The organism is Streptomyces sp. NPDC031100 (assembly GCF_055570785.1).
The window spans coordinates 415631-470952 of record NZ_JBVIGN010000004.1 but is presented as its reverse complement, the minus strand read 5'-3'; the positions used below and the strand labels follow the sequence as shown (position 1 = coordinate 470952).

General features: G+C 69.1%; 56 protein-coding genes and 1 pseudogene (2 of these 57 running past the window's edge). 24 read left to right on the top strand and 33 right to left on the bottom strand.

Annotation, left to right across the window (positions count from 1 at the left end; genetic code table 11):
* The 4 genes from eccD to ACZ5DS_RS14050 all read right to left on the bottom strand — a co-directional run.
* Positions 1 to 1121, bottom strand: the 5' portion of a protein-coding gene (eccD, locus tag ACZ5DS_RS14065; protein ID WP_468238225.1) for a type VII secretion integral membrane protein EccD. It extends 196 nt beyond the left edge of the window; only the first 1121 of its 1317 coding nucleotides appear in the window; it begins with the start codon at positions 1119 to 1121; its stop codon lies beyond the left edge, outside the window.
* A 46-nt stretch (positions 1122 to 1167) separates the two neighbouring features.
* On the bottom strand, positions 1168 to 1461 hold the full coding sequence (locus ACZ5DS_RS14060; protein WP_468237412.1) for a hypothetical protein: 294 nt from the start codon (positions 1459 to 1461) through the stop codon (positions 1168 to 1170).
* 92 nt (positions 1462 to 1553) lie between these two features.
* Positions 1554 to 2129, bottom strand: a complete 576-nt coding sequence (locus ACZ5DS_RS14055; protein WP_468237410.1) for a hypothetical protein — start codon at positions 2127 to 2129, stop codon at positions 1554 to 1556.
* Positions 2130 to 2389: 260 nt separating this feature from the next.
* Positions 2390 to 3181, bottom strand: coding sequence for an ATP-binding protein (locus ACZ5DS_RS14050; RefSeq protein WP_468237408.1), 792 nt, complete (start codon positions 3179 to 3181; stop codon positions 2390 to 2392).
* Between the two features lie 625 nt (positions 3182 to 3806).
* Here ACZ5DS_RS14050 and ACZ5DS_RS14045 point away from each other — a divergent pair.
* Together ACZ5DS_RS14045 and ACZ5DS_RS14040 are read left to right on the top strand one after the other, a co-directional pair.
* The gene (locus tag ACZ5DS_RS14045; RefSeq protein ID WP_468237406.1) at positions 3807 to 4649 is read left to right on the top strand and encodes a helix-turn-helix domain-containing protein; all 843 of its coding nucleotides are present in this window, start codon (positions 3807 to 3809) and stop codon (positions 4647 to 4649) included.
* A complete protein-coding gene (locus ACZ5DS_RS14040) occupies positions 4646 to 4849 on the top strand; it encodes a DUF397 domain-containing protein (RefSeq protein ID WP_468237403.1) in 204 nt (67 codons plus the stop codon). Before ACZ5DS_RS14045 ends, ACZ5DS_RS14040 begins: the two co-directional genes overlap by 4 nt.
* 266 nt (positions 4850 to 5115) lie before the next feature.
* On the opposite strand, the gene ACZ5DS_RS14035 is transcribed toward ACZ5DS_RS14040, so the two are convergent.
* The 8 genes from ACZ5DS_RS14035 to ACZ5DS_RS14000 form a co-directional block, all read right to left on the bottom strand.
* On the bottom strand, positions 5116 to 5592 hold the full coding sequence (locus tag ACZ5DS_RS14035; protein WP_468237401.1) for a hypothetical protein: 477 nt from the start codon (positions 5590 to 5592) through the stop codon (positions 5116 to 5118).
* Between the two features lie 88 nt (positions 5593 to 5680).
* Entirely contained in the window at positions 5681 to 6136 is a 456-nt protein-coding gene (locus tag ACZ5DS_RS14030; RefSeq protein ID WP_468237398.1) for a hypothetical protein, read from the bottom strand.
* Positions 6137 to 6163: 27 nt separating this feature from the next.
* Positions 6164 to 8377 carry a hypothetical protein gene (locus tag ACZ5DS_RS14025; RefSeq protein ID WP_468237396.1) on the bottom strand — a complete coding sequence of 738 codons (2214 nt, stop codon included), beginning with the start codon at positions 8375 to 8377 and terminating at the stop codon, positions 6164 to 6166.
* A 2-nt stretch (positions 8378 to 8379) separates the two neighbouring features.
* Entirely contained in the window at positions 8380 to 8778 is a 399-nt protein-coding gene (locus tag ACZ5DS_RS14020; protein WP_468237393.1) for a DUF6507 family protein, read from the bottom strand.
* A 35-nt stretch (positions 8779 to 8813) separates the two neighbouring features.
* A complete protein-coding gene (locus tag ACZ5DS_RS14015) occupies positions 8814 to 9125 on the bottom strand; it encodes a pore-forming ESAT-6 family protein (RefSeq protein WP_468238222.1) in 312 nt (103 codons plus the stop codon).
* Positions 9126 to 9155: 30 nt separating this feature from the next.
* Positions 9156 to 9485, bottom strand: a complete 330-nt coding sequence (locus ACZ5DS_RS14010) for a hypothetical protein (RefSeq protein ID WP_468237391.1) — start codon at positions 9483 to 9485, stop codon at positions 9156 to 9158.
* Positions 9486 to 9965: 480 nt separating this feature from the next.
* Complete coding sequence (locus tag ACZ5DS_RS14005) at positions 9966 to 10421, bottom strand: VOC family protein (RefSeq protein ID WP_468237388.1); 456 nt, start codon at positions 10419 to 10421, stop codon at positions 9966 to 9968.
* Between the two features lie 130 nt (positions 10422 to 10551).
* Positions 10552 to 10698, bottom strand: a complete 147-nt coding sequence (locus tag ACZ5DS_RS14000) for a hypothetical protein (protein WP_468237385.1) — start codon at positions 10696 to 10698, stop codon at positions 10552 to 10554.
* A gap of 384 nt (positions 10699 to 11082) precedes the next feature.
* On the opposite strand from ACZ5DS_RS14000, the gene ACZ5DS_RS13995 reads away from it, so the two are divergent.
* Positions 11083 to 11946, top strand: a complete 864-nt coding sequence (locus tag ACZ5DS_RS13995) for a hypothetical protein (RefSeq protein WP_468237382.1) — start codon at positions 11083 to 11085, stop codon at positions 11944 to 11946.
* Between the two features lie 347 nt (positions 11947 to 12293).
* A pseudogene (locus tag ACZ5DS_RS13990) lies at positions 12294 to 12626 on the top strand (transposase); the annotation flags it as partial.
* 191 nt (positions 12627 to 12817) lie between these two features.
* Here ACZ5DS_RS13990 and ACZ5DS_RS13985 read toward each other — a convergent pair.
* From ACZ5DS_RS13985 to ACZ5DS_RS13975, 3 genes are all read right to left on the bottom strand, one after another.
* Entirely contained in the window at positions 12818 to 13255 is a 438-nt protein-coding gene (locus ACZ5DS_RS13985) for a hypothetical protein (protein ID WP_468237380.1), read from the bottom strand.
* Between the two features lie 102 nt (positions 13256 to 13357).
* Positions 13358 to 14122: a DUF2127 domain-containing protein gene (locus ACZ5DS_RS13980; protein ID WP_468237378.1), complete on the bottom strand. Its 765-nt coding sequence runs from the start codon at positions 14120 to 14122 to the stop codon at positions 13358 to 13360.
* A 99-nt stretch (positions 14123 to 14221) separates the two neighbouring features.
* A complete protein-coding gene (locus tag ACZ5DS_RS13975; protein WP_468237375.1) occupies positions 14222 to 15895 on the bottom strand; it encodes an MFS transporter in 1674 nt (557 codons plus the stop codon).
* 118 nt (positions 15896 to 16013) lie between these two features.
* Between ACZ5DS_RS13975 and ACZ5DS_RS13970 the strand changes: the two genes are divergently transcribed.
* A complete protein-coding gene (locus ACZ5DS_RS13970) occupies positions 16014 to 16643 on the top strand; it encodes a TetR/AcrR family transcriptional regulator (RefSeq protein ID WP_468237373.1) in 630 nt (209 codons plus the stop codon).
* Between the two features lie 91 nt (positions 16644 to 16734).
* Here the strand turns inward: ACZ5DS_RS13970 and ACZ5DS_RS13965 are convergent, their stop codons facing one another.
* A complete protein-coding gene (locus tag ACZ5DS_RS13965; RefSeq protein ID WP_468238219.1) occupies positions 16735 to 18144 on the bottom strand; it encodes a cation:dicarboxylate symporter family transporter in 1410 nt (469 codons plus the stop codon).
* Positions 18145 to 18265: 121 nt separating this feature from the next.
* Here ACZ5DS_RS13965 and ACZ5DS_RS13960 point away from each other — a divergent pair, with 121 nt between their 5' ends.
* Both ACZ5DS_RS13960 and ACZ5DS_RS13955 read left to right on the top strand, forming a co-directional pair.
* On the top strand, positions 18266 to 19882 hold the full coding sequence (locus ACZ5DS_RS13960) for an ATP-binding protein (protein ID WP_468237370.1): 1617 nt from the start codon (positions 18266 to 18268) through the stop codon (positions 19880 to 19882).
* Complete coding sequence (locus tag ACZ5DS_RS13955) at positions 19882 to 20577, top strand: response regulator (RefSeq protein ID WP_468237367.1); 696 nt, start codon at positions 19882 to 19884, stop codon at positions 20575 to 20577. The genes ACZ5DS_RS13960 and ACZ5DS_RS13955 overlap by 1 nt, the downstream gene beginning before the upstream one ends.
* On the opposite strand, the gene ACZ5DS_RS13950 is transcribed toward ACZ5DS_RS13955, so the two are convergent.
* Both ACZ5DS_RS13950 and ACZ5DS_RS13945 read right to left on the bottom strand, forming a co-directional pair.
* A complete protein-coding gene (locus ACZ5DS_RS13950) occupies positions 20459 to 22654 on the bottom strand; it encodes a tetratricopeptide repeat protein (RefSeq protein WP_468237365.1) in 2196 nt (731 codons plus the stop codon). The genes ACZ5DS_RS13955 and ACZ5DS_RS13950 overlap by 119 nt on opposite strands.
* Entirely contained in the window at positions 22651 to 23208 is a 558-nt protein-coding gene (locus tag ACZ5DS_RS13945; protein ID WP_468237363.1) for a hypothetical protein, read from the bottom strand. The genes ACZ5DS_RS13950 and ACZ5DS_RS13945 overlap by 4 nt, the downstream gene beginning before the upstream one ends.
* Positions 23209 to 23241: 33 nt before the next feature.
* Between ACZ5DS_RS13945 and ACZ5DS_RS13940 the strand changes: the two genes are divergently transcribed.
* The 6 genes from ACZ5DS_RS13940 (at position 23242) to ACZ5DS_RS13915 (ending at position 30106) form a co-directional block, all read left to right on the top strand.
* Positions 23242 to 24084 (top strand): 5'-methylthioadenosine/S-adenosylhomocysteine nucleosidase, encoded by an 843-nt coding sequence (locus ACZ5DS_RS13940; RefSeq protein ID WP_468237361.1) that lies wholly within the window; start codon positions 23242 to 23244, stop codon positions 24082 to 24084.
* A 163-nt stretch (positions 24085 to 24247) separates the two neighbouring features.
* Positions 24248 to 26131 (top strand): tetratricopeptide repeat protein, encoded by a 1884-nt coding sequence (locus ACZ5DS_RS13935; protein ID WP_468237359.1) that lies wholly within the window; start codon positions 24248 to 24250, stop codon positions 26129 to 26131.
* 75 nt (positions 26132 to 26206) lie between these two features.
* Positions 26207 to 27574: an extracellular solute-binding protein gene (locus ACZ5DS_RS13930; RefSeq protein WP_468237356.1), complete on the top strand. Its 1368-nt coding sequence runs from the start codon at positions 26207 to 26209 to the stop codon at positions 27572 to 27574.
* Positions 27571 to 28434 (top strand): carbohydrate ABC transporter permease, encoded by an 864-nt coding sequence (locus tag ACZ5DS_RS13925; protein ID WP_468237353.1) that lies wholly within the window; start codon positions 27571 to 27573, stop codon positions 28432 to 28434. The genes ACZ5DS_RS13930 and ACZ5DS_RS13925 overlap by 4 nt, the downstream gene beginning before the upstream one ends.
* A complete protein-coding gene (locus ACZ5DS_RS13920) occupies positions 28434 to 29261 on the top strand; it encodes a carbohydrate ABC transporter permease (protein WP_468237351.1) in 828 nt (275 codons plus the stop codon). Before ACZ5DS_RS13925 ends, ACZ5DS_RS13920 begins: the two co-directional genes overlap by 1 nt.
* Before the next feature lie 137 nt (positions 29262 to 29398).
* A complete protein-coding gene (locus ACZ5DS_RS13915; protein WP_468237348.1) occupies positions 29399 to 30106 on the top strand; it encodes a helix-turn-helix domain-containing protein in 708 nt (235 codons plus the stop codon).
* Between the two features lie 35 nt (positions 30107 to 30141).
* On the opposite strand, the gene ACZ5DS_RS13910 is transcribed toward ACZ5DS_RS13915, so the two are convergent.
* Positions 30142 to 31167: an ATP-dependent 6-phosphofructokinase gene (locus tag ACZ5DS_RS13910; RefSeq protein ID WP_468237345.1), complete on the bottom strand. Its 1026-nt coding sequence runs from the start codon at positions 31165 to 31167 to the stop codon at positions 30142 to 30144.
* 212 nt (positions 31168 to 31379) lie between these two features.
* Between ACZ5DS_RS13910 and pta the strand changes: the two genes are divergently transcribed.
* The 3 genes from pta to pyk all read left to right on the top strand — a co-directional run bounded on the left by pta (position 31380) and on the right by pyk (position 36228).
* Positions 31380 to 33470: a phosphate acetyltransferase gene (gene pta / locus ACZ5DS_RS13905; protein WP_468237343.1), complete on the top strand. Its 2091-nt coding sequence runs from the start codon at positions 31380 to 31382 to the stop codon at positions 33468 to 33470.
* A complete protein-coding gene (locus ACZ5DS_RS13900) occupies positions 33467 to 34672 on the top strand; it encodes an acetate kinase (protein WP_468237340.1) in 1206 nt (401 codons plus the stop codon). Before pta ends, ACZ5DS_RS13900 begins: the two co-directional genes overlap by 4 nt.
* Before the next feature lie 128 nt (positions 34673 to 34800).
* Positions 34801 to 36228: a pyruvate kinase gene (gene pyk / locus ACZ5DS_RS13895; protein ID WP_468237338.1), complete on the top strand. Its 1428-nt coding sequence runs from the start codon at positions 34801 to 34803 to the stop codon at positions 36226 to 36228.
* Positions 36229 to 36326: 98 nt separating this feature from the next.
* Here pyk and ACZ5DS_RS13890 read toward each other — a convergent pair whose 3' ends face one another.
* The 5 genes from ACZ5DS_RS13890 to ACZ5DS_RS13870 all read right to left on the bottom strand — a co-directional run bounded on the left by ACZ5DS_RS13890 (position 36327) and on the right by ACZ5DS_RS13870 (position 41237).
* Complete coding sequence (locus tag ACZ5DS_RS13890; RefSeq protein ID WP_468237335.1) at positions 36327 to 36791, bottom strand: hypothetical protein; 465 nt, start codon at positions 36789 to 36791, stop codon at positions 36327 to 36329.
* Between the two features lie 195 nt (positions 36792 to 36986).
* Complete coding sequence (locus ACZ5DS_RS13885; RefSeq protein ID WP_468237333.1) at positions 36987 to 38333, bottom strand: hypothetical protein; 1347 nt, start codon at positions 38331 to 38333, stop codon at positions 36987 to 36989.
* Entirely contained in the window at positions 38323 to 38880 is a 558-nt protein-coding gene (locus tag ACZ5DS_RS13880) for a DUF6114 domain-containing protein (RefSeq protein ID WP_468237331.1), read from the bottom strand. Before ACZ5DS_RS13880 ends, ACZ5DS_RS13885 begins: the two co-directional genes overlap by 11 nt.
* Before the next feature lie 127 nt (positions 38881 to 39007).
* Positions 39008 to 39643, bottom strand: coding sequence for a DUF6230 family protein (locus ACZ5DS_RS13875; protein ID WP_468237329.1), 636 nt, complete (start codon positions 39641 to 39643; stop codon positions 39008 to 39010).
* Positions 39644 to 40265: 622 nt separating this feature from the next.
* Positions 40266 to 41237, bottom strand: coding sequence for a tetratricopeptide repeat protein (locus ACZ5DS_RS13870; RefSeq protein WP_468237326.1), 972 nt, complete (start codon positions 41235 to 41237; stop codon positions 40266 to 40268).
* 209 nt (positions 41238 to 41446) lie between these two features.
* Here ACZ5DS_RS13870 and ACZ5DS_RS13865 point away from each other — a divergent pair, with 209 nt between their 5' ends.
* Entirely contained in the window at positions 41447 to 42082 is a 636-nt protein-coding gene (locus ACZ5DS_RS13865) for a TetR/AcrR family transcriptional regulator (RefSeq protein WP_468237324.1), read from the top strand.
* Positions 42083 to 42288: 206 nt separating this feature from the next.
* On the top strand, positions 42289 to 43422 hold the full coding sequence (locus ACZ5DS_RS13860) for a DUF3103 family protein (RefSeq protein WP_468237322.1): 1134 nt from the start codon (positions 42289 to 42291) through the stop codon (positions 43420 to 43422).
* Between the two features lie 63 nt (positions 43423 to 43485).
* On the opposite strand, the gene ACZ5DS_RS13855 is transcribed toward ACZ5DS_RS13860, so the two are convergent.
* Positions 43486 to 45186 carry an acyl-CoA mutase large subunit family protein gene (locus ACZ5DS_RS13855; RefSeq protein WP_468237320.1) on the bottom strand — a complete coding sequence of 567 codons (1701 nt, stop codon included), beginning with the start codon at positions 45184 to 45186 and terminating at the stop codon, positions 43486 to 43488.
* 124 nt (positions 45187 to 45310) lie between these two features.
* On the opposite strand from ACZ5DS_RS13855, the gene ACZ5DS_RS13850 reads away from it, so the two are divergent.
* Positions 45311 to 45652, top strand: coding sequence for a DUF3817 domain-containing protein (locus tag ACZ5DS_RS13850; RefSeq protein WP_468237318.1), 342 nt, complete (start codon positions 45311 to 45313; stop codon positions 45650 to 45652).
* Between the two features lie 356 nt (positions 45653 to 46008).
* Here the strand turns inward: ACZ5DS_RS13850 and ACZ5DS_RS13845 are convergent, their stop codons facing one another.
* Together ACZ5DS_RS13845 and ACZ5DS_RS13840 are read right to left on the bottom strand one after the other, a co-directional pair.
* Complete coding sequence (locus ACZ5DS_RS13845) at positions 46009 to 46518, bottom strand: MarR family winged helix-turn-helix transcriptional regulator (RefSeq protein WP_468237316.1); 510 nt, start codon at positions 46516 to 46518, stop codon at positions 46009 to 46011.
* Positions 46519 to 46529: 11 nt separating this feature from the next.
* Positions 46530 to 47771 carry an MFS transporter gene (locus ACZ5DS_RS13840; RefSeq protein ID WP_468237314.1) on the bottom strand — a complete coding sequence of 414 codons (1242 nt, stop codon included), beginning with the start codon at positions 47769 to 47771 and terminating at the stop codon, positions 46530 to 46532.
* An 89-nt stretch (positions 47772 to 47860) separates the two neighbouring features.
* Between ACZ5DS_RS13840 and ACZ5DS_RS13835 the strand changes: the two genes are divergently transcribed.
* Positions 47861 to 48841, top strand: coding sequence for an ArsR/SmtB family transcription factor (locus ACZ5DS_RS13835; protein ID WP_468237312.1), 981 nt, complete (start codon positions 47861 to 47863; stop codon positions 48839 to 48841).
* 34 nt (positions 48842 to 48875) lie between these two features.
* Here the strand turns inward: ACZ5DS_RS13835 and ACZ5DS_RS13830 are convergent, their stop codons facing one another.
* The 4 genes from ACZ5DS_RS13830 to ACZ5DS_RS13815 all read right to left on the bottom strand — a co-directional run bounded on the left by ACZ5DS_RS13830 (position 48876) and on the right by ACZ5DS_RS13815 (position 51123).
* Entirely contained in the window at positions 48876 to 49526 is a 651-nt protein-coding gene (locus ACZ5DS_RS13830; protein WP_468237310.1) for a TetR/AcrR family transcriptional regulator, read from the bottom strand.
* 55 nt (positions 49527 to 49581) lie between these two features.
* On the bottom strand, positions 49582 to 50334 hold the full coding sequence (locus ACZ5DS_RS13825) for a hypothetical protein (RefSeq protein WP_468237308.1): 753 nt from the start codon (positions 50332 to 50334) through the stop codon (positions 49582 to 49584).
* A gap of 148 nt (positions 50335 to 50482) precedes the next feature.
* Positions 50483 to 50776, bottom strand: a complete 294-nt coding sequence (locus ACZ5DS_RS13820; RefSeq protein ID WP_468237305.1) for an MTH1187 family thiamine-binding protein — start codon at positions 50774 to 50776, stop codon at positions 50483 to 50485.
* The gene (locus ACZ5DS_RS13815; protein ID WP_468237302.1) at positions 50773 to 51123 is read right to left on the bottom strand and encodes a DUF3817 domain-containing protein; all 351 of its coding nucleotides are present in this window, start codon (positions 51121 to 51123) and stop codon (positions 50773 to 50775) included. Before ACZ5DS_RS13815 ends, ACZ5DS_RS13820 begins: the two co-directional genes overlap by 4 nt.
* Before the next feature lie 159 nt (positions 51124 to 51282).
* Between ACZ5DS_RS13815 and ACZ5DS_RS13810 the strand changes: the two genes are divergently transcribed.
* The 4 genes from ACZ5DS_RS13810 to ACZ5DS_RS13795 all read left to right on the top strand — a co-directional run bounded on the left by ACZ5DS_RS13810 (position 51283) and on the right by ACZ5DS_RS13795 (position 53939).
* Positions 51283 to 51915 carry an AIM24 family protein gene (locus ACZ5DS_RS13810; RefSeq protein ID WP_468238216.1) on the top strand — a complete coding sequence of 211 codons (633 nt, stop codon included), beginning with the start codon at positions 51283 to 51285 and terminating at the stop codon, positions 51913 to 51915.
* Position 51916: 1 nt separating this feature from the next.
* Complete coding sequence (locus tag ACZ5DS_RS13805; protein WP_468237300.1) at positions 51917 to 52567, top strand: AIM24 family protein; 651 nt, start codon at positions 51917 to 51919, stop codon at positions 52565 to 52567.
* Positions 52564 to 53370 carry an AIM24 family protein gene (locus tag ACZ5DS_RS13800; RefSeq protein WP_468237297.1) on the top strand — a complete coding sequence of 269 codons (807 nt, stop codon included), beginning with the start codon at positions 52564 to 52566 and terminating at the stop codon, positions 53368 to 53370. Before ACZ5DS_RS13805 ends, ACZ5DS_RS13800 begins: the two co-directional genes overlap by 4 nt.
* A gap of 92 nt (positions 53371 to 53462) precedes the next feature.
* Entirely contained in the window at positions 53463 to 53939 is a 477-nt protein-coding gene (locus ACZ5DS_RS13795; RefSeq protein ID WP_468237294.1) for a MarR family winged helix-turn-helix transcriptional regulator, read from the top strand.
* A gap of 68 nt (positions 53940 to 54007) precedes the next feature.
* Here ACZ5DS_RS13795 and meaB read toward each other — a convergent pair whose 3' ends face one another.
* Together meaB and ACZ5DS_RS13785 are read right to left on the bottom strand one after the other, a co-directional pair.
* The gene (gene meaB, locus ACZ5DS_RS13790) at positions 54008 to 54964 is read right to left on the bottom strand and encodes a methylmalonyl Co-A mutase-associated GTPase MeaB (protein WP_468237291.1); all 957 of its coding nucleotides are present in this window, start codon (positions 54962 to 54964) and stop codon (positions 54008 to 54010) included.
* 47 nt (positions 54965 to 55011) lie between these two features.
* Positions 55012 to 55322, bottom strand: the 3' end of a protein-coding gene (locus ACZ5DS_RS13785; RefSeq protein WP_468237289.1) for an acetyl-CoA C-acetyltransferase. 889 nt of this gene lie beyond the right edge of the window; only the last 311 of its 1200 coding nucleotides appear in the window; the start codon falls outside the window, past its right edge; the stop codon is at positions 55012 to 55014.

The window sequence follows — 55322 nt, the reverse complement described above, 5'->3', positions numbered from 1 at the left end:
GAACCGCACTGCTGCGCCCACACCCAGACCAGCCGAACCGCCACCGCCGTGGCCGCCACGAGCAGCGCGACGACCTCAGGGACCAGGGGATACGCCCGCGCCCGCAGCGCGAGCACCAGCGCGACAGCCACGGCGAGCAGCACTGTCCACACCGAGGCCGTACGCAGCGCGAGCGCCCCGGCCGCGGCGGCGGATACGGCCGTCACGACCGTCGCGAGCGCGAGCCCGCGGTGCGTGGCCGCGAGCGCCGTAGACACCTGATAGCGGCTCACGGAAGAACCGCCCGAGCGCCGGTCATCGAGCCCCGCAAGCCCCGATGCCATCAACGCGAACCGAGGCAGCAGCCCCAGAACGACCACCGACACGACGGCGAGCAGCACACCGGCCCGCCCCACCGGCTGAAAGGCGAGCGCGATCTCCCAGCACGCCCCGCCCCCGACGAGCGCGGCAGCGCCGAAGACTCCACCACGTCCGAGTGGCGAGCACCGTCCGAGGAGCAGCAACGTGACGGCCACCACGCCAACGACAGCTCCGAGCCGCACAGCGCCCGACCAGCCGTGAGCATCACCGAGGCTCCACGCCCCGAACGCACCCAGCACTCCACCGGTGACGACGAGCGTGCCGGCGAGCCCGCGCAATCCGGCCCGGCCGAGCACGGCACCCGCGGCCGCGCCGAGCACGGCGGCAACGACGAGCACAGCACCCACGGACTGCGCGGCGAACTCCTGCCGCGCGAGGGCGGAGGCGGCCAGCGCCCACCCGACCGTCGCGCCCCCGGCGACGACGCGCCGCGCGGCGGGCCCCCACCGCCAAGCCCGTACGTCGAGATCGTCGGCAGCCTCGTCGGTCACATCGTGGACGACGGGCGCGGACGGCGCGTCCTCGACGCGCACCAGCCGCAGCACGGCACCATCCATCACGGCCGCCGACTCCAGGGTGGCGTCGGGGTCCAGGGCACTGCCGTCGCCGGTCACCAGATGACGCGTTTGCGGACGCGCACTCACCTGATCGCCGAGCAGCCGCATCACTTCGGGAAGCAGCAGCCCGACCGGCTCCTGAGACGGCAGCACAAGGTCGACCCGCCGACGCTCCCCCACCAGGGTGATCCGGCTCAACGCCAGCCCCGTACGGCCCGATGCCCCCGTAGATATCACGTGTTCGAACTTATCACCGGGCCGAAGACCCAGCAGCGGGTGCTTCGGCAGGCGGCGAGGACGGGACGGTGGTCGAGGTCCCGTACGGGGTCGAACTCTTGCCGAGCACCCGATGCGAAACGAACGACCACCCCACACACCCGGCACACAACACCGCTGCGATCACCACACCCGCAAACACCTTGCCCAGCCGCTCGTCCACGGTCCGCCGCTGCCGCTGCCCACCGAACAGCACGGCATCCCGCAACCGCCGACGCCGGACGGAGACGGACTCAAGTAGCTGGCTGTCGTAGTCCTGGGCTGACATGTCTTGATTCCAGTTCGCCGGGTACGGGATTGCGCCTTAGTGGATCTATAAATGTAGGCCGGTGTTCCTCGACTTCATGACATGGCCAGGGATCAGTTCTGGACCCGCCAGCGCACCGGATCGTTGTAGTAACCCTGCCACAGCTGGACTTCGGCTGGCTTCTCGCCTGCGGGGATCAGGAAGACCTGGCAGATCTTCTCCGACTGCCCCGCACTCAGCTTCTTCTCCTCGTCGAACGGCGGGCAATCGGGCCACGTTGCCTCGCCCATCCACACGATGAGGGCTTTGGTGCGGTTGATCATCAGGTCCGCGGTCATGTCGCCGACCCTCATGGCCTTGCCGCCCTTGTGGCTGAGAGTTGCCCGCACGTAGACCGGGACGGTGGGCCTATCGGTCGGACCCTGCTCCAGGCCGGAGTGGTCCATGTCGGCTTCGGTGCCGGTCTTTACCGTCGTCACCGTGACGGTGTACTTGGCGTCCTTGGACGCCTGCTCGGTGCTTTCCTGCACCGGGCTTGCCTCGCCCAAGCGGAGGATCGTCGGGCTGGCCGACGACGTACCCGATGGCTGGGCGCCAGAACTTCCAGAATCTACGCCGTTGCAGCCGGCCAGTGTCGCCACCAGCACCAAGGCGCCCGCCGATGCCGAGATGGCATGGGTCGTACGCATGCTTCCTCACTCCCCGTTGATCATTCGCGTTGCCGCGCTGGTCTGTGTGGCCCCGGTCGGATGCTATCGGCGCATGATCTTGCCAGAGCAGGATGGCCACTCTTGTCCGGTCCCGCCGAAAGCGAGGCAGAACGGTGCGTGTCCTGCATGCCTCAGATTCAGCGGGACTACCTCGCCTTCACCGACACGGACACGAAGCTCCGGGAATCTCCCCATGACATCACGGGGTGATGACGCACGAAGCGCCGCAAATCCGCAGGTCAAGCCTTTTCGTCGGCAGCCCTAGTGGTAACGATCTCGGCCCATACAATCAGGCCGTCGCCGCTTTGCGTGGTGCCCCAGCGAGCGGCAAGGGCGGCGGTGATCAGGAGCCCGCGTCCGTGTTCCTGCTCGGGGCTCGGCGGCTGGGGCAATGCCGGAGCCGCCGGTGTACGGCCGTTACCCTCGTCCGTCACGCTGATCGTGACCGTTCCAGCAGTCAGGGCGCAGGTGACCCTTACGGCATCACTGCAGCTGTGTTCCAGGGCGTTCGCCACCAGTTCTGCGGTGATCGATTCCAGGTTGTCCGCAGCATCCGGAGAGAGATCCCAGGACCGGGCGGCGTCGCGCACATGACGCCGGGCAAGACGAGCGGAAGCGAGATCATGACCGGGGAGGGTGAGCAGGGTATAAGCCCGAGGACTGGCGGGGTAGTACGTCAGTACGTCACGGATTACCTCCGCGGGCGAGGGCGCGGCGGAGACTCCATCCGGGAGGGTCGGCTGCTGCCCACCGAGCCGAGCACCCCGCGACTTGGCGATGAACAAAGCGTCAGCCAGAGCATCCGCCAACTGACCAGTCAGCAACTGGTGTTCACCACCCGGCGCGCCTTCCTGTGCAAGCACGTCCCGTGTCCGGCCGAGCAGCCGCCCGGCGAGCCCGAGTTGCGCGTCCTCAATCCGGTCCGCCAGCCGGGAGGCGAAACCGTCACCGCCATCCGTGAGCAGGAGACAGGGCTTGCCGTGGGCACCGCTCCAGGGCAGGAGCCGTACGTGGTCCGCTTCGTCGCTCATGACGCCGCTCCCAGGAAGGCGTGAATGTCACGAGTGTCGAGGTCGACGCCGTACGCAGCCAACCACACGGCATCACGCCGCAGGCGCCGCAGGCGGGACTTCTCCCCACGCTCGTATGCCGTGAGGTAGGGGCGGACCAGTGGGGTGGTGGAGCCGTCAATGGGCTCGTACCACTGGCGGACGGTGGGGGCAGGAGGCGGCGGGGCGGGCCGAGCGACCCGACACTGGACAGGCAGCGACACACACCGCTCCGGGACGTGCGGAGTCGAAGAGAAGGATGGCCTCGTCCAATCAACGAGTTTCCTGATCAGCCGTCGCACGGAGGCTCCTTTTGACGAGATCGAGCTGGCGGGACAGGCATACGCACGCACCACACGGACAGCCACGATCCGCGACCGCTTCAATACGCAACGCATCCATTGAGTATGCTGCCATTGAATTTCAACCCTCGATACTCGATTGGCTCAACTGTCCCCCGACGGGGTGAACTTGATGACCAGAGCCACAAGCACGAGCGCCGCACCCGTTCTGCTTGCCGCTCCGCAGACGGAAGACCAGCCACGATGACGGCCGAGTGGGAGACAAGACGGTGACCGTACGAGGATCAGCAGGCCCCGCCAGCCGCATGCAGATCGCCCGTGGGCTCAAGGCACTTCGCGCCCGGGCCGGACTCACGCAGTCCGAAGTGGCCAAGCATGCGGGCGTCTCCGTCGGGACGGTGAACCGATACGAGACGTGGCAAGACCGCGCCAAGCTCAGGATCCCCACAGTGAGGGCACTCGCGGACACGTGCGGAGCCACTTCCCAGGAACTGGACACCCTGATCCAGCTCGTCCGCAACCAGGAGAACGGCTGGTGGATGGACCATCCCGCCGTGCCCGAGGTCATGGACCCACTCATGTCCTTCGAGGATGTCGCCGAGTACGAACACGTCTTCGCGAACGCCCTTGTGCCAGGCCTGCTCCAGACTCCGTGCTACGCGCTCGCCCTGCACGAGGCACAGGACGTCCGCACCGAAGCGACCGTAATCGCGAGCAAGGTGGATGCCCGCATCAAGCGCCAGTCGATCCTGGAACGCTCGCCCGCGCTGCACCTGTGGGTGGTACTCGATGACGCGGTCCTACGTCGGCGTGTGGGCAGCGATGACGTGATGGCAGAGCAGATCGACCACCTCCACACCATGGCTCAGATCCCCAACGTGGACATCCAGGTCCTCCAGTTCGCTGCGGGGGCTCACGCGGCCGGCTCCGGCGGCCACTTCCTGATCCTCGGGCGTGACGACGAGGGCGATCCGCTCAACAGCATGAACGTGGTCTACCTGGAACTCCACAAGCGGGGGCTCTACCTTGATGCCCCCGCCGACGTACAGAGCTACAAACTCATGTTTGACTACCTGCGTTCCCAAGCGGCCGACACGTCGGTCAGCATCGATCTGCTGGCCGCGGCACGACAGGAGTTCACCCGATGAACCACTCGCCGACTACCGCCCGACTCTCGGCAACTGCCTGGTTCAAGAGCAGCTACAGCGCAGCCGACAACGAGTGCATAGAGGTCGCCGACCTCCAAACCCACGTGGCCATACGGGACTCGAAGACGACCCACGAAGGCACATTCACCGTCTCGGCCAACACCTTCGCCATGTTCATAGAGGGTGTGACGAAGGGGTAGTGCGACCCCTCGTTGTCGTAGTCGCCCTCGATCCGGGGCAGACGTCTGCCGGTGGACTGGACCTCGCTCAGCCTGAGGCACCTCCGGCATCAGAGCCAGTCCGTAAGGTCAGGGCCCCGGCCGTGCTCATCAGGTCTTTCATCTACAAGCGGCCCGACCACAGGCGGCAAACAACCGGCTTCTCCCGGATAGCAGGTGTACCGCAGGCGAGAGCAAAGCCTCCACACACGCGGCGGGCACAGGGATGACCGGGCGTGGACGTGGATCTACGACGGCCAGACGACTGAGCCGTCTCGCACTACCAACGGCTCGGGCTGGCGCTCTTCGTAGAACCGGATCCATCCCAGGTCAACGCTACTGTCGAAGCGTCGATGCCGGTCGCCGGCCTTGGTCGCGAGCCAGCTGAGGAGTTCACCAGTACGCTCGAAATCGTCTGGGTGGACTTCCTGCCGACTGGTCAGAGCCCAGCCACCACGCCCTGTGTCCTGCCGGCGCAGCAGCACCGAGACAAGTGCACCCCCAACCTTGCAGCCTTCACCGTGGTGGCCCAGAAGAGGCTCAGGATGGTCCTCGATGACGGGCTCCCCGTCTTCGCCCTCTACTACGACCGGGAATTCGGTCACGATACGGAGAGTCTCCGGCATCGGCCCCGTTCCGATATGCCATCGGAGCTCTGCGAGTTCCTCCACCGACAACTCGTCACACAAGTCCAACGTAAGCGTGAGCTCAAATATGTCAGCCATAGCCGCACAGGCTACTGGAGCGCGCAATGCCACGCTCGCAGTCACCTAGCACCAGTGTCATCTGCGCCCAACCCGATTGGAATCGCCCTCACTCAACATCGCCAACCTGTGAGGCGAGACTCAAAGTGAGTTCAGCTGTGGCCAGCATTCGGACTATCTCGATGGGGCGGGCGGCGAATTCCATCTTCACGATCTCGAAGGGGTCGATCTGGCGGGTTTGCCCATCGGACCCGATTGCCTCGATGAGATAGCGGTATCCGACAGGCCCCGCGGGATCGTCCATGAGAATCCAACGCGCGCCGTGCCTCTGGATGAGGAAGTCCGCAAGGAAGGACACCAAGTCGACATGCAAGGTAATCCAGTCGGACTCTGCGAATTCATCCAGGGGAGCACGCGATGCGTAGTCGTCCAACGCCGGAATGACGCTCATTGGGTCATGAGTGTAGATCTCGGGAGACACCCCAAGCATGTCCGCAATATCGATGGCGTTCCGGCGCCTCTCCGCACTCCATTCCTGGAGATCCGGCTCATCCGCGTTCACCACGACTTGCACCTTTCACGGGATTGATAGCTATTTGGGGGGCGGCCCATACTCGACGAAGATGATGCGAGCCTGTATGAGATAGTTCCTCAGAGCCTGCGACGGAGATGCGTGCAGGAAGACCCAGCGAGGATCGTACTTGGGATCCAATCGTCGCAGCGTCAGATCTTTGTTGATCTGCTCGATTATGCCATCGCTCAAGGGGACTTCACCCCTTACGGCGCGGCTACTGCCGTCCTTGAATTTGATCGTTCGCCATCCAAGATAATGCTTCACCTCCACGGCCAGCGTGCGGCCGCCCGGCATATCCACCGGAACATCGACGTTACGCCCCCCTCGTCCCTCTACAGGGTAGTAAGGATGGTCGTGGGTTGGTACGCGATAGTGCCGCTCGGGCGCGCCGCCCGCAATCTGGCGGGCGTAGTCCTCCGCGCCCTTGTAGCGGGCCCGGCTGTGGCGCATGGCCTGCATCTCGCGCAAGGTGCGATCGGCCGTACCCGGCGGCAGCGCGCGGCGTGTGAAATCGGGTTCGCCCTCGGGGCTTCCGTTTGCGTGAGCTTCAGACCCGTGGTTGTTCTCTTCGACAGATGGATCATGCGCCTCACGCGTATCCGCAGTGTCGTGATCGGCCGACGCGTTGTGGGGTTCGGAGCCGTGAGCACCGTCGCCGTATCCGGCTCCAGACGAGCCATGCCCGGCTCTTCCGCTGTTGGCCCCGGGTCGATCAAACGATTCTCCGCCAGCGGATCCGCCGGCAGGGCCGTCATGCGAGGCGGCGTGGCTGCCGACGTCCCTGCCTGTCTGCCCCGGCTCCCGCCCACCAGGCCGAGTGGCGCCAGCGCCATGTTCCGCCCGTGCGTCGGCCCCGACCAGCTCATGCGAGTGATCCGCACGGGCAGCAGCATCCAATTCGCTGTGGTCGTTCGCCGCGAGTTCGTGCGCCGCCTCATGCGCGTGCTGGCGGAGGCTACCGTCAGCATGGAGGACGTCGCCGTCCCGAGTGAGATAGATCAGGTTGCCCTTGGCGTCCACGTCCGGGATGGCATCCTCAGGAATCCGGTGCACAGATTCCGGCAGGCGGTACCTCTCCGGAAGATCCAGATACGCCCCGGCCTGCAGATTCTTCAGCCTGGTGAACGTGTCGCCGACCCTGATGAACGCGAACTTGCCCGCCTTGCCGACGTACGTCACCGGGTCGAGGGCCCGGCCGACCTTGCCGACCGTCGACAGAGTGCGGGCCGCGGCGCCTGCCTTGCCCGCGCCGCTGGCCGCCGCGCCGGCGCCTTCGGTGCCGACCACCGTCAGTATGTTGAAGCCGGTCGCGCCGGCCGCGCGGGCCGGGTTGGTCTTCCACTGGTCGTAGGCGACGAAACCTTTCGCCGTCTGCTTGTAGACCGTGCGCGAATCACGCAGCCAGGAGGGCATTTTGTCGTCCGGAGTGAGCCACCAGACGCCCAGCGTGGAGGTCGTGAGGTAGGAGGCCGTGCTCAGCTTGGCGAGGTTCTTCCAGGCCGCGCCGGCCGCGTCCCAGCCGTCCGCGCCGAACATGGTGCCCAGGCCCTTGATCGTGCCGATGACACCGTCGTGCCAGACGCCGTCCCACACCTGCTTGCCCTGATGGGCCAGCCAGGCCAAGCCCTCGTACTCCCGCTCGACCGGAGCGCCCCAGGGGGTTTCCTTGGCATGGTCGAGGTAGTCGACGGTGTAGCCGTACGTGTTCTCGCCGTGCGAGCCGTCGTCGACCGTCAGCGGGGTGCCGCCGATCAGCGCCATGATCTTGTCGTAGGCGGCGAGTTCGGCGGCTTGGAAGGCGGCGACGGTGTGGTTGACGTCGCGCCACAGGGCGTTGTTGTGGTCGCACTTGTCCTGGTCCTTGCGCCAGTCGTCATCGCCCTGCACCGAGTTCACGAATGCGGTGGCATCCGCCTTGAGCGCTTCCAGCTTCTTCACCAGCGGCTGGACTTCGGTGCTGTAATCCGACAGCGCGGACGCGACCTTCTCCAAGTCGTCCGCGAACGCGTCCGACTTCTGCTTCACCGGGAGCGTGGTGGCGAACAGCTGCTCCGCCTCGGGCGCCTTGTAGAACGCGGACAGGCCCTGGAACTCGGTGTGCACATCCGAGCCGGAGGCGCGGAACTGACCCGCGTCCGCGGTCAGGAGCATCACGTCGGTGTCCAGCGTGGCCAGGTCGCCTATGAAGTGCGGGATGCCGGACGGGTTGATGAGCTTCTCCTCGTCGCCCACCGCTACCGGCCCTCCGTGCGACGGCCCGTCTCACCCTGACCGGGCAGGTCCACCTTCGGTTCCCTGGCCGCCTCCTGCTGCGCGTTCGCCGCTTGCTCCAGCGAGCCGTGCACGTAGTGGCCGGTGGCCTGGTCCGCCCCGTTCAGGGACTTCGACGTCCGCTCGGCGATGTAGAGGAGATCCCGGCTCCAGTGATCCAGGAACTGGACCAGCGCCGAACCGACCAGCCCGGCCGTGCTGGTGTACGGGCCGTACTGATCGGTCAGCGTCCCCGCCGCCGAGGCCGCTTCCTCCAGATTGCCCTGCATGGCCGAATGCGTTTCCGCCATGCCCTTCGCCGCGGCCCTCGCCTTGGACAGCACGCCGTGCACACCGGCCGGATCGATGTCCCACCCCGTCATGCCATTCCCCCTCGTCCCCCGTATCTGCCGCCGCGTCAGCCGATGTTGTCGACCGCCGCCTTCGCCTTGGCAAGCGTGGCCTGCGCGGTCGCGTCATTCTTCTCCAGCGTGGTGCGGACCAGCTGGATGATGTCGCGGACCTCGCCTGCGGCCTTGTGCCACCGGACTTCCTTGCCGTGGTACTCGTCCGAGACGCCGTCCGCCTGGTAGTCCGCCATCGCGGCCTTCACGGCACGCTCGCGGTCGCCCAGTACGGTCTCCAGGCGGCCGATGATTCCCTGCAGACTGCCCTGTACGTCGGCGGAGGCACCGGTGTCGTACGAGCGACGGTCCTGGTTGGCCATGATGCTCACATCCCCCTTGTGGTTCGGCCGTGGTCAGCCGCGGAAGCGGGCCGCGTCGAAGTTCGCGGCGCTCATCGTCTGGTGCGCGTTGTCGGACTGTTCCTGGTCACCGGTGGCGAACGCGGTGTCCATCCCCGACTGGCCGCCCAGGATCGAGGCCAACGACCCGTTCAGCGCGGCGGTGATCTCGTCCGCGCGCCGCTTGAACGAGTCGAACATGACCTTGCCCTCGCCGTTGAACTTCCCCTCCAACGGCTGCGCCGCGGCAATCAACTGCTGGATCAGCGTGCCCAGGTCGTCACTCGACCCGCTCGTGCTCTTCGTCAGCGTCGCAAGCGTCGTCGACCCCATGTCGAACTTCATCAGTCCACCCCCGTACGTCACTTACGTGCCATAACTCGAACACATTGTCGCACAAGGGGTTGCAGGCGCAACGCAGTTGACTGCCGCATGGCGTGATCCGGTCGGTCGACGGCAACACCCGACCCCGAAGTCGCTGCTGGCCGCGTTGTACATGACCTGGGTGGAGCCGGTACCTGTGGCGTACTCCTCCCGCAAGAACCGCGCCTACCTGCGCCGCCGTGGAGTCCGCTGCACCAGCCCATACAAGGCTGAACAGGCCCGCAACCGCAGGAAGCTCGGCTCACGTGGCGGCCGACCGCCGCGTTTCGATGCGGTGGATTACCGCGAGCGCCATGCGGTCGAGTGCGGAATCAACCGACTTTAAAGGCACAGGGCAGTGGCCACGCCACGAGGTACGAGAAGCTCTCCGCCCGCTACGAGGCGACTGTGCTGGTCGCAGCCGTGAACGAGTAGCTGTGACCGGCACCGTCGCAACGGCCCTCAGACGACGTCGAATTCGTTGCCCTCGGGGTCCTGCATGGCGGCGGCGTAGAGCCCCATGTCCGGCTCATCCTTGATCCGCAGCACGGTGGCACCAGCTTTGACCAGCCGTTCCACCGTAGCCTTGACCCGCTGTGTGCGGACGTCCAGTGGGACGTCACGGCCCCCACCGACCTTGAGGTCGAAGTGCCACCGGTTCTTGGCGACCTTCGGCTCCGGAACCTGCTGGAACCACACCCGCGGTCCACGTCCCACGGGATCGATGATCGACTCCGGAATATCCCCGGCACCCGCCGGCAACTCTGCCTCGGGCACCCCCACCGCCGCCCAGTAAGCACGCCACGTGGCATGCCCGCCCGGCGGAGGCTCAGGCACATAGCCCAGGGCCTCGGCCCAGAAAGTCACCATTCTCTGCGGATCGGAGCAGTCGATCGTCAGCTGCACTGTCATCTCCATGCTCGGAGCATCCCAGGCAGGTCTGACAGACAATCCTCTTTCGCAACAGGTCCTAGAAGTCGTCCTCGTCCGGGCCCGGCAGCCCCTCCCCCTCCTCGTCGCCCCGTACTCCGAGCAGGCGGCGGGTCAGCTAGTCGCGGTCGGAGAGGAGTTCGTCGAGGGCGGCGCTGACGTCGTCCGGCTCCGTGTGCGACGACTCGCGTTCCGCCGCGATCAGGACGGAGCGGCGGACCAGTTCCTTGGTGAAGGAAGCCGTCGTGCCTTCCGTACGGGTCACCACCTCGTCCGCGATGTCCTTGCCGAGGCCGAGTCCGGTGTTGTTCCAGCAGTCCGACGACCGACGGCATCCGCGACCTCCTGAGGATCGACGACACGACACGCCACCACTCCCACCGAATCACCAGCCCTATGCCTGACCAGCGAAAACGTCGCCCTCAGATTCGGAACGAACAACAGCTTCTCAGTCCCGCGTCACGCCCTGGGCGCCTGGCGCAACCTCAAATGTTCCTCTGAGATGGGTGGTTCTGACTTGGCAATCTGCCGGGAGTTGACCAACATCAACTTCGCGCCGAACAGCAGGACCAACAGGGGGACGGCGCCGCGGGGGCCGCTCTTGACCATCCCCGCGCCTGCTCATCGAGCTTCAGGGGGGACATTCTCAATGCACCGCGCCTTCTCCGTCAGATCAGCTGTCACTGGTCTGGTCACCACCACGCTCACTGCCGCTGCTCTGGTGGCGGCGGCACCTGCGAGCCACGCGTCGATCATCGCCAGTCCGACGGCGTCTCCCGCCGCGTACGAGGGCTGGCTGAAGGCAAAGATCGACGCAGGCGACACCGCTGCCATCCAAACGCTGAACGGCTTCAGCAAGCTCTCCGCCGACAAGCAGTCCAAGTTCCTGGACTACATCAAGGATCCGTCAACCACTCAGAAGTTCGTGGCCTTCCTGAACGGAACGACGGACAGCACGGGCGTCGACCCCAACTACGATGCCGTCTCGGGGACCATCGGCAGCGACAACCCGCCCTCGCCGTTTGTGAACGATGACGCCCACGGTGATGGCGTCGTCTCAGGAATGGCGCCCACCGAGCTCGCCTCTGTTGTGGACCATGGAGGGGACGAGACGCGGACCGCCTCCACCATGCTGACCACGCCGAGCGGAATCAGTGTGCCGGTTTCCCAGGTCAGGGGACAGGCGGCGGACTGGAAGGCCTCGTACTGGGTCAACGACAAGGTCTTCGGCATCAAGATCTCTGAGGTGAAGATCTGGGTGAACTACCACTCCAACACCCAGAGGGTCACGAAGGTGTACAGCGCGAATGCCTCGCACTACGACTACGTGCCGCGCTCCAGCTTCTCCCACTCGGTAGTCAGCAAGTGGATCTCGGCCGCCGGCAACGCGCACGCGGAGACGGTCTGGACCGCCAAGGTCGATCTCCCGGTCGTCGGAAGTAGTGAGTGGTCCTCGACCGAGCACATCTGGGCCGACGAGACCGGCTTCCGCGGCGGCTCGCTGAAGAACTAATCTTCGCCTGACCATGACAACTTGGAGGATGCCATGTTCGGAACAATGCCTGGTGGCGAGATCGCGGCACTGGTGATCGGCGTGGTCCTTGCGGCCCTCGTGATCTGGGGGTCGCTGCATTTCCTCCGCCGCAGTATCTGAACCTTCACACTGGACTGCAACTGGCGCCGAGGAACCGGCATCTGAGGCGGTTCTTGGGTGGTCACAGCACGGGTGATCATGGCTGCGGCCAGGAGCATGGCGAAGCGCTCGGCTGGGGTTCCCGGCCGAGCGTTTTGCCTTGTCGAACGCCACGCCCTGAACGTGACCGGCGAGTGCCGGGGCGGCCGGGTGAGGTTCCCCGTCAGGACCTGGACGGCCAGCTGACCGCGTTCCGCAGCAGGCCCCTCGACCACGTCCGCTTCCCGTACGTCTGTCTGGACGCGACCTACTGCAAGGCGAGGGTCGAGCACCAGATCGTGTGCCGGGCCGTGGTGATCGCCACTGGGATCACCGAGGACGGCTGCCGGGAGGTGCTGGGAGTGATGGTCGGCGACAGCGAGACCGAGGTGTTCTGGACCGAGTTCCTGCGTCACCTGCGCGAACGCGGTCTGACCGGCGTCCGGCTCGTCATCGGCGACCACCACTTAGGGCTGGTCAAGGCCATCCGCAAAGTCATGCTCGGGGCCGCCTACCAGCGCAGCGCAAACCTGCGGCTGCCCGGTCGGCACGATCCGCTCCCGCGTCTTCCGAGCCCGAAACGATCTCATCGCCGCCCTCGGCGAGGACGACAGCCAGCTCACAGCCCTCGGACCCTGACCCCGCAGCGTCCCCGGCGGGCGAGGAGGAGTGACCGTTTGCACCGGAGACCTGGACACGCTCTTCCCGGCACTCACCCAGGCCCGCTGAAACAGGTCCGCACCTCCCTCGCAGTCACACTGGCACGGGTGCAGCTCTCGTAGCGGTCGGCGGATTCGAGGATGTCGCCGTGGTGCTGGGCGCCCCGCATGCCGACCAGCTCGTAGGAGCGGCCCTGGGTGGCGAACCAGCGTTCCAGGGCGAGGTGGACGTTGGGCAGGTCGTAGGGCGGGTACGCGGCCTTCACCACCGGGCGGTCCGTGGGGGCCGTGCCCAGGTGGTCCCGCAGCCGCTGGGTGAGGTCGCGGCTGGGGTCACGGTCGGCGCGCCTCGGCCGCGCAACCGCCATCAGAAAGTCGTGAAACAGAGTGTTGATCTGCTCGATCGACAAAGGCGAGGGATCCCGCCGCGCCCCGTACCTGCGCTCGTACTCGGTCGAGCTCATGATCTCCAGCCCGGCCGGCTCCTCCATGTCCGCCTCCCTGCGTTCGACCGGTCACGTCGAGGCCCCCAGCCTGCGGCCGAACTCACGGACGAGTCAAAGGACTTGGGGAGCAGGTCCGTGCACGGCCGGCTAAACGGCGACCCCCGCCGACTCCTCCACCTCCATCAGCGACGCACTGTGCCGCTCCTCCTCGAACTTCCTGCGTCCGCCGCGCAGGCCGAAGAGGCGTTTGGCGAGGGCGATGTAGAGGACCGCGAGGATGTTGAGGACGAGGGTGGCGATCTTCAGCCAGCTGATGTGTTCGGTGAGTTCGTAGATCTCGAGGGGGAGGAAAGCGGCGGTGGCCACCACCGTCAGGTACTCCGCCCAGCGCTTGGCGTACCAGAGGCCGACCGCCTCGATCAGTTCGATCAACGCATACGCCAGGAGCAGGGCCGCCACCAGCAGGAGCGTGGAGTGCTTGTAGCCGAAGGCCTTCTGGATGGAGTCGACGACCGGCGAGTGGTCGAGGTCGTAGTGGAAGTGCCGGAAGACCGGGCGGAAGACGTCCAGGTTCTCGTTGAAGAGCTTCCGCACCGCGTCCTGGCTGTTGCTGAACTTCCAGACGGCCACCGCGACCAGGACGATGAACACGCCGCGCACCGCCCGCTCGATCGCCAGGAAGCGCAGGATGAACAGGTCCCGCAGCACCTTCCCGCGCGGCACGAGCGGCGCCTCGTCGGCCGGTCCTGAGCCGTGCGGCTCGCCGAGCGCGAAGTCGCCGCAGCGCAGGCAGCGCCATACGTCACCGAGCGCGGTCTGCGCGTGCAGCCGTACCCGCAGGCGGGGATCGTCGGGCGCATAGGTCACGTGTCCCTTGCGCGCGCAGGTCCGCCGGTCCCAGTCGATCTTCATCCCCCGTGCCTCCCATTCGTTCTGGAACACGCACGAACGTGCCGCTCCGGTTGCGGAACGGCACGCTAGTGGATGCGGGTGACAAGAGGCGGTCAGGGGTCAGCGGGCGGCGCTGTCCGCCAGTTCCCGCTCCTCTTCCGGGACCTCCTGTACGGCCGCCTCACGGCGCGGCAGCAGCACGGCCACCAGCACCGTGCCGATGCCCAGGACCACCGCGCCGACCAGGCTCGTGTGGGCGACGGCGTCGGCGAAGGACGAGCCGACCGCGTCCGCCATCTGCCGGGCGCCGGAGGCGAGCTGGGCGGCCTGCTGCTTGAGCTGCGCGGCCTGCTGCGGGTCGCTCGCCCGGGCGGCCTGCGCGGCCAGCTGGTGTGCCTTGTCGCCGATGCCCTGCGCGACCGCGTACCCGGCGCCGACCGAGTCCTGGGCGGTCTCCAGCGCGCTCGCCGGGAGCTTGCTGCCCTTGGTCGCGTCGGTGAGGTGGTTGCCGTAGGAGGTGGCGAGCAGCGAGCCGAGGATCGCGATGCCGAGCGAGCCGCCCAGCTCCAGCGAGGTGTCGTTGACCGCGCCGCCGACGCCCAGCTCGGACTCCGGGAAGGCGCCCATGATCGCGTCGGTGCAGGGCGAGAGGGCGAGACCGATGGCCAGGCCCAGGATGATCAGGGGGGCCAGGAAGTCGGTGTACGTCGAGCCCGCGTCGACCCGGGTCAGCAGCGCCAGCGCCGTCGTACCGCCGACCATGCCCGCGGTGACCGTGAGCTTCATGCCGACGCGCGGGGTGAGCCAGCCGGTCAGGGCCGAGCCGACGAAGACCGCGCCGGCCAGCGGGAGCATGCGGACGCCGGTCTCCAGGGCGTCGTAGCCGAGGACGAACTGGAGGTGCTGGGTGAGGTAGTAGAAGGCGCCGAAGACGGCCAGGAAGAAGAGGGCGACGGCGAGGTTGGAGCCCGCGAACCGGCGGTTGGTGAAGCGGCGCACGTCCAGGATCGGGCGGGGGTGGCGCAGCTCCCAGAGGATGAAGGCGGCCAGGCCCGCGCTCGCGACGACCGCCGCCGTGATCGCCTTCGCACCCCAGCCGAAGTGCGGGCCCTCGATGATCATGTAGACCAGCGAGCCGGTCCAGATCACCGACAGCAGGCCGCCGACGTAGTCGATCCGGTCGTGGTGCCCGGCCTTGGACGGCGGTACGAGAACCAGGGCGCCGATGATCGCCAGTGCGGCGATGGGCACGTTGATCAGGAAGGTCGAGGACCAGCCGTGGTCGCGCAGCAGGGCACCGGCGACCACCGGTCCGGCGGCGATGGCGAGGCCCGCGGTGGCGGTCCACAGGGTGATGGCCTTGGCGCGCTCGGCGCGCGGGAAGGTCGCGGCGAGCAGGGAGAGCGTGGCGGGCATGATCAGCGCCGCGCCGACGCCCATCACGGCACGGGCCGCGATGACGGCCGTGGAGCTGTCGGCGAGGTAGCCGGCGACCGCTCCGCCGCCGAAGACGACGAGGCCGAGGACGAGTGCTCCGCGCCGGCTGTGCTTGTCGCCGATCGCGCCGAGCAGCAGCATCAGCGCCGCGTACGGGACGGTGTAGCCGTCGATCACCCACTGCAGGTCGGCGCTGGACAGGCCGAGGTCCCGGGTCATGTCGGGTGCCGCGACCGTGAGGGCGGTGTTGGCCATCACGATGATCAGCAGGCTCAGGCAGAGCACGAGGAGGGCCCACCAGCGCCGGGCGTAGGGGCGGTCCATCCTTTCGACCGGTTCGTTCATGACGAGTCGCATGGCAGGGATCGCCTTCCTCGGTTTGCGACGGGGACTTGCACAGCACCGTGCAATTGCACAGCCATGTGCAATGTACGTCGTTGCACAGCACTGTGCAAGTTGGTGGAAGGCGTGCAGAATGACTGCCATGACCACGGGTAACACCAGCCGCGCCGACGCCAACCGGCGCCGCATCCTCGACGTCGCCCTCGCCGAGCTGCTGCGCGACCCCGACGCCTCCATGGACCAGATCGCGCGCGCCGCAGGGGTCGTACGACGGACCGTGTACGGGCATTTCCCGAGCCGGGAGGCGCTGATCAGCACGCTGGTCGACGGGGCGGTGGAGGCGCTGGCGGATGCGGACGCGGGGGCCGGGGACGAGGTGGCGGACCCGGCGGAGGCCGTGGCGCGGTCGGTGCTCGCCATCTGGGAGATCGCCGACCGGTACCGGCTGCTGGTCGCTCTGGCCCAGCGCACGGTCACCGTGCAGGGCATCCGCGAGCGCCTCGCACCCCTGCGCGAGAACAAGGTGCGGCTGCTCCAACGCGGCCTGGACGAGGGCGTCTTCAGCTCCCCGCTGCCCGCGCCGGCTCTCGCGTACGTGCACGAGCAGATGCTGTTCGCGGTGATGGAGGCGGTGAACGACGGCCTGGTGACAGCGGAAGAGGCGGGCCGCTCGGCCACGGTCACGGTGCTGACCGCAGCGGGCGTACCCGCCTCCGCGGCCACCGAGCTGGTGGCCAGGGTGAGTGAAAAGCCGGGCGGCTGAGTCAACGGGGGAGACCCAGCCGCCCGGCGGCGGTGACCGGACGCCCGGCCCGGGTTCAGGCGGGGCCGGACGTCCGGAGCTTTTCGACGGATCAGGCCTTGGCCAGCTCCTCTTCCCCGGGCGCGGGAACTTCCGTGGCCGCCGCCTGCGTCTCGTCCAGCAGCGTCGTCTCGTCGAACGGCAGCTCGCCGGCGAGGACCTGCCGGACCCGCCCCTTGTCGATCTCCTTCGTCCAGGTGCCGACCAGGACGGTCGCGACCGCGTTGCCCGCGAAGTTGGTCAACGCACGCGCCTCGCTCATGAAGCGGTCGATGCCGACGATCAGGCCGACGCCGTCGACCAGCGCGGGCTTGTGCGACTGCAGGCCACCGGCCAGCGTGGCCAGACCGGCGCCGCTGACGCCCGCCGCGCCCTTGGAGGCCAGCAGCAGGAAGAGCAGCAGCGGGATCTGCTCGCCGACCGACATCGGCGTACCCAGGGCGTCCGCGATGTACAGCGACGCCATGGTCATGTAGATCATCGTGCCGTCGAGGTTGAAGGAGTAGCCGGTCGGCACGGTGATGCCGACGACCGGCTTGCTGACGCCCAGGTGCTCCATCTTCGCGATCAGCCGCGGCAGCGCGGACTCGGAGGAGGAGGTCGACAGGATCAGCAGGAACTCGCGGGCGAGGTACTTGAACAGCGAGAAGACGTTCAGGCCCGCGACGATCCGCAGCAGCGTGCCGAGCACGATGAAGACGAACAGGAAGCAGGTGACGTAGAAGCCGAGCATCAGCTTGGCGAGGCTCTCCAGCGCGTCCAGACCGGCCGAGCCGGTGACGGCGGCGATGGCGCCGAAGGCGCCGATCGGAGCGGCCCACATCACCATGGCGAGGATGCGGAAGACGAGCCGCTGGATGTGCTCGATGCCGCGCAGCACCGGCTGCCCGACCGGCCCCATGGCCTGCAGCGCGAACCCGGCGAGCAGCGCGACCAGCAGGGTCTGCAGCACCTGGCCCTCGGTGAACGCGGACACGAAGGTCGTCGGGATGATCGACAGGACGAACTCGACCGGCGGCAGCGCGTCGGGAGACACCTGATCGTGCCCGCTCGCCTTGATGGCGTTGGTGATGTGCAGCCCGTCACCGGGGTGCAGGACGTTGCCGACGACGAGGCCGATGGTGAGCGCGACGAGCGACATCACGAGGAAGTAGCCGAGCGCGATACCGCCGACGGCACCGACCTTCGCGGCCTTCCGTACGGACCCGATCCCGAGCACGATCGTGCAGAAGATGATCGGCGAGATCATCATCTTGATCAGGTTCACAAAGCCGGTGCCCAGCGGCTTCAGCTCGACTCCGGCATCGGGCCAGATGAGCCCCACGGCGATACCGAGCGCGACCGCCACGATGACGGCTATGTACAGGTAGTGGGTCCGGTCCCGCTTCACGCGGGGTGCGGCAGGTGCCGTATCGGGGGAACTGGCGGCCACGGCTGCCCTCCTTGACGTCTTCGTCGGCATCACCGGCGTGCGGCTCACGTCCGGGGGTTGTGGGGGATGCCGTGACTATCTCCCGGCCTGTGAGGGCGGTCACCCTTCCGTTCATTTAGTTCATGCTTAACCCGAGAGGCACACTGCTGACATGCGCTTCCCGTCCCTCCCCCGCCCCCGCAGCCTGGCCGGCCAGCTCTTCGCCATGCAGGCCGTGCTGATCGCGGTGGTCGTGGCCGGGTACGCGCTGTTCACCTACGTCAGCGACACACGGCAGGCCGAGGACGCGGCGGCCCGCCACGCCACGGCGGTGGCCCGCTCGATCGCCGACTCCCCCTCCGTCCGCACCGCGATCCACACCCCCGATCCGACCAAGGACCTGCAGCCCTACGCGATGCAGGTCATGCGGGACGCGAACGTCGACTTCGTGACGATCATGAACCCGTCCGGCATCCGCTGGACCCACCCCGACGAGAAGCAGATCGGCAAGCACTTCCTCGGCCGCATCGGGCCCGCCCAGCACGGCCGCACCTTCACCGAGACCTACACCGGCACGCTCGGCCCGTCCGTCCGCGCCGTCACCCCGGTGGAGGAGAGCGGCCGGGTCGTCGGCCTGGTCAGCGCCGGCATCAAGGTCGAGGCGATCAGCCAGCGGGTCCGGGGCCAGGTCACGGCCCTGCTCGGGGTGGCGGGCAGCGCGCTGCTGCTGGGCGCGGTCGGCACGTACGTGGTCAACGCCCGCCTCCGCCGCCACACCCACGGCATGAACGCCACCGAGCTGAGCCGGATGCACGACTACCACCAGGCGGCCCTGCACGCGGTCCGCGAGGGGCTGCTGATGCTGGACGGGCAGTACAGGGTGGCACTGATCAACGACGGCGGCCGCGAACTGCTCGGGGTGGGCGACGAGGAGGACGTCATCGGCAGGTCGGTGGCGGACCTCGGCCTGCCGGCACCGCTGACCGGGGCGCTGCTGGCGTCGGAGCCGCGCGTGGACGAGGTGCACCTGACGGCGTCCCGGGTGCTGGTGGTGAACACCTCACCGGTGTCCGGGGGCGAACGCCGGGGCACGGTGGCGACCCTGCGCGATGTGACCGAACTCCAGTCCCTGATGGGCGAGTTGGACTCCGAGCGCGGGTTCACCCAGGCCCTGCGCTCCCAGGCGCACGAGGCGGCGAACCGCCTCCACACGGTGGTCTCGCTGATCGAGCTGGGCCGGGCGCAGGAGGCGGTGGACTTCGCGACCGCGGAACTGGAGCTGGCCCAGGCCCTCACCGACCAGGTGGTGGCGGCGGTGAGCGAGCCGGTGCTGGCCGCCCTGCTGCTGGGCAAGACGGCACAGGCGAACGAGCGGGGCGTGGAGCTGGTGGTGTCGGCGGACAGCCGGCTGGACGACGGCCTGCTCCCGCCCGAGCTGTCCGCACGGGACCTGGTGACGGTCCTCGGCAACCTGATCGACAACGCGGTGGACGCGGCGCAGGGCAGCACGGGAGCGCGGGTGACCGTGACGGCGTACGCCTCGGACGCCGAACTGGTACTCCGCGTCTCCGACACGGGCCCTGGTGTCGACCCCGCCCATGCCGACCTGGTATTCCAACGGGGGTTCTCGACGAAACCGGCCGGACCCGGCGGGCGGGGCCTGGGCCTGGCCCTGGTCCGGCAGGCGGTCGCCCGGCTCGGCGGGACGTTGACAGTGGCGGAGGCCGAGGAGGGCGGAGCGGTGTTCGAGGTGCGGTTGCCGTTGCGCACATCGGTGGGTGGCGGCTGATGACGGGTTCGGTTTCGCAACCCATTCGGGTCCTCGTCGTCGAGGACGATCCGGTGGCTGCGGACGCGCATGTGATGTACGTGGACCGGGTGCCGGGGTTCGTGGCGGTGGGGAAGGCGCATACGGGGGCGGAGGCACGGCGGATCCTGGACCGCACGCCGGTGGACCTGCTGCTCCTGGACCTGCACCTGCCTGACGTGCACGGGCTGCAGTTCGCTCGGTCACTGCGGGCGGCGGGGTATCACGCGGACGTGATAGCGGTGACGTCGGCACGGGACCTGGCGGTGGTGCGGGAGGGTGTCTCGCTGGGGGTCGTGCAGTACGTGCTCAAGCCGTTCACTTTCGCCACGCTGCGGGACCGGCTGATCCGGTACGCCGAGTTCCACGCGGCCGTGGGCGAGGCGAGCGGACAGGACGAGGTGGACCGGGCGCTGGCGGTGCTCCGGGCACCCTCGCCCGCGGCGCTTCCGAAAGGGTTGAGCGCACCTACTCTGGACCGGGTCACCGGGGCGCTTCGAGAGGTGTCGGAAGGTCTTACGGCGGCGGGCGTTGCCGAGGCGGTCGGGATCTCGCGGATCACTGCTCGGCGGTATCTGGAGCACCTGGTGGAGGCGGGGCGGGCTGCGCGGAAGCCGGTGTACGGGCAGGTGGGGCGGCCGGAGTTGGTATATCGGTGGGTTTCGCAGGGGCGGTGAGCGCTTCGGACAGGGTGCGTGCTTCGGCGGCTTCGGAGGGGGCCCCGGCTCGGGTGAAGGCGTCGGCGGCGTTGAGCAGGCAGGTACGGGCACCGGCATGGTCATGCGCGATCTGGCGGGCGTACGACATGTTTCGAAGGGTCTGGCCCATTCTGTACCAGTCCTCGTACGCCTCGTGAATCTCAAGGGCCTTGGCATACGCCTCGATCGCCTCGCCTGTCCGGCCTTGCTTCCGCAGGGCGGCGCCCAGGTTGTGCCACGCTCCGGCCTCATACCGGCGGTACCCGACTGCCTGGGACAGGTCACGGGCGCGCGTGTACGCCTCGATCGCCTCCTCCACCCGGCCCGCATCTCTCAGGGCGATGCCCAGGTGGTTCCACGCCGTGGCCTCGTACTTGCGGTCCCCGACGGCTTGGAACAGGCGGTAGGCGCGGGTGTGTGCCTCGATCGCCTCGTCCACCTGCCCGACCTTGTTCAGGGCAAGGCCGAGGTTGTTCCATGCCATGGCCTCGCCCAGACGGTCTTCGACGGTCCGAAAGACCTCGCGGGCGCGGACGTGCGCCTCGATCGCCTCCTCCACCCGGCCCACCACCTGCAACGCGTTACCGAGGTTGTTCCAGGCACCGGCCTCGGCGTGGAGATCTCGCATGTGGTGTGCGGCTTCCTGGGCGGCTCGCGTCGTAGCGATCTTGTCATCGAAGTACCGCCTCCAGTCGCAATACTCGGCGAGACACTCGGCCAGCACGACTGCCAGCTCCGCATACGGCTCCTCCGCGCCCCACAGGACCGCCGCCACCAGCCCCGGTCGCTCCCCGTCCAGCCACGCCAGTGCCTGCGCCGTGTTCGCGAACCGCTCGGGCTCCGGCGTTCCCGCCGTCCACCGCAGGCGCGAGTCGGCCGCCTCCGCCGACCGTGCATAGAACGCCATCACCCGCAGCCGGGCCGTCACCCCCTCCTTCCGCAGCCCCGCCTCTCCCTCCACCACGCCCAGCCCGAACGCACGCACAAGGTCGTGCATCCGCCACCTGCCACGCCCGCTCCCCCGATGCACCAGGTGCGCGCGGGCCAACGCCGCCAAGTCCCGCAGGGGAGGTGCTTCCGCCCCGACCAGTACAGCGGCCACTTCCTCACTCACCTCGGGTCCCGGCGCGAGTGCGAGCAACCTCAGGAGACGGGCCTGCTCCGTCGGCAGCCGACGGTAGGAGAGGCCGAAGGTGGCACGGACGCTGCGGTCACCGTCGTCGAGGGGAGCGAGACGGTCGTACGACGTGGCCAGCTCGTCGGCGAGTTCCGCGACCGACCGGCCCGGATCCTCGGCCAGCAGCGCGGCCGCAATCTGCAGAGCCAGCGGCAGGTGCCCACAAAGATCGGCCAGGCGCGCCGCCGCCTCGGACTCGTCGCGCACCCGGTTGTCCTCGGGGTCGGCGATTCTCAGCGCGCGGTCGAGCAGTGAGTACGACTCCCGATGCGTGAGCTGCTCCAACGGTACGAGCCGCGCGCCCAGTTGGGGCAGCCTGCCCCGGGAAGTCACCAGCACTTTGTGTCGCTTGCCGCCCGGCAGCAGTGGCCGTACCTGATCGGGTGAGGATGCGTTGTCAGCGAGGATCAGCAGGGCGTCCCTCTCGGCGAGCAGCGAGCGAAAGAGCGCCGCCCGCTCGTCCGCCGGTGCCGGAATGTACTCGGGTTCGACGCCCAGCGCCCGCAGCACCGCCTCGAGGGCCTGGTCGGCGGCGACCGGAACGTCGTCGTACCCGTGCAGATCCACCACGAGCACACCCCCCGGAAACCAGCCGTCCTCCCTGGCCGCGTACGCCGCCTCAACAGCCAGCGCCGTCTTTCCGACGCCGCCCAACCCGGACACGGCGGTGACGAGCACTGCCTGCGGCCCTTCGGCACCGGCGGCCGGGTTCAGCGCATCCCGCAACCGGCGCAACTCCCGGTCCCGACCGGTGAATCCTGTCGCCCTGGGAGGCAACGCATCCAGAGCCGTGGGCGCCGGCGCCTGCTGCCGGTACTCCGCCTTCCCGATGACCGGACCCCTGAACTCCGCACCCTGGAAGTCGATGTGATCGCTCACCCCGCGTTGCCCCCCACGCCGAACGGCACGGCGTACTGAACGATGTACGCCCCCAGCCCGACCACCGAGGCCGCCTCCGGCACGGACAGCACCACCAGCCCCGCCGAGACGTCATCCCCCACCCAGTACACGACGAGCGCGCTCAACGGCACGACGCAGAAGGCCAGCAGGTCCACGACACACTGCGCGACCTTCCGCGAGCCCCGTCGCGCATCCCCTCGGTGGGCGACCTCCCACCGGAAGACCTCAGCCCCCTCCACCTGCACCATCTCGGCGAGCCGAGGCCCCAACTCCCCCCGCACATACGCCCCGATGGCCGAGATCTTCTGGTCATTGACGAGATACGTCCATCCGAGCACCACACACACCGGCGGCAGCGCCAGCAGCATCGCCGTCTGCTTGGCCTGGGCGGCGGCGGCGATCACGGCAGCCACCACGGTCAAGGTCACGTACAGCAGATTGTCCCTGAACCCGATCCGCGTCTTCTGCTCGTCCTTGATCGCCTGGTACTCGGTGAGCAGCAACTGACCCACCGTTACGTCCCGTTCCGCCACGCGCACCCCTTCCCCCGGCAGTACCTTAAGAGTGTGCCGCAGACGAAGCCGACTGTTCTGATCCTGACCGCACTCGCGCTGGAGTACGCGGAGGTGCGGGCGTACCTCGAGGAGCGGGAGGAACGGGCCCACCCCGACAACGGGACCATCGTGGAGGTGGGCCGCCTGCGGGGAACGTCCTGGCAGGTGGCCGCCGCCGAGCTGGGCGAGGGCGCCCGGAACACCGCGGCCCTCACCTCGTCCCTCATCGGCTGGCTACACCCCCAGGCCGTCCTCTTCGTCGGGGTGGCAGGCGGCCTCAAGGAGGACATCGGGCTCGGCGACGTCGTGGTGGGCACGAAGGTGTACGGCATCCACGGCGGCAAGGTCACGCCCGAGGGTCTCCAGGTACGTCCCGAGGCGTGGTCCGGCTCCAACGCGCTGGTGCAGGCGGCGCGTTCCGCGGTGCGGGACATGCCGGAGGTACGGGCTCACTTCAAGCCGATCGCGACGGGGGACGTGGTCCTGGCCGACGCCGGGTCCGAGCTCGCCCGGCATGTCCGCGAGCACTACAACGACGCGGCAGCGTTCGAGATGGAGGGCTCGGGGGCGGCTCACGCGGCGCATCTGGAGGGGCGGGACGCTCTCGTCATCCGGGGGATCAGCGACCACGCGAACGTCGAGAAGTCCGTGGCCGACGCCGGGGGTTCTCAGCAGCTGGCGGCTGCGCGGGCGGCGTCCGTTGCGGTGGCGGTGCTGCACAAGTACCGCCCGAGGAGCGGGGGTTCCGGCGACTCCGAGGAGGGTCCCCAAGGACGGTACGGGGGCGACCACATCGACTTCCGAGGCGGGACCTTTTACGGGCCCGTCATCGGGAAGCAGGTCGGAGGCCGATGAGGGCGCGATCCACGGCCCGGTACCGCACGCAAGCGCGTCTCTCCCGCCCCGGCCCATCGGCTTCACCGGCCGGGAGGAGGATCTGCGCCGCCTGCTCCCCTGCCTGACTCCCACCCAGGGCGACACCGCACCACCACCCGTCCTCATCTCGGCCGTCACCGGCATGGGCGGCATCGGCAAGACCGCGCTGGCACTGGAGGCGGCACATCGCGCCTGCGAGAAGGGCTGGTTCCCGGGCGGGACACTGTTCGTGGATCTGCGCGGGTACGACGACTATCCGGTCACAGTGGACCAGGCGGTCCTGGCCCTGCTCGACGCGCTCGATGTGCAGGGCGAGGACCTGCCGTCCACGCCTGCCCGCCAGTACGACGCCTACCGCAGGGTTCTGGCCGATCGGCGGGACCGCATGTTGCTGATCCTGGACAACGCGTCGGACGCCTCCCAGTTCGTTCCTCTCCTGCCCGGCACGGATCACCACCGTGTTCTGGTCACGTCCCGGGACCGACCTGACGCCCTGCCCGTCCGGCGCATAGACCTCGAAGTGCTGCGTCCGACCGACTCCGTGCAGCTGCTGACCCGGGCGCTGATCGGCACCGACGAACGCGATGCAAGGCCGGAGCAGGAGCCGGAAGCGATGCAGGAACTCGCGGCGCTGTGTGGCCACTTGCCGCTGGCCCTGCAGATCGCAGCCGCAATGATCCGGCGCCGCCACCGGGACATCGCATCGCTGGTGGCGGAGATCAGGAATGCCGGGGACCCTGCTCGCGTACTCGACAGGGGGCGTCCGGGAGCAGACCTTTACGGCCGCTCGCTCGTACTGCGGCCCGTCCTGGAGACTTCGTACCGTCGGCTGCGCCCCGATCAGGCTCGACTGTTGCGACTGCTCGCCCTCGCCCCGGGCGAGGACACCGGCACGGAAGCCGTCGCCGCCTTGGCCGATCTCGACGAGGACACCGCCCTGTGCCTGTTGGAAGACCTGGCTGCCACCTGTCTCGTTGCCCCGGTGTCGGAAGGTGCCGCGGTCCGATGGCGGCTGCACGACCTGGTGCGGGCCTTCGGCGTGGGGATCGTGGCGGCGGATGCCGGCCTTCGGGAGGAGGGGGAGACCGCCCGGGAGCGACTGCTGGCCTTCTACCACCGGTGGACGGAAGCTGCCGACGACCGATTGTCATGGCGGCCGGGAATGCCCGAGCCAGAGCGGTTCGGGGACCAGACACAGGCACTGGCCTGGCTGGACGAGGAGCGGGCAGGACTGGTGGGCGCGGCACAGTGGGCGAGGGATGACCGTCACGCGGACCAGGCCGTGGGGCTGGCTCTGTGCCTCGGGTCGTACTTCGAATGGCGGCGGTACGTCGACGAGTGGATCACCGTGGCACGGGCCGCGCTGGGGGCAGCGCGGCGCACCAAGAACCTCCGCAACGAGGCCAGCGCCTGCAACGCCCTCGGCAACGCACTGCGGTGTGCGGGACGTGAGGAGGAGGCGATCGACTACCTTGTCTCGTCCTGTGACTTGTGGCGGGGGTTGCAGGTCCGTGAAGGCGAGTGCAGCGCGCTGAACAACCTCGGTATAGCGCTGCGGATCGCGGGGCGCGTAGAGGAGGCGATCACCACTCACACCCGCGACCGTGAACTCTGCGAAGCCGCAGGAGACACACACGGCGAGGCCACTGCGTTGACCATGCTCGGCACAGCTCTGGAGGTGACGGGCCGGGTGAGCGAGGCGGTCGATGCCCTCACCCGAGCCTGTGGCCTCTTCAGGGACTCCGGGGACGGGCAGAGCGAGGGCGGCGCCTTGCACAACCTCGGCAACGGGTTGTCGAGGCAGGGCCGGCAGGCCGAGGCGATCGATGCGTACGAGAGGGCCCTGGCGCTGCACACGAAGTTCGGGAACTGGTACCGATCCGGTCAGACCCTCACAAGCCTCGCCATGGAACACGCAGGAGCTCGAGCCCGCGTCTACTGGCGCCAAGCCGCCGAAGCCTTCACCCGAGCCAACGCCCCCACCGAAGCCGCCGAAGCCCAATCCCGCGCAGACTCATTGACCTGACTAGACCACTCCTCTTACGTTCACACGGCAGCCATCTCCACGCCACGCCACAACACTGTGCGCCCGCAGGAGGTCATGCCCGTGCGCCCCACCGCCACCGCCCTCGTAGCACTCACCCTCGCCGCAGCCACCCTCACCGCCTGCGGCAACGGCTCCGGCAGCAGCCCCAACACCCTCAAGGTCTCCTTCAAGCAGTCCACGGACAACTCCATCAAGGTGATGGACACCTACCTCGCCGAGATGAAGAAGGCGTTCGAGAGGAAGTACCCCGGCAAGAAGGTGGAACTCGTCCCCATCAAGGCCCCGGACTCGGAGTACTACACCAAGCTCCAGCAGATGCTCCGCTCCCCCAGGACCGCCCCGGACCTGGTCTACGAGGACACCTTCCTCATCAACTCGGACATCACCAGCGGGTACTTGAAGCCCTTAGACCCGTATCTCGCCAAGTGGCCGGACTGGCAGCAGTTCATCGACACCGCCAAGAACGCAGCGAAGGGCGCGGACGGGAAGACGTACGGCGTCCCCGACGGGACCGACACCCGAGGCCTCTGGTTCGACAGGCGGGTCTTCCGGAAAGCCGGCCTTCCTACCGACTGGCAGCCCAGGACGTGGGACGACGTCCTGTCCGCCGCCCGCACCATCAAGCAGAAGGTCCCCGGCGTCACCCCCGTCAACATCTACACCGGCAAACCCGTCGGCGAAGCCGCCACCATGCAGACCTTCGAGATGCTGCTGTACGGCACCAATGACGGGAAGACGGACCCGCTGTACGACAGCGGGAGCAAGAAGTGGATCGCCGGGAGCCGGGGGTTCAAGGACTCGCTGAAGTTCGTCGAGACCGTCTACAAGGAGAAGCTCGGCCCGGACGTCTCCGACGCCCTCGACCCCAACTTCGGCACCGCCGTCCGCGGCGAACTCCTCCCCCGGGGCAAGCTCGGCATCGCCCTCGACGGCTCCTGGCTGCCGCAGGACTGGCTGCCGGGCAGCGGGCACGAATGGAAGGACTGGTCCCAGCAGCTCGGGCTCGCCTACATGCCCACGGAAGCCGGCCAGGCCCCGGGCAAGGTCAGCATGTCCGGCGGCTGGACCTGGTCCATCCCCGCGAAGTCCGCCCACCCGGACCTCGCCTTCGACTTCATCAAGACCATGCAGACGAAGGACAACGCCCGGAAGTGGTACATCGCCAACTCCGGGATCGCGGTGCGGAAGGACGTGGCGAGCGACCCGGCGTACGCCGACGCCCAGCCCGGCATCAAGTTCTTCACCGACCTCGTCGCCAGCACCCACTACCGGCCCGCCTACCCCGCGTACCCGAAGGTGTCGACCGCCATCCAGGAGGCCATGGAGGGCGTCACGACCGGGGACCAGTCCGTCGAGAAGGCCGCGAGCGGCTACGACAGCGCCCTCGAGGACGTCACCGGCAACCAAGTGATCCAGAAGTGAGGCTTCATCGGCGGATCACCCGCGCCCTCCCCCTCACCCCCGCCCTGATCCTCCTGCTCCTCTTCCTCGCCGGCCCCATCGCCTACTGCGTCTACATCGCCTTCACCGACCTCCAGCTCACCGGCCAGGCCCACTCCTCCTTCGTCGGCTTCGCCAACTTCCGCAGGGCCTTCCAGGACGACGCGTTCCTCAACGCCGTAGGGCTGACACTGGTGTTCACGGTGCTGTCCTCGCTCGTCGGGCAGAACACCCTGGGGCTGGCCCTCGCCGCGCTGATGAAGCGTGCGTCACAGCCCGTGCGGACCATCACCGGCGCAGTCGTCATCACCGCCTGGGTGCTGCCGGAGGTCGTAGCGGGATTCCTGCTCTACGCCTTCTTCCGGCGCGAAGGCACCCTGAACGCCATCCTGCAGCAGCTTCATCTGCCCGCCCAGAACTGGCTGTTCACCCTCCCCATCCTCGCCGTCTCCTTCGCCAATGTCTGGCGCGGTACGGCGTTCTCGATGCTCGTCTACTCCGCCGCGCTCGACGGGATACCGAGCGAGATCACGGAGGCGGCGGAAGTGGACGGAGCGGGCGGGTGGCGGCGGATGTGGCACATCACGCTGCCGATGATCCGGCGTTCCATCGGCACCAATCTCATGCTCAACACCCTGCAGACACTCTCCGTGTTCGGGCTGATCTGGGTGATGACCAGGGGCGGGCCGGGGGACAAGAGCCAGACCCTGCCGCTGTTCATGTACGAACAAGCCTTCCAGAACAGCATGATCGGGTACGGCACCGCCGTCGCCCTGCTCCTGCTGCTCGTGGGCTCGGTGTTCTCCGTCGGCTATCTGCGTCTGCTGCGGACGGAGGTCTGATGCCCCGTAGGCGCGCCTCCCGGCGGCTCGCCGCCGACGTCTCGCTCCTGGCCGTGGCCCTCGCCTTCGCGCTGCCCCTCGCCTGGGTGCTGCTGTCCTCCGTGGACCCGCATGCCGACTTGAGGGTCAAGGTGCCCGACGGGCTCACGCTCGGCAACTTCGACGCGATCCTGACCCCGGACATCACCTACACCCCGCTGCTCAACAGCCTGGTCCTGTGCGGCGGAGCCACCGCGCTGACCGTCGTCTGCGCGGCCCTCGCCGCCTATCCGCTGTCCCGGTTCCGGTCCCGGCTGAACCGGCCGTTCCTGCTGACGATCCTGTTCGCGACGAGCCTGCCGATCACCGCGATCATGGTGCCGGTGTACGCGCTGTTCGTGCGGGTGAATCTGATCGACACCCTGCAGGGCACGGTCTTCTTCTTCGCCGCCTCCCAACTCCCGTTCGCCATCTGGCTGATGAAGAACTTCATGGACGGCGTGCCGAAGGAGCTGGAGGAGGCCGCCTGGACGGACGGGGCGTCGTCGCTGCAGTCACTCGTCCGGATCGTGCTGCCGCTGATGGGGCCGGGCCTCGCCGTCGTCACGGTCTTCTCGTTCGTGATGATGTGGGGAAACTTCTTCGTCCCCTTCATGCTCCTGCTCAGCCCGGACCGGATGCCGGCCTCCGTCAGCATCAACGACTTCTTCGGCAACCGGGGAATGGTGGCGTACGGGCAGCTGGCCGCGTTCTCCCTGATCTACTCGACACCGGTGATCCTTTTGTATGTGCTCGTGGCGCGGCGCCTGGGTGGTGGGTTCGCACTCGGTGGCGCGGTCAAGGGATAGCGGGCAGGGGTGATGTGCCCGTTACCTACCGAACGGCCGGAACGTACCGAACGGCCGGAACCGTACGTTCCTACAATTAGTGATCCTGTCGGAACGGCCCGTAGTCAACCCACGGGTAGCTCCCTACCTTGTGCTGAGTGCGCCATCCCTCAGCCCAACCGAACCCCTCGGCTCCCCCGTTCAACGCCCCGGCCGCCCGCAGGCTCCGTGCCGCCCTCGGCATGGGGCCTGAGCACGTCGCCTACGGGATGCGTGCGTCGTACGGGATGCCCTACGTCACCCCTGACCTCGTGACCGCCTGGGAGCGCGGCACCGCCTCGCCCAGCAACCCCGAGCTCACCGCGCTCGCGGGCGTGCTGTGGTGTTCCCCGGGCGAGCTCATCGGCCGGCCGCGGACCCTGCGCGAGCATCGCGTCGCGCGCGGGATCGCGCCCGAGGACGTCGCCCGCGCCGTCGGCCTGGACCTGTCCGGGTATCTGCGGATGGAGGAGAGCGGGACGTGGCACGGCAACGAGCGCCAGTCGGCCGCCCTCGCAGAGGTGCTCCAGCTCGCCCTGCCCGACTTCGTGACCGTGACGGGCCGCGAGAAGAAGCTCGCCGACTTGCTGTACAGCGCGGTGACCACCCGCTGGCAGGCCTACGTGCGCCCGGTGACGAAGGTCGCTCCCCTGGACCGGGCGGTCCTGGAGGAGGTGCTGCAGGAGCTGCACGAGGACTACCAGGGGCACATGGCCGCCACCCTCAGCTGGGGTGGCGGCAGCCGCGAGGCCAGTGAGTCCGGCCGGGACTTCCTCGACCGGATCGTGGAGAACTTCTGGACCTCGGTCGAGAACAGGAACGGCTAGTCGGCAGCAGGAGCGGCTAGTCGGCAGAGGAGCGGCTAGAAGACCGACTCCGCCTCGTCCATCCGGTCCTTCGGTACCGTCTTCAGCTCGGTGACCGCCTCCGCGAGCGGCACCATCCGGACGTCGGTGCCGCGCAGCGCGGTCATCTTGCCGAAGTCGCCGCGGTGCGCGGCCTCGACGGCGTGCCAGCCGAAGCGGGTGGCGAGGACGCGGTCGTACGCGGTCGGGACGCCGCCGCGCTGGACGTGGCCGAGGATGACCGGCTTCGCCTCCTTGCCGAGGCGGCGCTCCAGCTCGTAGGCGAGCGCGGTGCCGATGCCCTGGAAGCGCTCGTGGCCGTACTGGTCGATCTCGCCCTTGCCGTAGTCCATGGTGCCCTCGACGGGGTGGGCGCCCTCGGCGACGCAGACGACCGCGAACTTCTTGCCGCGGGAGAACCGCTCCTCGACCATCTTGACCAGGTCGGCGGGGTCGAAGGGGCGCTCGGGCAGGCAGATGCCGTGGGCGCCGGCGGCCATGCCGGACTCCAGGGCGATCCAGCCGGCGTGCCGGCCCATGACCTCGACGACCATCACGCGCTGGTGGGACTCGGCCGTGGTCTTCAGGCGGTCCATGGCCTCCGTGGCCACGCCGACCGCCGTGTCGAAGCCGAAGGTGCGGTCGGTGGAGGAGATGTCGTTGTCGATCGTCTTGGGGACTCCTACGACCGGCAGGCCGGCGTCGGAGAGCATGCGGGCCGCGGTCAGGGTGCCCTCGCCGCCGATCGGGATCAGCGCGTCGATGCCGAACTCCTCGACCATGTCGGTGGCCCGCTCGCAGGCCTCGCGCAGCCGGTCGCGCTCCAGGCGGGAGGAGCCGAGGATGGTGCCGCCGCGGGCCAGGATGCCGCTGACCCCGTCCAGGTCGAGGGTGCGGTAGTGACGGTCGAGCAGACCCCGGTAGCCGTCCTCGAAGCCGATGACCTCGTCGCCGTACTGCGCCACCGCTCGGTGCACGACCGACCGGATCACGGCGTTCAGGCCGGGGCAGTCGCCGCCTGCGGTGAGAACTCCGATGCGCATCGTGCTGTGTCTCCTGCTCGCTGTCGGTACCGGTGAGCCAGTGCCGATTCTTTCACGTCCGCCGGAGCGGTGAAGTCTTGACGGGCGCCTTATCCTGCACCAGGGGTATTGTCAAGAGGGTTCTGCTCACCTTGGTGGGCGATTTTTATGCCGCAGACGAGACATCACTGCCGAGGCAGAGGCAGCCGAGGCGGAGGAAACGGAGTGCACACGTGACGCGCAGCGTGTACGTGACCGGGATCGACCGCGGCGACGGCCGCCAGGTCGTCGAGCTGGGAGTCATGGAGCTCCTGACCCGGCAGGTCGACCGGGTGGGGGTGTTCCGTCCGCTCGTGCACGACCGTCCCGATCGGATGTTCGAGCTGCTGCGGTCGCGCTACCGCCTCTCCCAGGACCCGGCGACCGTCTACGGCATGGACTACCACGAGGCGTCCGCGCTCCAGGCCGAGCAGGGCACGGACGAGCTGGTCTCCACGCTGGTCGACCGCTTCCACCTGGTGGCCCGGGACTACGACGTCGTCCTCGTCCTCGGCACCGACTTCGCCGACACCCAGCTGCCGGACGAACTGTCCCTGAACGCCCGCCTCGCCAACGAGTTCGGCGCGTCCGTGATCCCCGTGGTCGGCGGCCGCAGGCAGACGGCCGAGTCGGTGCTGGCCGAGACGCGCAACGCCTTCCGGGCGTACGACGGCCTCGGCTGCGACGTGCTGGCCATGGTCACCAACCGGGTGGCGCGCGAGGACCGCGACGAGATCGCCGAGCGGCTCGCGGACCGCCTGCCGGTGCCCTGCTACGTGGTGCCCGACGAGCCCGCGCTGGCCGCGCCGACGGTCGCACAGATCGCCCGGACGCTCGACGCCAAGGTGCTGCTCGGCGACGACTCCGGGCTCGCCCGGGACGCGCTGGGCTTCGTCTTCGGCGGGGCGATGCTGCCGAACTTCCTGGGCGCCCTGACCCCGGGCTGCCTGGTCGTGACCCCGGGCGACCGCGCCGACCTGGTCGTCGGCGCGCTGGCCGCGCACAGCGCCGGCACCCCGCCGATAGCCGGTGTGCTGCTGACCCTGAACGAGGTGCCGAGCGAGGAGATCCTCACGCTGGCCGCCCGTCTCGCCCCGGGCACCCCGGTGATCTCGGTCTCCGGCACCAGCTTCCCCACCGCCGAGCAGCTCTTCTCCCTGGAGGGCAAGCTGACCGCGGCCACCCCGCGCAAGGCGGAGACCGCGCTCGGCCTGTTCGAGCGGTACGCCGACACCACCGACCTGGCCCGCCGGGTCTCGGCGCCGAGCGGCGACCGGGTCACCCCGATGATGTTCGAGCACAAGCTGCTGGAGCAGGCCCGCTCGGACAAGCGGAGAGTCGTTCTCCCGGAGGGCACCGAGGAGCGGGTGCTGCACGCGGCCGAGGTGCTGCTGCGCCGCGGGGTGTGCGACCTGACCCTGCTCGGCCCGGTCGAGCAGATCCGCAAGAAGGCCGCCGACCTGGGCATCGACCTCGGCGACAGCCAGCTGATCGACCCGGCGACCAGCGAGCTGCGCGACGCCTTCGCCGAGCAGTACGCCCGGCTGCGCGCCCACAAGGGCGTGACGGTGGAGCTGGCCTACGACGTCGTCTCGGACGTGAACTACTTCGGCACCCTGATGGTCCAGAGGGGCCTGGCCGACGGCATGGTGTCGGGCTCGGTGCACTCGACGGCGGCCACCATCCGGCCCGCCTTCGAGATCATCAAGACCAAGCCGGACTCCTCGATCGTCTCCTCGGTCTTCTTCATGTGCCTGGCCGACAAGGTGCTGGTCTACGGGGACTGCGCGGTCAACCCGGACCCGAACGCCGAGCAGCTGGCGGACATCGCCATCCAGTCGGCGGGTACGGCGGCGCAGTTCGGCGTGGAGCCGCGGATCGCGATGCTGTCGTACTCCACGGGTACGTCGGGTTCGGGCGCCGACGTCGACAAGGTGCGCGAGGCGACCGAGCTGGCGCGCTCGCGGCGGCCGGACCTGAAGGTGGAGGGGCCGATCCAGTACGACGCGGCCGTGGAGCCCTCGGTGGCCGCCACCAAGCTTCCCGAGTCCGAGGTCGCCGGGCAGGCGAGCGTGCTGATCTTCCCCGACCTGAACACCGGCAACAACACCTACAAGGCCGTGCAGCGCTCGGCCGGCGCGATCGCCGTCGGCCCGGTCCTGCAGGGCCTGCGCAAGCCGGTCAACGACCTGTCCCGGGGCGCGCTCGTCCAGGACATCGTCACCACCGTCGCCATCACGGCGATCCAGGCCCAGCACCTCAACGAGAAGGCGTCCCAGCAGTGACCTCCCCCACCCGTGTCCTCGTCCTCAACTCCGGCTCCTCGTCGGTGAAGTACCAGCTGCTGGACATGCGGGACAGCAGCCGGCTGGCGGTGGGTCTGGTCGAGCGCATCGGCGAGCAGACCTCCCGGCTCCGGCACACCTGCCTCACCACGGGCGACACCCGCGAGCACAGCGGGCCGATCGCCGATCACGACGCGGCCCTCAAGGCGGTCGCCGAGGAGCTGACCCGGGACGGCCTGGGCCTGGACTCGCCTCGGCTGGCCGCGATCGGGCACCGGGTGGTGCACGGCGGCATGTTCTTCACCGAGCCCACCGTGATCGACGACGAGGTGCTCGCCGAGATCGAGCGCCTGATCCCCGTCGCGCCGCTGCACAACCCGGCCAACCTCACGGGTATCCGCACCGCGCAGGCGCTGCGCCCCGACCTGCCGCAGGTCGCGGTGTTCGACACGGCGTTCCACACGACGATGCCGGAGTCCGCGGCCCGCTACGCGATCGACCCGAAGATCGCGGACCGGCACCGGATCCGCCGCTACGGCTTCCACGGCACCTCGCACGCCTACGTCTCCCGCGAGACCGCGCGCCTGCTGGGCAAGGACCCCTCCGAGGTGAACGTGATCGTGCTGCACCTGGGCAACGGCGCCTCGGCGTCGGCGGTGGAGAAGGGCCGGTGCGTGGACACCTCCATGGGGCTGACCCCACTGGAGGGTCTCGTGATGGGTACGCGCTCGGGCGATCTGGATCCCGCCGTCATCTTCCATTTGGAGCGTGTTGGTGGAATGTCCATGGACGAGATCGACACTCTTCTCAACAAGAGGAGCGGCCTGTTCGGTCTGTGCGGGGACAATGACATGCGCGAGATCCGCCGCCGGATCGACGAGGGCGACGAAGAGGCCGCGCTCGCCTTCGACATTTACATTCACCGGCTCAAGAAGTACATCGGCGCCTATTTCGCGGTGCTCGGCCGGGTGGACGCGGTCGCGTTCACGGCCGGGGTCGGTGAGAACGCGGCGCCGGTGCGGGAGGCTGCGATCGCGGGCCTGGAGGGCCTGGGCCTGGTGGCCGACCCCGAGCTGAACGCCGTGCGCAGCGGTGAGCCGCGGCTGATCTCGCCGGAGTCCGCGCGGGTCGCGGTCGCCGTGGTGCCGACCGACGAGGAACTGGAGATCGCCACACAGACGTATGCGCTGGTCGGAAAGTAACAATATGCGGCTCCGCCACCGGCAGCTGAGCAATACACCGGAGTAACACGCCTGAGCGCAGGTCCGCCCATTTGTATCTTCCGCCAGACGGAATATTCCGCAGCGAAACAAACCGATAGGATCGCCCCATGCGCCGTTCGAAAATCGTCTGTACTCTCGGCCCCGCGGTCGACACCCACGAGATGCTCGTCGCCATGATCGAGGCGGGCATGAACGTGGCCCGTTTCAACTTCAGCCACGGCACCCACGCCGAGCACCAGACGCGGTACGACCGCGTCCGGGCCGCGTCCAAGGAGACCGGCCGTGCCATCGGTGTCCTCGCCGACCTCCAGGGCCCGAAGATCCGCCTGGAGACCTTCGCCGAGGGTCCGGTCGAACTCGAACGCGGTGACGAGTTCGTCATCACCACCGAGGACGTACCGGGTGACAAGCAGATCTGCGGTACGACGTACAAGGGGCTGCCGGGCGACGTCTCGCGCGGCGACCAGGTCCTGATCAACGACGGCAACGTCGAGCTGAAGGTCCTGGACGTCGAGGGCCCGCGGGTGAAGACGATCGTCATCGAGGGCGGTGTCGTCTCCGACCACAAGGGCATCAACCTGCCCGGCGCGGCGGTCAACGTCCCGGCGCTGTCCGAGAAGGACATCGAGGACCTGCGTTTCGCCCTCCGCATGGGCTGCGACATGGTCGCCCTGTCCTTCGTCCGCGACGCCAAGGACGTGCAGGACGTCCACCGCGTGATGGACGAGGAGGGCCGCCGGGTCCCGGTGATCGCCAAGGTCGAGAAGCCGCAGGCGGTCGAGAACATGGAGGAAGTCGTCGCGGCGTTCGACGCCGTCATGGTGGCCCGCGGTGACCTCGCCGTCGAGTACCCGCTGGAGAAGGTCCCGATGGTGCAGAAGCGCCTGGTGGAGATGTGCCGGCGCAATGCCAAGCCGGTGATCGTGGCGACCCAGATGATGGAGTCGATGATCACCAACTCCCGGCCGACCCGCGCCGAGGCCTCCGACGTGGCCAACGCGATCCTGGACGGCGCGGACGCGGTCATGCTGTCGGCGGAGTCCTCGGTGGGCGCCTACCCGGTCGAGACGGTCAAGACGATGTCGAAGATCGTCGCCGCTGCCGAGCAGGAGCTCCTCTCCAAGGGCCTGCAGCCCCTGGTCCCCGGCAAGAAGCCGCGCACCCAGGGCGGTTCGGTCGCCCGCGCGGCCTGCGAGATCGCCGACTTCCTCGGCGGCCGGGGCCTGATCGCCTTCACCCAGTCCGGTGACACCGCCCGGCGCCTGTCCCGCTACCGCGCGTCCCAGCCGATCCTCGCCTTCACCACCGACGAGGGCACCCGCAACCAGCTGACCCTCAGCTGGGGCGTGGAGCCCCACGTCGTCCCCTTCGTCAACAGCACCGACGAGATGGTGGACATGGTCGACCAGGAGCTGGCCAACCTGGGCCGCTTCAACCCCGGCGACACGGTCGTCATCACCGCCGGCTCGCCTCCCGGGGTCCCCGGCACGACCAACATGGTCCGCGTCCACCACCTGGGCGGCGAGAGCAAGTAACGCTCCCCGCAAGGACCTTGTACGACACCGAGGGCGCCCCCTGTGGCAGGGGGCGCCCTCGGTCCGCGTGGGGGCCGGTCGGCCCTGCGGCGCTGGCCTCACCCGGTCGGCGGCGCTCCCACCGTCTCCCGCAGCCACGCGTTGCCACCCAGCTCCGGATGGGCGGCGGTGATCAGCCGTACGGCCTCGGCCTTCGCCCGCTCGGCGAGCCCACGCAGCTCCTCCCAGGTCAGCTCGGCCGTGGCCGGCGGCCACTCCGTCGTGAGGGTGACGGTCGTCGCCTCGCGGCGGAAGGAGTAGACGTGCTGGGTGAGGGAGGCCTCGACCGCGACGTCACCACGGGCCTCCAGCTCTCGCACCGCGTGGTCCAGCAGCAAGGCGATGTCGACCACGGGCTCTCCCAGCAGCCGCACGCCGAGGTCCACGCCGTGGACGACGAGCCGCAGGTCGGCCTTGAAGTACCGCAGGCAGAAGTCCGAGGCCGTCAGGTCCGGGTCCTGCGGCCGCCAGTCCCGTGACCAGGATTCGTCGTCAGCGCGCGGCTCGAAAAAGAAGTCGATCATCTGTCCAGCCTGGCCCGCGTTGCCGGATGTGGACCCGGCGGGGCACGGTCCTTCGCGGGCTCCCGGAAAGGTTCGTCGAGACCTTCGCGCCCGCGCGCGAAAGCGGTAAAGGGTCGTCAAAAGTGTGGCCCGGCCCTCCACAACTGGAGGGCCGGGCCAGGGTGTTGCGGCTCCCGAACGGGCTTGTGAGGCAGGTCAGTCGGTGGTGTAAACCTGCATGCCGGGCACGTGCAGGGTGCCGCCGAACTGGGCCGCCTGGGTCACCTTCACGTTGGTGAAGTGGATCCACGGGATGTTGAGCGGGGGCGGGCTGTCCGGGCTGAACGTCACCGGGATCAGGCCGAGCAGGTTGCCGGAGATGCTCTCGGTGTACATCACGGTGTCGCCGTCGGTGATGGTCGACTCCGAGCCCTTGGCCGCCTGGACGTGGTAGGTCTTGCCCGACTGCTTGTCCTTCACCGTCTGGTGCAGGTCACCGATCTTGGTCCCGCCGGAGATGACGTACTTCAGCACCTTCTTCTTGGTGCCGCTCGCCGTCTTCACCTCGACGATGCCCTGGTAGTCGGCACCGTTGAGCGTCAGGTAGCTGGCGTTCAGGTACCAGGGGTCGTCCGCCACCAGCACCTTGTTGTCGACACCGCCGACGTCGTCGGTCGCCTTCGCGCAGTCGTCCGCCGACGTCGTGGAGCTCGCGGAGGGGCTGGGCGTGGCCGACTGGGCCGCCTCCTCGGCCGCCTGGGTGGTGTCCCCGGCCGTCTTGGAGACCGTGCCGGTGGTGTCCTTCACCGTGTCCGTGACCGTCTTGGTGGCCTTGTCCGCGGTGTCCTTGACGGTGTCGGCGGCGCTGCCCTTGTCGGAGGAGCCCGAGGAACCGGACGAGGACGACGTGGCCGGCGAGGACGACGCGGACGCGGACGGCGTCGGGCTCGCGGACGTGCCGGAGTCCTTCTTGCCGCCGGTGAGGATGTCACCGATCGTGTCGCCGATGGTGTCCAGCAGGCCGCCACCGCTGCTCTGGGACGCCGAGGGCGTCGGCGTGGCCGTGTCGCCGCCGGAGCCGGACGAGCCGGAACCACCCGAGGAACCCGAGGAACCCGACGATCCCGAGGTCGCCGTCGGCTTGGGCGTGGCGGCCGTGTCGCCGGAACCCGAATCCGACGACGGGGTCGTGCCGGAGTCCTTGGACGTGTCCTTGCCGTCGGCGGACGCCGAGGGGGTCGGCGTGGCCGTGCCGGTGGACTCGCTCGCGGACGGCGACGGCGAGGCCGAGGGATTCTTCGCGTCCTCCAGCGCCTTGACGCAGTCCTTGTACTCCGCGGCCTTCTGGCTGTTGGACGTCGACGTGCTGTCGGCGATGGCGAGCGTCGACGTGAAGCCCATGCCCATGATGACGGCCGTCGGCATCGCCACAGACGCTATGGCCTTGCCTGCCGGCATGTGGAACCTGGTGAACAGCGGCTTCTTGGGGGCCGCATGGCGGGGCCCGGTTCTCGCACGGGACCCGTCCACATCGGTCCCGTGGGTCACCTCGTCAGCCGGCACTGTGCCTCCCGTTCGCCTCGTTGGCCGGGCTCGTTCCTGACAGGTCGTACGACTCGCTCACCCCGTCCGCGGCAGCCTGGTCGGGCAGCGGTGCGGCCTCGGGGGCGACACCCGCGCCCGGGGCGACCTCAGCCGGCGGCTCCGGCTGCGGAGCCACGCCCGGCGCCCACGCGATGGCCATCGCACCGCCGACGAGTGCGAGCAGGAAGCCGACGACGAAGCCGCCCAGGTTGGCAACAGGGAGGGACACCAGCCCCAGCAGGATCGACGCGACGCCCGCGAAGACCCGTACGTGCTTCTGGAACCAGAGGCTGACGCCCAGGACGACAAGCAGCACGCCGATGATCAGGGACCCGGCTCCCGCAGTGGTCGACATCGCAAGCGACAGATGACCGAGCTTGATGTGGTAGTACGGGAAGTACATGATCGGAAAGCCGCCGAGCATGACGATCAGGCCGGCCCAGAACGGGCGGGCGCCCCGCCAGGCGCGGAACTGCAACCTCCGGCGGGTGAACTGGCCGGGTGCGGCAGGAGTCTCGGCGCTCATGGAAAGCTCCCTGGTGCGGCTTGCTGTGGTGGGTGGTACTGCGACGGAGTTGTGGGCGGTCTGTGAAGACGCGGGTGAAGGTGCAACGGGCGGGGAGTCCGTCGGCCCCCCGCCCGTCACCGAGTGCTCAGTGCACGTGCACGACCTTGCACTCGTCGTTGCCCGACGAGAGCGCCATGTGCAGACCGCTGAGCTTGAAGGTAGACGCCGTGGTCGCCCAGGCGTGCTGGCTCACGTCGGTCAGCACGGCCTTGTCCGCCCTCTGGGCGAAGCCGTTCGGGTTCGCCTTGTCCCCCGCGTGCATACGGCCCGTCGAACCGGCCGCGACGCCGATGTCGATGTTGTCGAACTCGGCGTTGGCGTCGAGGTCGTTGACATCGATGAAGAGGTGCTCGGCGTGCACCGGCGTGTCGGCGCCGGCGGTCAGCTTCAGGGTTATGGTGCCGACCAGCGGGATGTCCGGCGTGACCACGGACTGACACATGTTCGTGATGTCCGCGGAGCTGAACCCGGACACGGCGACCGCGTGGCCCTCGGTCTTGCCCTTCATGTCAGCGCCGACATCGACGGCGCCGTACTGGACGAAGTCATAGCCCACGAGCTTCGAGGCGGTGACCTTGAACTCCTGGCCCGACACACTGAACGACGCCGCGAGCGCACCCTGCGCGAGAGCCACACCGACAGCCGCCGTGGCGGCCACGCTGGGCACCATGACCACAGCGAACCGCTTCCATCTGGTCCCGCCACGCACCTGGGACTCCATATTTCCTCCTTCTCGGACGTACATCTCCTGGCCCGGACTCGCCCCAGTAGGCGGCTCAGCCGGGCAGGGATGGGAGAAGTGCTACGTCCTCGGGAAGGAGAGCGCCCGTACTCGGAGGCGCGAACCGCGCCCGAATCACTGGCGATCACCCCCGAGCGACAACCACTGGTCGCGCCTGACACGCATCACGCACAACCTCTGGACAGGCTTCGCCTGGTCCGGCGAAGACCCCCCTGTCCTAGAGCCGGCGCCACTGCCGCCGGCTCTGCTCGGTGGGGACCCAGAGTCTCCCGTGACCCGACCGGCTGTCGGGGTACGGGAACGGACCGAGCGTGGCCGATCGTGGTGCATTCTCGGCGCGGACACAAGGGGGTTCGTTACTCGCTAGTAACGGCCGGATAACCGAACAACGACCCGCCGGTCTCGGAGCGCGACACAGGGTGGCATCCAGGGGCAGAGCAAAGGCATTTATTTCTGGATGAAACCAGACAGAAGAACAGCCCCGATTTACTGCGAGTAACAGCGGCCGCAATTACCAAGATTTGGCAAAGTGCGGCCGCCCTGACGCCTTGTCGGCGAATCTTTCACCCCGGCATCACAAGCCGTGGCGTTTAGTGACTGGTCAGAACAGGGCTCGGGCCAGCGCCCTGCGTGCCCCGACCACCCGCGCGTCCTCGGGGCCCACGACCTCGAACAGCTCCAGCAGGCGGCGACGTACCGCATCCCGGTCGTCACCCGCCGTGCGCTGCACGGTCTCGATGAGCCGCCCGAAGGCGTCCTCGACATGGCCGCCCACGAGGTCGAGGTCGGCGGCCGCGATCTGCGCGGCGGCGTCCTTCGGCTTCTCGGCCGCCTCCTTGCGCACCTGCTGGGGGTCCATGCCCTCCACCCGCTGGAGCAACTCGGCCTGGGCCAGGCCCAGTTTCGCCTCGGGGTGGCCCGGGTCGTCGGCCAGCACGTTCTTGTAGGCCTGGACGGCGCCGGCCAGGTCGCCCGCGTCCAGGGCCTGCGCGGCGGCGTTCAGCGTGGCGTCGTACGGCCCCACCGGTGCCGCGGCCGCCGGGGCACCGCCCGGCTCGGCGTCCGGGTCGACGGTGAGACCGGTCAGCCCGAAGCGCTGCTCGGCGACCTGCACCAGCTGGTCCAGGGTCTGGCGGATCTGCGCCTCGCCCGCGGCGCCCTGGAAGAGCGGGAGGGCCTGTCCCGCGACGACGGCGAACACAGCCGGGATCCCCTGGACCCCGAACTGCTGCATCAGCATCTGGTTGGCGTCGACGTCGATCTTGGCGAGGAGGAAGCGCCCGTTGTACTCGACGGCCAGCCGCTCCAGGACCGGGCTCAGCTGCTTGCAGGGCTGACACCACTCGGCCCAGAAGTCGATGACGACGGGTACTTCGGCGGAGCGCTGCAGGACATCACGCTCGAAACCGGCTTCATCGACGTCGATGACGAGATCGGCCGGAGAGACGGCCCCCGTCCCGCCCTGCCGGGCGGCTTCGGCGCGCGCCTGCTCGGCCTTGGTCTTGGCCTCCTGGGCCGCCTTCACCGCGGCGAGGTCGACGACGCCGCTCATGGACATGTTCCGTGGCTGCATGCGTCTATCCTCCCCCGTTCCCGCGCATGAAGGAAAAAGCGATGTGGGTGGCGCCGGGTCCCCACCCCACGCCGGTGATCGTCGCCCGTGTACGTCTTTCACGGGCTTTCGCTACGACCCGTAGCGTAATGCCATGAGGGGCCCCCGCGACACCACACCCCGGTGATCTCCCTCACGGCCTCACAGAAACGGCCGGTTATGGTCGTGGGATGCAGAGCCGCACCCACGCCAGCCGCACCGGTCGCCCGCGCAGCGCCGCCGCGGACGCCGCGATCCTGGCGGCCACGCGTGAGGCGCTGGTGGAACTGGGCTGGTCCAAGCTCACGCTGGGAGACGTGGCGACACGGGCCGGGGTTGCAAAGACGACGCTGTACCGGCGGTGGGCCGGCAAGCACGAGCTGGTGGTCGACGCGGTCGCCGAACTCTTCGACGAGCTGGAGCTGCCCGACCGCGGCAGCCTGGCCGCCGACATCGAGGGCGTGGTCCTGCAGTTCGCGGCGATCCTGGCCCGCCCGGAGGCCAAGAGCGGCCTGATGGCGGTGGTCGCGGAGTCGACCCGCGACGACGCGCTGCGCGAGCGCATCCGCGCCTCCATCGTGGACCGCCAGATGCGGCTGGTCCTGGAGGGCCGTACCCGGGCCCAGTGCCGCGGCGAACTCCCGCCGGAGCCGGACCAGGCGGAGGCCGCCCGCACGGTGGACCTGATCTTCGACATGGTCGCCGGAGCGGTCGTCCACCGCACCCTGGTGAGCGGGAAGCCGGCGGACGAGGAGTGGGTGCACAGCTTCACCCGGGTGCTGCTGCTCGGCCTGACCGCACCGCCGACCGAGTCAACCGAGTCATAGGGCGGGACCTCCTCCGCTTCCCATTCCCGGATGTTCACCCGTCCCGGTGACGACACCCTTGCCGTCTTGTCATGTCACGGCCATGATTCAGCCACGGCGTCTACTCGCATAGATCCGCTGGATCCGCCCGGATCTACCCAGACCCGCCTCCCAGCATCCGCTCCACCTGACAGCGCGACCCGACTGGCCCAGGAGGACCGATCCACGTGAGACCCCGTCATCCCCGCCGGTACGGCACCCTCGCCGCCCTTGCGGCCGCCCTGGTGGCCCTGAGCGCCGGGCAGACGCTCGGTGCCCCGTCCGCCTCGGCGGCCCCCCGCTCCGCCGCTCCCGCGTCCGCGGTCGCCACGGCCGAGGACCAGGCCGCGCGCGCCCTCGCCGGCTCGCTCACCGACAGCGCCTGGCGCACCCGCGTCCGCAAGGCCGCCCTCGCCTCCCACGAGGTGCCCGTCACCACCCTCGCCCACGGCTCCCTGAAGTCCGCCCTGGCCGCGGCCGACCGCCGCATCGCCACGGCCAAGGGCCTGGACGGCCGGGTCGGTTCCCTGCTCCGGCTGCGCCTCGGGGACGGCTCCATGCGCGCGGCACTGACCGCCGGCACCATCCCCTGGGTCGCCGTGGCGGCCTCCGACGACGACACCACCACCGTCACCGCCTACGACAGCCACGGCCGGAGGCACACCCTCGGCGCCCGCACGGCACCGGCGCACCCGGTGTACGTCGTCGACGTCGACGGGTCCAAGGCGCTGGCCGCCGGCCTGACGGTCCTCGGCGCGGAGCTGCAGCGGCACGGTGTCGCCTCCGCGGCCCCCGCGCCCACCGCCGCGCGGAGCACCCGTACGGCCACCGCGGGCTTCTGGACCACAAGGATCACCGCGGTGGAGCTCTCGGACGACGAGGAGCCCTGGATCAAGGGCGACGCCGAGATCTACACCCTCGTCACCGGCTTCGGCCAGGACGGCAAGGTCCGCGTCGACCCGGTCGACATGCCCTACCTCGACAACGACGGCACGGTGTACCGGCCGAACCAGATCCTGGTCAACTGGTCGAACTACAAGTACAACCTGGCCGATGCCGTGATGATGGAGGAGGACGGCAGCACCAACTACCGCGACCTGGCCAAGGCCATCGCCACCGCCCTGCTCACCGTCACCGACCAGGGCACCTACATCCCGCTGGTGAACGCCGTCCAGGACGCCATCCCGAACGACTGGTGGACGGACGACCCGGACTACGTCGACTCCTGGTACACCCTCGCCCAGAACGACAACGGCACCCGCCACGGCGCCCGGGGCAACGGCTGGATGACCGTGGAGCCGTACTTCGTGCAGCAGTTCTGACACCAGGGCGGCAGCACGCGAACGGGCCGGCGGAGGATGCCGCCGGCCCGTTCGCGTGCGCCGTCAGAAGCCCGCGGGCTCGGTGTACACCCCCCACTCATCCCGCAGTACGTTGCAGATCTCGCCGAGGGTCGCCTCCGCGCGTACGGCGTCCAGCATCGGCTCGATCATGTTGGAGCCGTCCCGGGCGGCGGCGAGCATGCCGTCGAGCGCGCCCCGCACCGCGGCCTCGTCGCGCGCGCCCTTCCGCTCGCGCAGGATGCGGACCTGCTCCCGCTCCACCTCATGGCTGACCCGCAGGATCTCCAGGTCCCCGGTGACCGAGCCGGTGGCGACGTTGACGCCCACGACCCGCTTCTCGCCCTTCTCCAGGGACCGCTGGTACCGGAACGCGGACTCCGCGATCTCCCCGGTGAACCAGCCGTCCTCGATCCCGCGCAGGATGCCGGAGGTGATCGGCCCGATCGGGTGCCGCCCGTCCGGGTGCGCTCTCAGGCCCCGCTCCTTGATCTGCTCGAAGATCTTCTCCGCGTCCGCCTCGATCCGGTCCGTCAGCTGCTCGACGTACCAGGAGCCGCCCAGCGGGTCGGCCACGTTGGCGACCCCGGTCTCCTCCATGAGCACCTGCTGCGTGCGCAGCGCGATCTCCGCCGCCTGCTCGCTCGGCAGGGCCAGCGTCTCGTCCAGGGCGTTGGTGTGCAGCGAGTTGGTGCCGCCGAGCACGGCGGCCAGCGCCTCCACGGCCGTACGCACCACGTTGTTGTACGGCTGCTGCGCGGTCAGCGAGACGCCGGCGGTCTGCGTGTGGAACCGCAGCCACTGCGCCTTGTCGGTCTGCGCGCCGTACACGTCCCGCATCCAGCGCGCCCAGATGCGCCGGGCCGCCCGGAACTTGGCGATCTCCTCGAAGAAGTCGACGTGGGCGTCGAAGAAGAAGGAGAGGCCGGGGGCGAAGACGTCCACGTCGAGCCCGCGCGAGAGGCCCAGTTCGACGTACCCGAAGCCGTCCGCGAGCGTGTACGCCAGCTCCTGCGCGGCCGTGGCCCCGGCCTCGCGGATGTGGTAGCCGGAGACGGACAGCGGCTTGTAGGCGGGGATGCCGGCCGCGCAGTACTCCATGAGGTCGCCGATGAGGCGCAGATGGGGCTCCGGCTGGAAGAGCCACTCCTTCTGGGCGATGTACTCCTTGAAGATGTCGGTCTGGAGCGTGCCGTTCAGGACGGACGGGTCCACGCCCTGGCGCTCGGCGGCCACCAGATACATGCAGAAGACGGGGACCGCCGGTCCGCTGATCGTCATCGACGTCGTGACGTCACCCAGCGGGATGTCCTTGAACAGGACCTCCATGTCGGCCGCCGAGTCGATCGCCACCCCGCAGTGCCCGACCTCGCCGAGCGAGCGGGGGTCGTCGGAGTCGCGCCCCATGAGCGTCGGCATGTCGAAGGCGACGGACAGACCTCCGCCGCCCGCCGCGAGGATCATCTTGTACCGCTCGTTCGTCTGCTCGGCATTGCCGAACCCGGCGAACTGGCGGATCGTCCAGGTGCGCCCGCGGTAGCCGGTCGGATGGAGCCCGCGCGTGAAGGGGTACTCCCCGGGCCAGCCGATCCGCTCGAATCCCTCGTACACATCCCCCGGTCGGGGACCGTACAGCGGCTCCACGGGATCGCCGGAGAGCGTGGTGAAGTCTGCGTCGCGCTTGCGCGCGGCGTCGTATCGGGCCTGCCAGCGTCGGCGGCCCTCCTCGATGGCGTGAGCGTCCATACCATCGAATTTACTTGGACGTCCTAGTAAATGTCGATGGGCAACCGCCGTACGAGTGCCGTACGGCGGTGGAGGCCAGGAGGCGCGCGCAGACGGCCGCGGGGCACCGGTTACGCTCGACGCCATGAAGAAGAGCGTCTTGACCCGCTATCGGGTGATGGCCTACGTAACCGCCGTGCTCCTGATCGTGCTGACGGTGGGCGTGATCGGCAAGCGCCTGCTGCACCTGGACGGATTCGGCGGCTTCGTCACAGCCGTCGGCATCGCTCACGGCTGGCTGTACGTGCTTTACCTGATCTTCGCCTTCGATCTCGGCAACAAGGCCAAGATGCCGCTGGGCCGCCTCATCTGGATGCTGCTTGCGGGCACCATCCCGACCGCCGCCTTCTTCGTCGAACGCCGAGTGACACGGGAAGTGGAACCGCTCATCACGAAGGAAGCCGAACCCGAGCCTGCCGCGGCCTGAACCGCCCGGGGGCGCGGCCACGGAGGCCGGACCTTCACTTCGTGACGTAGTGACACTGCACGGCACGCAGCCTGCCGTTCACGTAGAACCTTGCGCATGCCTTGCCGTAGTGCGGCAACGTCTGCGCGCCGACCTTCCGCAACGGGTCCCCCTTGCACTCCGCATGCGTCGCTCCGCGCGAGGTTTTGTAGGTCCTGTTGCTGGTATCTGCATGCCATCGAACGAACCGGACGCCGATCGCCCGGATGATGATCGTTCGAAAGAATGCCGGCGGAGGCCGCATGACTGAGCGTTTCTGCAGCTCAGCGGGCTGAATATCACCGTCGAGTGGTATTCGCCCGCTCCGGCTGACGGCCTTAATCCTCGTCGAAGTCGTGCGCCGCGATCCGCAGCGGGCGGAGCATCGCGAAGATCTCCGCGCACTCCTCGGCGTCGTACACCCCGAGCCCGAAGTCCATCGCCATCAGGTCGCGTGTGGCCGCGTCGACCACCTCGCGGCCCCGGTCGGTGATGACGGCGAGCGTGCCGCGGCCGTCGTTGGGGTTGGGGCGCTTGGCCACCAGGCCGGACTTCACCAGCCGGTCCACGGTGTTCGTCACGGAGGTGGGGTGCACCATCAGCCGCTCGCCGATCTTGGACATCGGCAGCTCGCCGGCCTTGGAGAAGGTGAGCAGCACCAGCGCCTCGTAGCGCGCGAAGGTCAGTCCGTACGGCTTGACCACCGCGTCGACCTCGGCCAGCAGGATCTGCTGCGCCCGCATGATCGAGGTGATCGCGGCCATGGAGGGCACGTTTCCCCAGCGCTGCTTCCAGAGCTCGTCGGCACGGGCGATGGGGTCGAAGGGAAGACTGAGAGGCTTGGGCACGTCATCAGACCCTACCCGTCGGTCATATGCCGGTCAGCCCTGTCTCGGCTTTCGGTCGCCCGGCAGGCCAGGGCGAGCCCGCCGCAGCACAGCACACCGAGCACGCCGGCCCCCACGACGGCCACCCGCACCCCGCTGACCTGGGCCGCGACCCCCGCCAGCGCCATGCCCACGCCCTGGATCGTCATCATCCCCGCGCTGAGCACGGTCATGGCCCGCCCGCGCAGCTCCTCGGGCACCGCCCGGACGAACCACTGGTCCAGGCCCAGGGTGTACGCCGATCCCGCCCCGGACAGCAGCAGGAGCAGCAGGGACAGCCCTAGGCCGGGGTGCAGCGCGTAGCCGACGTACGGCAGCAGGGTCAGGCAGACCAGCGGCAGCGCGATCCGCTCCCGGGCCACGGGACCCAGCCGCGCCCCGGCGTACAGCTCGCCGGCCACCGTGCCGACGGGCAGCGCACACATCAGCAGGCCGAGGCCTGCGGAACCGGCCCCGAGCGTGTCGGCGTAGGGCGCGGCCAGTGCCTCGGGGACGACGGAGAACGTCGCCGGCACCCAGAAGAGGAGGAGCAGCACGCGGATGCGCCGGTCGGCGAGGAGGTGGCGGGCGCCGGGGAGCGGGTCCTCCGTCTGCCGGGCGCGGGCGGGGCGGCGGCGGGTGCCGAGGCGCAGCAGGGCGGCCGAGGCGAGGAAGGTGGCGACGGTGATCAGCAGCGCGTGGCGCGGGCCGGCGACCGTGAGAAGCAGACCCCCGAGGCCGTATCCGACGAGCAGCGCGCTCTGCGCGACGATCCGCAGCAGGGAGCGGCCCAGGACGAACGGCTCGCCACTGCCGAGGACGTCCGCGAGGGTCGCCATCCGGGTGCCGGCGAACACCGGGGCGACGACGGCGAGGCAGCAGCGCAGCGCGAGCAGGACGCCGACGTCCGCGCCCGGGGCCACCATCAGCGCCACGCAGCCCGCGCACACCAGGTCGCAGATCACCAGCACCCGCCGGGCCGGGAAGCGGTCGGCGACCGGGGCCAGCAGGGTGCCGCCGACGGCGTAGGGCAGGAAACCGAGCGCGAAGGTGAGGGCGCTCATCAGGGGCGAGCGGGTGAGGTCGTAGACGAGGACGGACAGCGCGATCTCGCTGACGATCACGCCGAGCATGGACAGGATGTGGGCGGCGAAGACGGCGCGGAACTCGGGTACGGCGAGGACGCGGCCGTATCCGGCGCGCGGGGGCGCCGTGGCCTCGGACGGTGCGGACATGCCGCGCAGCGTGCCCATGCCAGGACCGGTCGACGTAGAGTTTCGGCTCAGGCCGAATGTTCCACCGCTGAGCCTTCGAAAGGACCGCCGTGCCCTCGCAGCTTCACTTCGGTGAGGAGGACTTGCTGCGCTGCCGGTTCGCCGTGTCGCCCCTGTGGGAGACGCAGGAGGCGGTGCGGACGCTGAAGCGGCCCGATCGGCAGGGGTATCACGTGCCCTGGCTGCGGCGGAGCCGTACGGTGGCCGCGGGGCTGGATCTGTCGCCGCTGTGGCTGCTGATGCCGCGGCGCGGGCACTCGCCCGACTGGCTCGGTCCGCCCCCGATCGGCCCCGCGGCCACCTTCGAGGAGGAGATCGCGGCCGTGCGCGGGGCCGATCCGGACGCGGCCCGGGACGACACCGCCCTCTCGCTCGCCTGCACCCCGGGTGCTCTGGAGTCGGCGCGAGGCCGGGCGTGGCTCGCCGATCCGGCGCGGATGGTGCGGGAGCTGGCGGACGCGATGGAGGAGGCCTGGCGGGTGCTGGTCGAGCCGGAGTGGCCCCGGCTGCGGGCGCTGCTGGAGGCGGACGTGGCCTTCCACTCGCGGCGGTTGGCGGAGGTGGGCCTCGGCGCGCTGCTGCCGGAACTCGACGGGCGGCTGTCCTGGAACGGCCGCACGCTGACGCTCGCGCGACACGGCGAGTACGCGCGCGACCTCGGCGGCCAGGGCCTGGTGCTGATGCCGAGCGTCTTCTCCTGGCCCGACGTGATCACGGGCTTCGAGCCCCCGTGGCAGCCCACGGTCGTGTACCCCGCCCGGGGCATCGCCGGGCTGTGGGCCGAGCCCGCCGACCGCACCCCGCAGGCGCTCGTACGACTGCTCGGCCCCAACCGCGCCGCCGTCCTGGCCGCCCTGGACGAACCCGCGAGCACCACCGCCCTGGCCCACCGCCTGCGGCTCGCCCCCTCCTCGGTGTCGGCGCACCTGACGGTCCTGCGCGACGCGGGCCTGCTGACGGCACGGCGCTACGGGCACCAGGTGCTGTACGAGCGGACGCCCCTGGGGATGGCGTTGGCGTCGGGGGGCTGAAGCCGGTGTGCCGGGTGTGATCAGCCGGGTGTGATCAACCGGAGCGTTTGCGGCGCAGGTGGTGGCGGACCGCCCGTTGCGCAACCGGGCCCAGTTCATCCAGGGCCGCGACCAGTGCTCCCAGCTGTTCCAGGGCATCCAGAGCCGCGTGGGCGCCGGCCTCGTCCACACCCTCGTACAGCTCCATGCCCACGAAGGAGACGGCCACGGCGCGGGCGAGGCCCGCCGGGTCGGTGAACCCGCCTAAGGGGGTGGAAGCGAGCACCCGCCGCAGTACCTGCTCGATCTCGGCGATCCACAGGTCGAGACCGGCGGCCGTGGCCGGGCCAAGGGCGGCATGGGTCTGGGCGCCGGCCAGGAGCTGGCCGAGGAGGGCGACGTGACCGCCGGCCCGTTCCTGCTCGTGGATCTCGCGGCCGACGGCGAGCAGCTCGGAGAGGGAGGTGACGGAGGCGAGCCGGGTGCGGTGCCGCGCCACGGCCTTCTGGGCGCCGTAGCGGCAGGCGGCGGCGAGCAGTTCGTCCACCGATCCGAAGTGGTAGAAGACCAGCGCCTGGTTGACGCCGGCCGCCGAGGCGACCGTACGGGCCGAGGTCTTGGCGATGCCCTGCTCGGTGAGCGTGCGCAGCGCGCCCTCCAGGAGCTTGGTCTTGGTCTCCTGGGACTTCGCCGTCTCCGGGCTCATGCGCCCGTCACCGCGCGGAACTTCGGGGCCGTCGAGGTCATCCGTCCGACTCCGGTCATCCGTACTCCTCCAGGGTGTGCAGCAGGCGGGGTGCGCGTGCCTGGGTGACCGGGGAGCGCAGGCAGCGGCGGGCCGCCGGGGTGCAGGCGAGCGGCGCCTTGAGCAGGGCGAGCGACATCGCGACCACCAGCAGCAGCGGGCACAGGTAGGCCACGGTGGCCCCGAACGGGCCGAAGACGCGGATCAGGGACTCGAGCCCCAGGCCGGTGAGGCACACGGTGAGCACCAGCGCGCGGACCGCCAGCTCGGCCAGCCAGTTGGCCAGGGCCCGCTCGGGGGTGATGCCCCGCTCCAGCCACAGCCGCAGCCGGTCGAAGGACCAGGCGGTCGCCCAGCCCGTCAGCGGGCGGACCACCATCCGGTCGGCGAGCGTGCCGAAGGCGCCCCAGCGGGGGCGGTAGTCGTAGCCGGTGAGGAAGCGGACGCCGTGCGCGTCGGGCACGTACCGCCGGTAGCCGCTGCCCTCGGCGACCAGGGACAGCGGGTGCGGGGAGGCGAAGCGCAGGGCGGAGGTGCGGGTGCCGTCGGGGCGCTCCTTCTCGTGCGCGGCGACTCCGGTGCCGGACACCGTGAGGAACGGCAGCACGCGCGTGACGTAGCGGAAGCGCTGCGGCTCGCCCTCCGCGCGCGGGAGGTGGGTGATCTCGGTGACCCGCAGGTCCCAGCGCTGGTGCTGGGCGGGGTCCTGGGTGCGTGCCCAGAGATCGTCCAAGTCGGCGCGGATATGCGTCTCTATGTAGAGACCCATGGTGTTCCCCCACGTCAGAGTGGCGTTTGAGCGACTGCTCAAACTGTCTGGGAGGGAAAGTAACGCACCTTTGAGCGATCGCTCAAAGAAAGCGGTTGACAGAACCCCGGCCCCTGAGAGCCGGGGTTCATGGGCGGGTCGGCCAGCGTTACCGCGCCAGGTGCCGCTCGACCGTCTCGACCTTGGAGGTGAGCCCGTCGGTCACGCCGGGCCGGATGTCGGCCTTGAGGACGAGCGACACCCGCGGGGCCCTCTCCTCGACGGCGGCCACGGCGCGCTTGACGACGTCCATGACCTCGTCCCACTCCCCTTCGACGGAGGTGAACATGGCGTCGGTGCGGTTGGGCAGGCCGGACTCGCGGACCACGCGGACGGCGTCGGCGACGTACTCCCCCACGTCATCGCCGACGCCCAGGGGTGTCACGGAGAAGGCGACGATCATGCGTTCACGACCCCTTCCTTGCGGGCGCGGGCGGCGATGACGGCGTCCTCGGCCTCACGGCGCAGCGCGCGCTCGATGATGAAGCCGCCGCCCGGGATGATCGAGTACGCGAAGTAGAGGGCGGCCTTGCCCTTCGCCCACTTGGTGCGGTTCCAGGCGTCCAGCCAGAAGATCACGTAGAGGATGAACAGCACGCCGTGGATCGGGCCCAGCACGGGAGCGACGTCGAAGCCCGAGGCGACCGTGTGCTTGATGATCGTGCAGGTCGCGAGAACGATCCAGGAGATGCCCTCCGGCACGGAGATCAGGCGCAGGCGGCGGATGGCGGATGCTGTCTTGAGGTCCACGGGTCACCTTCGGTGGGAGAGACGTCGCAGTTTGTGAACGGAAGCACAAGCGTTCGCCCATTGTGGCAAACCGTGTCCCTAGGGGTGCGGTCAGGGTCGCTCTCCACCCGCGGGGCCTGTTCGGTCCACCCGCGTCGCCGCTACTTTCACAGCGTGGCGATGTTCCGACTCCAAGGGAGCAAGGTGCTCGCCGTCGACATGACCGGGGACGCCGTGAAGGCGAAGAACGGCTCGATGGTCGCGTACGACGGGCAGATGGCCTTCAAGAAGCTGACCGGTGGCGGCGAGGGGCTGCGCGGGATGGTGACCCGACGGCTCACGGGCGAGCAGATGACGGTGATGGAGGTGAGAGGGCAGGGGACCTGCTGGTTCGCGGACCGCGCCTCGGAGATCAATCTGGTGCAGCTCCGGGGGGACAAGCTCTACGTGGAGTCGAGCAACCTCCTCGCGACCGACGCGGGGCTGAGAACGGGCACGACGTTCACGGGGCTGCGCGGCGCCTCGCAGGGCAACGGGCTGTTCACGACGACCGTCGAGGGACACGGACAGGCGGCGATCATGTCCGACGGGCCGGCGGTGGTGCTCCGGGTCAGCCCGCAGTACCCGCTGATCGTCGACCCGGGCGCCTACATCGCCCACCAGGGCAACGTACGGCAGTCCTTCCAGTCCGGCGTGACGTTCCGCACGCTCTTCGGGGAGGGCGGCGGCGAGGCCTTCCAGATCCGTTTCGAGGGCGACGGCCTGGTCTATGTGCAGCCGAGCGAGCGGAACACGATCGCGGGGGACCTGTGAGATGAGCTTCCGTGAGATCAACTCCAAGATGGTCGAGGCGACCGTGCTGCCCGGGCAGCGGCTGTTCAGCCAGCGCGGGGCGATGCTCGCCTACCGAGGGGACGTGTCCTTCACGCCCAACCTCCAGGGCGGCCAGGGCGGGCTGATGTCCATGCTCGGGCAGCGGGTGGCCGGCGAGGCGACCCCGCTGATGACCATCGAGGGCAGCGGCACCGTCTTCTTCGGGCACGGCGGCCACCACGTGCACGTCATCAACCTCTCCGGCGACACCCTCTACGTCGAGGCCGACCGGCTGCTCGCCTTCGAGGGCACGCTCCAGCAGGGCACGATGTTCATGGGCTCACAGGGCGGGGTCATGGGCCTGGTCCGGGGCCAGGTCACCGGGCAGGGCCTGTTCACCACCACCCTCCAGGGGCACGGCTCGGTGGCCGTGATGGCCCACGGCGGCGTCTTCGAGATCCCGATCACGCCCCAGCGCCCGGTCCATGTGGACCCGCAGGCGTACGTCGCCCACCACGGCGACGTACGCAACAAGCTGTCCACCGCGCTCGGCTGGCGCGACATGGTGGGCCGCGGCTCCGGCGAGGCGTTCCAGCTGGAGCTGAGCGGGAACGGCACGGTGTTCGTCCAGGCGTCGGAGGAGAAGCTGTGAGCGCGTACGGAACCCCAGGCGGGCCGGTGGTGTACGACCCCCTGACCCTCCCCGCCGACGACAACGTGAACAAGTACACGTTCTGCGTGGAGCTCAAGAGCGGGCAGTGGTTCCTGCAGAAGGGGAAGATGATCGCCTACTACGGGGCGATCGAGTTCAACGGCGTCGGGCACGGCCGACTCGACCGACTTGTCCGCACGTCGTTCCATTCGCCACTGCACGCGAGCGACTGGGTCGTGGCGGAGGGCTCCGGGAAGATGCTGCTGGCCGACCGGGCCTTCGACGTCAACTCCTACGACCTGGACGACGGGAACTTGACCATTCGCGCGGGCAATCTGCTCGCTTTTCAGCCAAGTCTCGCGCTCAAACAATCGATCGTGCCAGGTTTTCTGACCCTTATCGGAACCGGCACGTTTGTGGCCGCATCTAACGGACCGGTGGTGTTCATGGAACCTCCGATCCGGGTGGACCCGCAGGCGCTGGTGGGGTGGGCCGACTGCCCGTCCCCCTGTCATCACTACGACCACGGGTACCTGACGGGTGTCCTGGGCGGTCTACGTGCGATGACGGGCCTCGGCGGGGCCTCCGGCGAGGAGCACCAGTTCGAGTTCGTGGGGGCCGGGACGGTCCTGCTGCAGTCGAGCGAGACCCTCATGGCCGAGCGGGCCACGGGGGTGGTTCCGCCCGAACCGGGGGTGCCCGGCGGTGGCGGAGCGGCACCGGGTGGACACGGTCCGCAATCGTCGGCCGTACCGCGCCTTCCCGGACAGCTGGGAGACCTCCAGCGTCGCTTCGGGCTGTGAGCGGTAGTCTGCGGAGTGTGACGTCGAACGCGTGCGCACTGTCACACCACCCGAAGTAGTTCGTCATTCAACTTCTTAGGTAGACTTCATACATGGAGACCGAAACGGCCACGCGCTGGCTGACCGATGCGGAGCAGTGCGCTTGGCGCACCCACCTGGAGGTCAACAGGCTGTTGACGTACCAACTCGAAAGGGATCTGCAGCCGTTCGGCCTGACGATGAATGACTACGAGATTCTCGTGAACCTCTCCGAGTCGGAAGAGCTGCGGATGCGGATGAGCGACCTCGCCTCCGCCACCCTGCAGTCCAAGAGCCGGCTCTCGCACCAGATCACGCGGATGGAGAACGCGAACCTGGTGCGGCGCGAGAACTGCGAGTCCGATCGGCGGGGGCTGTACGCAGTGCTGACGGATCACGGCATGGAGACGATGAAGAAGGTCGCGCCGCATCATGTGGCGTCGGTGCGGCGGCACTTCATCGACCTGTTGTCGCCGGAGGCATTGACGGAGCTGGACAAGGGGCTGAAGCCGATCGCCGAGCACCTGAGGGGGCAGCGGGGGCGTCCCTGAGCTTGGCAAGGGCCTCCAGGGTGTCGGGTGACCCCAGCGCCCTGGGGGCTGCCGCCCTCAGCCCGCCCTCAGCCCGCCGTCAGGCCCGTCACCAGTTCGTCCGCCGCGCGGTACGGGTCCAGTTCGCCGGCCACGATGCGCTCGGCCAGGGCGTCCAGGCGGCGGTCGCCGTGGAGGTCGCCGATGCGTTCGCGAAGGGCTGTGACCGCGATCGTCTCCACCTCGCGGGCCGCGCGGGCCCTGCGGCGCTCGGCGAGGACGCCGCGCTCCTCCATCCATGCGCGGTGCTTCTCCAGGGCCTCGACCACCTCGTCCACACCCTCCGCGCGCGCCGCGATCGTCTTGACGATGGGCGGGCGCCAGTCGCCGGGGCCGCGGGCCTCGCCGAGGCCCAGCATGTGGTTGAGTTCGCGGGCCGTGGCGTCGGCGCCGTCCCGGTCCGCCTTGTTGACGACGTACACGTCGCCGATCTCCAGGATTCCGGCCTTCGCCGCCTGGATGCCGTCGCCCATGCCCGGGGCCAGGAGGACCACCGAGGTGTCGGCCTGGGAGGCGATCTCGACCTCGGACTGGCCGACGCCGACCGTCTCGACCAGGATCACGTCACAGCCCGCCGCGTCCAGGACCCGGATCGCCTGCGGGGCGGCCCAGGCGAGGCCGCCCAGGTGGCCGCGCGTCGCCATGGAGCGGATGTAGACGCCGGGGTCGGAGGCGTGGTCCGACATGCGCACCCGGTCGCCGAGCAGGGCCCCGCCGGAGAAGGGGGACGACGGGTCGACGGCCAGGACGCCGACCCGCTTGCCCTGCTTGCGGTACGCCGTGACGAGGGCGGAGGTGGAGGTCGACTTGCCGACGCCGGGCGAGCCGGTGAGGCCCACCACGTAGGCGTTGCCGGTCAGCGGGGCGAGCGCCGCCATGACCTCCCTGAGCTGCGGGGACGCCCCCTCCACCAGGGAGATCAGCCGGGCCACGGCCCGCGGCCGGCCTTCCCTGGCCTGGGCCACCAGAGAGGAGACGTCCTGCATCAAACAGCTCCGTTCACTTCACGGACGTAAACAGACGTAACTGGAACTCAGGCCTTCGGTACCCGCACGATCAGGGCGTCACCCTGACCGCCGCCACCGCACAGCGCGGCCGCGCCGACACCGCCGCCGCGCCGCTTGAGCTCCAGCGCCAAGTGGAGCACGAGGCGGGCGCCGGACATACCGATCGGGTGACCCAGCGCGATCGCGCCACCGTTGACGTTCACCTTTTCCGTGGATACGCCGAGGTCCTTCATTGACTGCACGGCGACCGCGGCGAAGGCCTCGTTGATCTCGATGAGGTCGAGGTCGGCGACCTCCAGGCCCTCCTTCTTGAGGGCGTGCTGGATGGCGTTGGACG

Excerpts from the sequence above, each read along its gene's own strand:
- ACZ5DS_RS13965 (WP_468238219.1), bottom strand. The coding sequence starts at position 18,144 with ATGCCGACGAAGACGTCAAGGAGGGCAGCCGTGGCCGCCAGTTCCCCC.
- ACZ5DS_RS13875 (WP_468237329.1), bottom strand. The coding sequence starts at position 39,643 with ATGGAGTCCCAGGTGCGTGGCGGGACCAGATGGAAGCGGTTCGCTGTG.
- ACZ5DS_RS13935 (WP_468237359.1), top strand. The coding sequence starts at position 24,248 with ATGGGCGGCATCGGCAAGACCGCGCTGGCACTGGAGGCGGCACATCGC.
- ACZ5DS_RS13830 (WP_468237310.1), bottom strand. The coding sequence starts at position 49,526 with ATGAGCCCGGAGACGGCGAAGTCCCAGGAGACCAAGACCAAGCTCCTG.
- ACZ5DS_RS14045 (WP_468237406.1), top strand. The coding sequence starts at position 3,807 with ATGCAGATCGCCCGTGGGCTCAAGGCACTTCGCGCCCGGGCCGGACTC.
- ACZ5DS_RS13805 (WP_468237300.1), top strand. The coding sequence starts at position 51,917 with ATGAGCTTCCGTGAGATCAACTCCAAGATGGTCGAGGCGACCGTGCTG.
- ACZ5DS_RS13995 (WP_468237382.1), top strand. The coding sequence starts at position 11,083 with ATGCACCGCGCCTTCTCCGTCAGATCAGCTGTCACTGGTCTGGTCACC.
- ACZ5DS_RS13810 (WP_468238216.1), top strand. The coding sequence starts at position 51,283 with ATGTTCCGACTCCAAGGGAGCAAGGTGCTCGCCGTCGACATGACCGGG.
- ACZ5DS_RS13985 (WP_468237380.1), bottom strand. The coding sequence starts at position 13,255 with ATGGAGGAGCCGGCCGGGCTGGAGATCATGAGCTCGACCGAGTACGAG.
- ACZ5DS_RS13870 (WP_468237326.1), bottom strand. The coding sequence starts at position 41,237 with ATGCAGCCACGGAACATGTCCATGAGCGGCGTCGTCGACCTCGCCGCG.
- ACZ5DS_RS13840 (WP_468237314.1), bottom strand. The coding sequence starts at position 47,771 with ATGTCCGCACCGTCCGAGGCCACGGCGCCCCCGCGCGCCGGATACGGC.
- ACZ5DS_RS13880 (WP_468237331.1), bottom strand. The coding sequence starts at position 38,880 with ATGAGCGCCGAGACTCCTGCCGCACCCGGCCAGTTCACCCGCCGGAGG.
- ACZ5DS_RS14020 (WP_468237393.1), bottom strand. The coding sequence starts at position 8,778 with ATGACGGGGTGGGACATCGATCCGGCCGGTGTGCACGGCGTGCTGTCC.
- ACZ5DS_RS13980 (WP_468237378.1), bottom strand. The coding sequence starts at position 14,122 with ATGAAGATCGACTGGGACCGGCGGACCTGCGCGCGCAAGGGACACGTG.
- ACZ5DS_RS13850 (WP_468237318.1), top strand. The coding sequence starts at position 45,311 with ATGAAGAAGAGCGTCTTGACCCGCTATCGGGTGATGGCCTACGTAACC.
- ACZ5DS_RS13955 (WP_468237367.1), top strand. The coding sequence starts at position 19,882 with ATGACGGGTTCGGTTTCGCAACCCATTCGGGTCCTCGTCGTCGAGGAC.
- ACZ5DS_RS13960 (WP_468237370.1), top strand. The coding sequence starts at position 18,266 with ATGCGCTTCCCGTCCCTCCCCCGCCCCCGCAGCCTGGCCGGCCAGCTC.
- ACZ5DS_RS14035 (WP_468237401.1), bottom strand. The coding sequence starts at position 5,592 with ATGGCTGACATATTTGAGCTCACGCTTACGTTGGACTTGTGTGACGAG.
- ACZ5DS_RS14040 (WP_468237403.1), top strand. The coding sequence starts at position 4,646 with ATGAACCACTCGCCGACTACCGCCCGACTCTCGGCAACTGCCTGGTTC.
- pyk (WP_468237338.1), top strand. The coding sequence starts at position 34,801 with ATGCGCCGTTCGAAAATCGTCTGTACTCTCGGCCCCGCGGTCGACACC.
- ACZ5DS_RS14060 (WP_468237412.1), bottom strand. The coding sequence starts at position 1,461 with ATGTCAGCCCAGGACTACGACAGCCAGCTACTTGAGTCCGTCTCCGTC.
- ACZ5DS_RS14010 (WP_468237391.1), bottom strand. The coding sequence starts at position 9,485 with ATGAAGTTCGACATGGGGTCGACGACGCTTGCGACGCTGACGAAGAGC.
- ACZ5DS_RS13910 (WP_468237345.1), bottom strand. The coding sequence starts at position 31,167 with ATGCGCATCGGAGTTCTCACCGCAGGCGGCGACTGCCCCGGCCTGAAC.
- ACZ5DS_RS13865 (WP_468237324.1), top strand. The coding sequence starts at position 41,447 with ATGCAGAGCCGCACCCACGCCAGCCGCACCGGTCGCCCGCGCAGCGCC.
- ACZ5DS_RS14050 (WP_468237408.1), bottom strand. The coding sequence starts at position 3,181 with ATGAGCGACGAAGCGGACCACGTACGGCTCCTGCCCTGGAGCGGTGCC.
- ACZ5DS_RS14005 (WP_468237388.1), bottom strand. The coding sequence starts at position 10,421 with ATGGAGATGACAGTGCAGCTGACGATCGACTGCTCCGATCCGCAGAGA.
- ACZ5DS_RS13975 (WP_468237375.1), bottom strand. The coding sequence starts at position 15,895 with ATGCGACTCGTCATGAACGAACCGGTCGAAAGGATGGACCGCCCCTAC.
- ACZ5DS_RS13795 (WP_468237294.1), top strand. The coding sequence starts at position 53,463 with ATGGAGACCGAAACGGCCACGCGCTGGCTGACCGATGCGGAGCAGTGC.
- ACZ5DS_RS13825 (WP_468237308.1), bottom strand. The coding sequence starts at position 50,334 with ATGGGTCTCTACATAGAGACGCATATCCGCGCCGACTTGGACGATCTC.
- ACZ5DS_RS13920 (WP_468237351.1), top strand. The coding sequence starts at position 28,434 with ATGCCCCGTAGGCGCGCCTCCCGGCGGCTCGCCGCCGACGTCTCGCTC.
- ACZ5DS_RS13890 (WP_468237335.1), bottom strand. The coding sequence starts at position 36,791 with ATGATCGACTTCTTTTTCGAGCCGCGCGCTGACGACGAATCCTGGTCA.
- ACZ5DS_RS13970 (WP_468237373.1), top strand. The coding sequence starts at position 16,014 with ATGACTGCCATGACCACGGGTAACACCAGCCGCGCCGACGCCAACCGG.
- ACZ5DS_RS13820 (WP_468237305.1), bottom strand. The coding sequence starts at position 50,776 with ATGATCGTCGCCTTCTCCGTGACACCCCTGGGCGTCGGCGATGACGTG.
- ACZ5DS_RS13930 (WP_468237356.1), top strand. The coding sequence starts at position 26,207 with ATGCCCGTGCGCCCCACCGCCACCGCCCTCGTAGCACTCACCCTCGCC.
- ACZ5DS_RS13855 (WP_468237320.1), bottom strand. The coding sequence starts at position 45,186 with ATGGACGCTCACGCCATCGAGGAGGGCCGCCGACGCTGGCAGGCCCGA.
- ACZ5DS_RS14055 (WP_468237410.1), bottom strand. The coding sequence starts at position 2,129 with ATGCGTACGACCCATGCCATCTCGGCATCGGCGGGCGCCTTGGTGCTG.
- meaB (WP_468237291.1), bottom strand. The coding sequence starts at position 54,964 with ATGCAGGACGTCTCCTCTCTGGTGGCCCAGGCCAGGGAAGGCCGGCCG.